Here is a 54,150-nt window from a genome sequence, read left to right as displayed (position 1 = left end):
GACGTGCAGTTTCTAACCGCTTCAATATCGTTGTAGAGTTATTCCTAGGAACGGTTCAGGCCTTGTGAAGCCTGGGCTGTAGCTCTCCGAAGGGGATTCGGAGAAATGCCTAAATGACTGATTTCCAATAACAAAGATAAAAACGGAAAGGAGGGCTAAAGTTCTTGTGGCCGGCCACTCAGGAAAAAAACGAATGGCACGCCGCTTGCTCTGCCTGTTGAGCGAAACACAACAACAACATCGTAGTTACGAGCGCCAACATCATCCTCAGGAGCAACACCCCATGTCCAAGAAGCTGTTCAGAAAAGGCATCCTGGCTCTCGCGGTTTCATCCGTGATGGGTCTTTCCACGCATGCGCTGGCCGACGTCGTGATCGGCGTGGCCGGACCGCATACCGGCGCCAACGCCTCCTTCGGCGAGCAATACTGGCGCGGCGCGTCCCAGGCGGCGGAAGACATCAACGCGGCGGGTGGGATCAACGGCGAGAAGATCAAGCTGGTCAAGGCCGACGACGCCTGCGAACCGAAGCAGGCCGTGGCCGTGGCCAACCGCCTGGTGGACCAGGACAAGGCCATCGCCGTGGTCGGCCATTTCTGCTCTTCTTCGACCATCCCCGCATCCGAGGTCTACGACGAGGCCGGGATCATCGCCATCACCCCCGGTTCCACCAACCCGCAGGTCACCGAGCGCGGACTCTCCGGGATGTTCCGCATGTGCGGCCGCGACGACCAGCAGGGCGTGGTCGCCGGCGACTATATCGTCAACGTGCTCAAGGCCAAGAAGGTCGCGGTGATCCATGACAAGGACACCTACGGCCAGGGCCTGGCGGACGCCACCAGGGCGCAACTGAACAAGCTCGGCGTGAAAGAGGTTCTCTACGAGGGCCTGACTCGCGGCGAGAAGGACTTCAACGCGCTGGTCACCAAGATCCGCGCCTCCGGTGCCGAGGTCGTCTACTTCGGCGGCCTGCATCCGGAAGCCGGTCCGCTGGTACGGCAGATGCGCGAACAGGGACTGACCGCCAGGTTCATGTCCGACGACGGCGTGGTCACCGACGAACTGGCGACCACCGCCGGCGGTCCGCAGTACGTCAAGGGCGTGCTGATGACCTTCGGCGCCGACCCGCGGCTGATCCCCGACGGCAAGGCGGTGGTGGAGAAATTCCGTGCCGGCGGTTTCGAGCCGGAAGGCTACACCCTCTACTCCTACGCCTCGATCCAGTCCCTGGCGGCGGCCTTCAACGGCGCCGGCGCCAACGATCCGGCCAAGGCCGCCGAGTGGCTGAAGTCGCACCCGGTGCAGACCGTGATGGGCAAGAAGGAATGGGACAAGAAGGGCGACCTGAAAGTCTCCGACTACGTGGTCTACGAGTGGGACGACAAGGGCAAGTACCACCAGTTGCCCTGATCGCGCTCGACCGCCATGCGCCGGGCACAGGCCCGGCGCATGGGTAAGTCCGGGAGCTGCTGAAGTGCTCGCCCGTGCTTGCCGCCGTAGTGCGGATTCACCGAAGACGTCTGCGTGTGGTCGGTCTGGAGTCCCGCGATCCGGGGCCGTTTCAGTAGCACCCGTCCGCTTTCACCGGCGAGCGCCGGCGCGCCTTACAAAGGCCGTCGCGATTCGCCCTGAAGAGACTGAAAAATGGACGGCATCTTCCTCCAGCAAATGATCAACGGGCTGACCCTCGGCTCGGTCTACGGCCTCATCGCCATCGGCTACACCATGGTCTACGGCATCATCGGCATGATCAACTTCGCCCACGGCGAGGTGTACATGATCTCCGCCTACCTGTCGGCCATCGCCCTTGCCCTGCTGGCCTTCTTCGGCCTGCAGAACTTCCCGCTGCTGATCCTCGGCACCTTGCTGTTCACCGTGCTGGTGACCTGCACCTACGGCTGGGTGATCGAGCGCATCGCCTACAAGCCGCTGCGCAACTCCACGCGCCTGGCGCCGCTGATCTCGGCGATCGGCATGTCGCTGATCCTGCAGAACTACGTGCAGGTGGCGCAGGGACCGCGCCAGCAGGGGATCCCGACCCTGCTCGACGGCGCCCTGAAATTCCACGTCGGCGACGGTTTCGTCCAGCTCACCTACACCAAGCTGTTCATCCTGATCGCTTCGCTGATCGGCATGGCGGTGCTGACCTACGTGATCCGCTACACCAAGCTCGGGCGCATGTGCCGGGCGACCCAGCAGGACCGCAAGATGGCTTCGATCCTGGGGATCAACACCGACCGGGTGATCTCCTACGTGTTCGTCATCGGCGCGGCGATGGCCGCCCTGGCCGGGGTGCTGATCACCATGAACTACGGCACCTTCGACTTCTACGCCGGCTTCATCATCGGCATCAAGGCGTTCACCGCGGCGGTGCTCGGCGGCATCGGCTCGCTGCCCGGGGCGATGCTCGGCGGCCTGGTGCTGGGAGTGGCCGAGGCGCAGTTCTCGGGGATGGTCAACACCGACTACAAGGACGTGTTCGCCTTCTCGTTGCTGGTACTGATCCTGATCTTCCGTCCCCAGGGCCTGCTCGGCCGCCCGCAGATCGCCAAGGTGTAAGGGGACGACGATGAGCAACGAGACTTCCATCGATCTCAAGCAGTGCGTCCTCGATGCCGTGCTCTCCGGGTTGATCGCCCTGGTGGTGTTCGGCCCCATCGTCGGCGTGGTCCTCGACGGCTACGGCTTCAACCTGCATTACGAGCGGGTCGGCTGGATCATCGCGATCGTGATGGCCGGGCGCTTCCTGCTCAGCCTCTACCTGCAGACCCGCGGCGGGCGCGCCGTGCTGGAGCGCTTCGAGGGGGCTGGCAGCGGCGTCCACGTCCTGCCGCCGGGCTACAAGACCCGCTTGCGCTGGATCGTGCCGCTGATCCTGGTGGCCGCGGTGATCTTCCCGTTCTTCGCCAGCAAGTACCTGCTGGCGGTGGTCATCCTCGGCCTGATCTACGTGCTGCTGGGCCTGGGCCTGAACATCGTGGTCGGCCTCGCCGGGCTGCTCGACCTCGGCTACGTGGCCTTCTATGCCATTGGCGCCTATGGCCTGGCGCTGGGCTACCAGTACCTCGGCCTGGGCTTCTGGACCGTCCTGCCGCTGGCCGCGCTGACCGCCGCGGTGGCCGGGGCGATCCTCGGCTTCCCGGTGTTGCGCATGCATGGCGACTACCTGGCGATCGTCACCCTGGGCTTCGGCGAGATCATCCGCCTGGTACTGAACAACTGGCTGTCCTTCACCGGCGGGCCGAACGGCATGCCGGCGCCGGCGCCGACCTTCCTCGGCCTGGAGTTCGGCCGCCGGGCCAAGGATGGCGGGGTGCCGATCCACGAGTTCCTCGGCATCGCCTACAACCCCAACATGAAGTTCCTGTTCATCTACGTGGTGCTGTTCCTGGTCGTGCTGCTGGTGCTCTACATCAAGCACCGGCTGACCCGGATGCCGGTCGGGCGCGCCTGGGAGGCGCTGCGCGAGGACGAGATCGCCTGTCGCGCGATGGGCCTCAACCATGTGCTGGTGAAACTCTCGGCGTTCATGCTCGGCGCCTCCACCGCGGGACTGGCCGGGGTGTTCTTCGCCAGCTACCAGGGCTTCGTCAACCCGTCCTCGTTCAACTTCTTCGAGTCGGCGCTGATCCTCGCCATCGTCGTGCTCGGCGGCATGGGCTCGACGGTCGGGGTGGTGATCGCCGCCTTCGTCCTCACCGTGGCGCCGGAGCTGCTGCGCAGCTTCGCCGACATCCGCGTGCTGCTGCTCGGGATACTCATGGTGGTAATGATGATCTGGCGGCCGCGCGGGCTGATCCGCATCAGCCGGGTGGGCTTCGCCCCGCGCAAGGGGGTGGCGCCATGAGCGACAAGATCCTCAGCGTCGAGCACCTGATGATGCACTTCGGCGGCATCAAGGCGCTCAACGACGTCAACCTCGACGTCGAGCGCGGTTCGATCACCGCGCTGATCGGCCCCAACGGCGCCGGCAAGACCACCGTGTTCAACTGTCTCACCGGCTTCTACAAGGCCACCGGCGGCAACATCCTGCTCAACACCCAGGGGCGCACCACCGACGTCATCCAGGTGCTCGGCGAGCCGTTCCAGCTGGACGACTTCGTCAAGCCGCCGCAACTGGGCAGTCGCCTCTACTACAAGATGTTCGGCGGCACCCACCTGGTGAACCGCGCCGGGCTGGCGCGGACCTTCCAGAACATCCGCCTGTTCAAGGACATGTCGGTGGTGGAGAACCTGCTGGTGGCGCAGCACATGTTCGTCAACCGCAACCTGCTCGCCGGCATCCTCAACACTCCCGGCTATCGCCGCGCCGAGAGCGAGGCGCTGGACCACGCGTTCTACTGGCTGGAGGTGGTCGACCTGGTGGACTGCGCCAACCGCCTGGCCGGCGAGATGTCCTACGGCCAGCAGCGGCGCCTGGAGATCGCCCGGGCCATGTGCACGCGGCCGGAACTCATCTGCCTGGACGAACCGGCCGCCGGCCTCAACCCGGCCGAGACCCACGCCCTGAGCAACATCGTCCGCTACCTGCGCGACCACCACGGGATCACCGTACTGCTGATCGAGCATGACATGGGCATGGTGATGAACATCTCCGACCACATCATCGTACTCGACCACGGCGACGTGATCGCCCGTGGCAACCCCGAACAGATCCGCCATGACGAGAAGGTGATCGCCGCCTATCTCGGTGCCGACGAAGAGGAGCTGTCATGAGCGCGGCGTTGCTGGAATTCCGTGAGGTGGACGTGTTCTACGGGCCGATCCAGGCGCTGAAGAAGGTCTCGCTGCAGGTCAACGAGGGCGAGACGGTGAGCCTGATCGGCGCCAACGGCGCGGGCAAGTCGACGCTGTTGATGTCGATCTTCGGCCAGCCGCGTGCGGCGGCCGGGCAGATCCTCTATCGCGGCCAGGACATCCGCCAGAAGTCGGCGCACTACGTGGCGTCCAACGGCATCGCGCAGTCGCCGGAAGGACGCCGGGTGTTCCCCGACATGAGCGTCGAGGAAAACCTGCTGATGGGTACCATTCCCATCGGCATGGACCACGCCGAGGAGGACATGCAGCGCATGTTCGAGCTGTTCCCGCGCCTGAAGGAGCGGCGCAACCAGCGCGCCATGACCATGTCCGGCGGCGAGCAGCAGATGCTCGCCATCGCCCGCGCGCTGATGAGCCGGCCGAAGTTGCTGTTGCTCGACGAGCCCTCCCTGGGCCTGGCGCCGATCGTGGTCAAGCAGATCTTCCAGACCCTGCGCGAGCTGGCCAGGAGCGGCATGACCATCTTCCTCGTCGAGCAGAACGCCAACCATGCGCTGAAGCTCTCCGACCGCGCCTACGTGATGGTCACCGGGGAAATCCGCATGAGCGGCAGCGGCGAAGAACTGCTCGGCAACCAGGAGGTGCGCAACGCCTATCTCGGCGGACATTGAGCGCGCCCTGCCCCGGCTGCCTGGCCGCCGGGGCGGGCGCTGCCCTGGAGCCACGGAGGAAACTCGACTTATGCACAGCCTGCGCTTTTTCAGCAACGCCGAGGTCGCCGAGCGCCTGGCTTATCCACAACTGATCGAGGCGTTGCGCATCGGCCTGGCCAAGCCTTGCAGCGCGCCGCTGCGCAACTGCCATGCCTTGCCGGCGCAGGCCTCGCTGCTACAGATGCCGGTGTGGCAAGCCGGCGCGGGGATCGGCGTGAAACTGGTGACGGTGTTCCCTGGCAATGGGGCGCGTGGCCTGCCGGCGGTGGCCGCGGTGTTCGCTCTGTTCGACGGCGAAGACGGTCGCCCACTGGCGTTGCTGGAGGCTTCGGAGTTGACCGCCCGGCGTACCGCCTGCAGCTCGGCGCTGGCCGCCGACTACCTGGCGCGGGACGATGCGCGGCGCCTGCTGGTGGTCGGCTGCGGAACCCTGGCTGCGCACATGGTGCGGGCCCACGCCTGCGTGCGCGACTATCGCCACATCGACATCTGGGGCCGCGATCCGGCCAAGGCCGCCGCGCTGGCCGCCCGGCTGCGCGAGGAGGGCTACCCGGCGCGAGCGGCCGACGGGTTGCGCGCGGCGGTGGAGGCGGCCGACTGCGTCAGTTGCGTTACCACCTCCCGCGAAGCGCTGGTACGCGGCGCATGGCTGAAGCCGGGCGTCCATCTCGACCTGGTCGGCGCCTTCCTGCCGTCCATGCGCGAGACCGACGCCCTGGCGGTGGCGCGCGCGCGGGTCGTGGTGGATACCCGCGCAGGCGCGCTGGAAGAGGCCGGCGACCTGTTGCAGGCGATCGCCGAAGGCGCCATCGGGCGCGAGGCGATATCCACCGAACTGCGCGACTTGCTGGGCGGGGCAGGGCGGCGCGGCGATCCCGGGGAAATCACCCTGTTCAAGTCGGTGGGTTATGCGCTGGAGGACCTGGTCGCCGCGCGCCGGGTTGTGGATAACGCCGCCTGAGGTTGTTCAGGATTTCTGTGCGGGGGCTTGTGGATAAGGTGGGTAAGAACCGCCAAACCCCTGAATCGGCGAGGGTTATGCGTGGCTGGTCAGAAAATGAACAGCGCTCGCGCCAGGTACTTATCCCCAACGCGTGGTCATCCCGCTGCCACAGTTGTTCAGGAAAACTGTGCGACGCCCTGTGGACAAGTTGGTGGCTGTTCGCTGCGGCCCAGGCACGGTGCGGGTTCCGCGAGGTTGGTCGTTTTTTGAGCAGACGCCTCGGCAAACTCGTGCGCAACTGTATGGCCAACCGGGCACGGCGAGGCTCTAGAATCCCCGGACATCGTTTTTCCGCCCCGTACGAGGAGATGCCCATGTCGTCCACCCTGTTCATCACCGGCGCCACCTCAGGCTTCGGCGAAGCCTGCGCCCGTCGTTTCGCCGAGGCCGGCTGGTCGCTGGTGCTCACCGGCCGTCGCGAGGAGCGTCTGCAAGCCCTGGCCGGTGAGCTTTCGGCGAAGACCCGGGTGTTGCCGCTGACCCTGGACGTGCGCGACCGCGCGGCGATGAGCGCGGCCGTGGACAACCTGCCGGAAGAGTTCGCCACCCTGCGCGGCCTGATCAACAACGCCGGCCTGGCGCTGGGCACCGACCCGGCGCAGTCCTGCGACCTGGACGACTGGGACACCATGGTCGACACCAACATCAAGGGCCTGCTCTACAGCACGCGCCTGCTGCTGCCGCGGCTGATCGCCCACGGCGCCGGGGCGAGCATCGTCAACCTGGGTTCGGTGGCCGGCAAGTGGCCCTATCCGGGTAGCCATGTCTACGGCGGCACCAAGGCTTTCGTCGAGCAATTCTCCCTGAACCTGCGTTGTGACCTGCAGGGCACCGGGGTGCGCGTGACCAACCTCGAGCCGGGGTTGTGCGAGAGCGAGTTCTCCCTGGTCCGCTTCGGCGGCGACCAGGCGCGCTACGACAAGACCTACGCCGGAGCCCATCCGATCCAGCCGGAAGACATCGCCGAGACCATCTTCTGGATCATGAACCAGCCCGCCCACCTGAACATCAACAGCCTCGAGATCATGCCGGTGAGCCAGTCCTGGGCCGGCTTCGCCATCCACCGCGAAAGCTGACCGGCGGAGGCGGCCGGGGCACGCTATGATGCCCCGGACGTCCCGATCGAATAAGCGAATTCCATGAGCAAACCGGGCCAACGCGTGCTGGCCGAGCTACGCAAGCTGATCGCTTCCGGCGAACTCGCCGCCGGCGAGCGCATCGTCGAGATTCCCACCGCCGAACGCCTGCAGGTCTCGCGCATGCCGGTGCGCATCGCCCTGCGTACCCTCGAGCAGGAAGGCCTGCTGTGCAAGACCGGGCGCGGCTACAGGGTGCGCGCGGTGACCCGCGAGGATATCGCCGGCGCGGTCGAGGTGCGCGGCGTTCTGGAAGGCCTGGCGGCACGCCAGGCGGCCGAGCGCGGGCTGTCCGCCGAGGCACGGGCGACCCTGGAGGAATGCCTGGCCGAGGGCGACCGATTGTTCGCCAACGGCCAGGTCCTGCTGGAGGAGCTGGAGCGCTACCAGCGCATGAACATGCGTTTCCACCGCACCATCATCGAGGCCAGCGGCAACCCGGCGATCGCCGTGGCGCTGGCGCGCAACGACCACCTGCCGTTCGCCTCGGTGAGCGCCCTGGCGGTGGATCGCGACAATCTCGAGCAGGAATTCCGCCGTTTCAACTTCGCCCACATGCAGCACCACGCGGTGGTCGACGCGCTGGTCAACGGCCAGGGGGCGCGCGCCGAGGCGATCATGCGCGAGCACGCCAACGCGACCCTGCGCTACGCCGACTACTTCGATCCGGCGCGGCAGGGTGTCACCGTGCTTCACGGCGACGTCGCCGCCGACTAGAGATCCAGCACCAGCCGTGGGCTGCGCGAACGCGAACAGCAGGGCGTGAAGCAATCGTTGGCGGCCTGCTCCTCTTCGCTGAGGTAGAGGTCGCGATGCTCCGGCTCGCCGTCCAGCACGCGGGTCAGGCAGGTGCCGCAGATGCCCTGCTCGCAGGAGGCCGGCAGGTCCACCCCGGCTTCGCGCAGGGCCGCCAGCACGGTCTGCCCGGCGGCGACCCGGATCAGCGCCCCGTTGCTCGCCAACTGCACTTCGAAGGTGCCGTCCGCACTGGCGTCTCGTGGCGCGGCGGCGAAGTGCTCGCGATGCAAGCGGGTTGCTTCCCAGCCCAGTTCGCGGGCGCTTTCTTCGATCCACTGCATGAAGCCCGCCGGCCCGCAAAGGTATAGCTGGGCGTCGCGCGGACTGGTCGCCAGCAGGGCGCGAAGGTCCGCGCGCCGGCTGCTTTCGCCGTGGTCGAAGTGGCAGTGCACGCGGTCGGCGAAGGCGCACCGGCCAAGGTAGTCGACGAAGGCCGCGCGCTCGCCGGAATGCGCGCAGTAGTGCAACTGGAAGTCGGCGCCATCGCGGGCCAGGCGTTCGGCCATCGCCAGCAGCGGCGTGATGCCGATGCCGCCGGCGAACAGCAGGCGCGGACCGGGCTCCGGCGACAGCGGGAAGAGATTGCGCGGCTCGCCGATGTGCAGCCGCTGGCCGACCCGCAGTTCGGCGTGCAGCGTGGCCGAGCCGCCGCGCGAATCGCGGCAGCGGAGTACGGCGATACGGTAGTGGCGCGGCCGTTCGGCGGGGCCGCAGAGGGAGTACTGGCGGACCAGGCCGTTGGGCAGGTGCAGGTCGATGTGTGCGCCCGGCTCGAAGGACGGCAGGGCCGCCCCGTCGGCCCGGAACAGTTCGAAGCTGTGGATATCCTGCGCCTCCAGGCGGATGGCGCCGACGATGACCTCGATCATGGCGAAGGCTCCCGTCAGGCCTGGGCGCGGTTGGGGGCGGCGGCCTGGCGCTCGTCCGCCAGCAGGCGCTCGATGATGCGCCGGGCCTGCACGCCGCCGGCGTCGATGTTCAGTTTCAGCAGGTCGCGCCGTGGATGGCGCAGCAGGTTGCGCTGCTGGCTTTCGAGCATTTCCAGGTCTTCGCCGAAGATCTTTCCCTGGCCTTCGCGAATGCTCTCGGTGAGCGCCTGGTCGTGGGCCTGGAAGTTGCGCGCCATGCCCCAGAAGTACCAGATGGAAGTGGCGCTCTCCGGGGTGATGAAGTCGACCACGATGCTCGCCGCCTTGCGCTCCGCCGGCGCCTGGTAGCCGCCGTGGCCGGCGTGGGCCACGCCGACCTCGATCAGCACGTGGCTGGGCGGCGTGAAGCGGCAGATCTGCCAGCGGTCCACCGCCACGTCGTCGGCCAGGCCGTTGCCGCGCAGAGCCATGCGCCAGAACGGCGGGGCCATGACATTCTGCATGTGGCGGCTGGTGATCACCTCGTCGCCTTCCACCCGCGTGGTCGGCGCGGCCTCGTCGATTTCCTTCTGGCCGATGCTGGACGCATGGACATAGGTCTCGTGGGTCAGGTCCATCAGGTTATCGATCATCAGGCGATAGTCGCAGTGGATGTGGTACAGCCCGCCGCCATAGGCCCAATCGGGGCTTTCCGCCCATTCCAGGCGGGGTATCAGCGCGGCGTCGGCCTGTTCTTCCGCGCCCGGCCAGACCCAGACGAAGCCGTGCCGTTCCTGCACCGGGAAGCGACGGATGCAGGGGAAGCCGCGGACCCGCTGGCCGGGCATCGCGCGGGTGCGACCGTCCTCGCCCATTGCCAGGCCGTGGTAGCCGCAGACCAGCACGCCGTCCTCGACGAAGCCCAGCGACAGCGGCGCGCCACGGTGCGGGCAGAAATCCTCGAGGGCCGCCACGCGGCCGTCCTCGCCTCGGTAGAAAACCATCGGCTCGTCGCAGATGCGTCGGCCGAGCGGCTTGCCGGCCAGTTCGTCGGGGGTGCAGGCCACGTACCAGGCGTTCTTCGGAAACATCGTCGGATCCTCTCGTTGTTTTTGTAATTGGATCCAATGATTCGCGAGGCAACTTTTCCAAGTCAACCGCTTCTGTACAAAAAATAATCTGTTCGATAGTCGCACATAAAAAACTTCAGGAATAAATTGCCAAATTATCTCGTTCCAGAGCCTTTCTCGGATTTCGCTGACAGTGGGATATCCACTGGCCATCCGTTTTCTTGTCGTCAAAATGGATCCAATAGGATTGCGGCATCGACGCAACGGTGCCAGGGTGCCTGCGCTTGCCGTGCCTACAACAACAAGAAAAAGGGTCTTCCCAATGATGGATTCCTGCATTCCCGCGCCTCGCTCCCGCCTGCCGTCGCTTCTTTCCTGTCCGCTCGGGGAGGGCCGCCCATGAACCGGGACTTGCGCCGCGCTCTCGACGACGAACCGATGCGTCCGTTCCAGTGGCTGGCGGTGGCTGTGTGTATCGTGCTCAACCTGATCGATGGCTTCGACGTGCTGGTGATGGCCTTCACCGCATCCTCGGTGGCCGCCGAATGGAACCTTGGCGGCGCCGAGATCGGCCTGCTGCTCAGCGCCGGCCTCTTTGGCATGGCCGCCGGCTCGCTGTTCATCGCGCCCTGGGCCGACCGCTGGGGGCGCCGCCCGCTGATCCTCGCCTGCCTGGCGCTGTCGGGCCTGGGCATGCTCGCCTCGGCGCTGAGCCAGGCGGCCTGGCAACTGGCGTTGCTGCGCGGGCTGACCGGACTGGGTATCGGCGGCATCCTCGCCAGCAGCAACGTGATCGCCAGCGAGTACGCCTCGCGCCGCTGGCGCGGCCTGGCGGTAAGCCTGCAGTCCACCGGCTACGCGCTCGGCGCGACCCTTGGCGGACTGCTCGCGGTATGGCTGATCGGCGCCTGGGGCTGGCGCTCGGTGTTCGTCTTCGGCGCTGGCCTGACCCTGGCGGTGATCCCGCTGGTCTGCCTGTGCCTGCCGGAGTCGCTGGACTTCCTCCTGGCGCGCCGGCCGCCGCGGGCGTTGCAACGGGTCAACGCGCTGGCCCGGCGCCTGGGCCGCGCGGCGCTCGCGGAACTGCCGAGCCCGCCCGGTGGCGGAGCGGAGCACGGTAGCCGCCTCGCCCGGTTGCTTTGCGTTGCCCAGCGACGTACCACGCTGCTGCTCTGGGCGCTGTTTTTCCTGGTGATGTTCGGCTTCTACTTCATCATGAGCTGGACGCCGAAGCTGCTGGTCGCCGCCGGCCTGTCCACCGCCCAGGGCATCACCGGCGGCACCCTGCTGAGCATCGGCGGGATCTTCGGTGCCGCCTTGCTCGGCGGGCTTGCCGCGCGCTTTCGCCTGGAACGGGTGCTGGCGCTGTTCATGCTGCTTACCGCCGCTCTGCTCGCGCTGTTCTCGCTGAGTGCCGGGCTGCCCGGCGCGGCCTTGCCGCTGGGACTGCTGATCGGGCTTTGCGCCAACGCCTGCGTGGCCGGCCTGTATGCCCTGGCGCCGAGCCTCTACGACGCTTCGGTGCGCGCCACCGGGGTCGGCTGGGGGATCGGCGTCGGTCGCGGCGGGGCGATCCTCTCGCCGCTGGTGGCCGGGCTCCTGCTCGACGACGGCTGGCAGCCGCTGTCCCTCTATGGGGCGTTCGCGGCGGTGTTCGTCGTCGCGGCCGCCGTGTTGCCGCTGCTCGGTGCGCGGCGTCGCGAGCGCTCGCCGACGCTGGGAGACGCTGCGTGAGGGCCGCCGGCGTTTCAGCGTTGGGCGGCGATGATCGCCTCGGCGATGGTGGTGCGGAACCAGTTCAGCGCCGCCGAGCGTTCGCTGCTCTCGTGCCAGTGCAGGGAGACGTCGAACGGCGGCAGGGTGAAGGGCAGTTCGAGCATGCGCATGCCGCCTTCGGCGACGAAGCGATAGGCGATCTGCGCCGGCAGGATGGTCAGCAGCTCGGTACCGGGAATGATCTTCGGCAGCACCGAGAAGTGCGGCACCCGCAGGCTGATGCGGCGCTGCACCTGCATGGCCTCGAGCACGTCCTCGGCGATGCCGTGGCCGGAGGTACGGGTCACCACGATGTGCCGCTCGGCCAGGTACTGCTCCAGGCTCAGGCTGTCGCCGATCCGCGGGTGGCGGTCGCTGAGCAGGCACACGTAGCGCTCGTGCAGGACCCGCTGGCTGCGCGCGCCGGGCACCGGCTGGCGGCAGATCGCCGCATCGACCTTGGCGCTGCTCAGCCAGGCGCCGACCTCGTCCACCTGCAGCGGCAGCACTTCCACTTCGGCGAACGGCGCGTCGCGGGTCAGGCGTTCGAGGATCAGCGAGAGGAAACCCACTTCGCCGAGATCGGTGAGGGCGATGCGGAAACGTCGCTCGGTGGTCGCCGGATCGAAGTGGCGAACGCTCTGTACCGCGCCCTCGATGCGCGTCAGCGACTCGCGGAAGGTGCCGTAGAGCTGCTCGGCGACGAAGGTCGGCTGGATGCCGTCGCGGGTGCGGGTGAACAACGCGTCGTCGAACAGTTCGCGCAGGCGCGCCAGGGCGTAGCTCACCGATGGCTGGGTGACGAACAGGCGCTCCGCGGCGAGGGTCACGCTGCCGGCTTCGTAGAGGGTGACGAAGGTGCGGATCAGGTTGAGATCGATCGGACTCATATAGACCAGTTCTATTTTTTATAGAAAGAGTATCGATTTGATTGATTATCGAGCGGCTGCAACAGTAGCGCAAATCCAGGAAACGAGCTTGAAGGCCTGCATGAAAACCGTCCATTCCGCGTCTTACGAGATCCTCCGTCGCCACGGCCTGACCACCGTCTTCGGCAACCCCGGCTCCAACGAGCTGCCGTTCCTCAAGGACTTCCCCGAGGATTTCCGCTACATCCTCGGCCTGCACGAGGGCGCGGTGGTCGGCATGGCCGATGGCTTCGCCCTGGCCAGCGGCCGCCCGGCCTTCGTCAACCTGCATGCGGCGGCTGGCACCGGCAACGGTATGGGTGCCCTGACCAACGCCTGGTACTCCCATAGCTCCCTGGTCATCACCGCCGGGCAGCAGGTGCGCTCGATGATCGGGGTCGAGGCGATGCTCGCCAACGTCGATGCCGGACAACTGCCCAAGCCGCTGGTGAAATGGAGCCACGAGCCGGCCTGCGCCCAGGATGTACCGCGCGCGCTGAGCCAGGCGATCCAGACCGCCAGCCTGCCGCCGCGGGCGCCGGTGTACCTGTCGATTCCCTACGACGACTGGGCGCAACCGGCGCCGGCCGGCGTCGAACACCTGGCTGCGCGCCAGGTCAGCGGCGCCGCGCTGCCCGCGCCGGCATTGCTGGCCGAACTCGGCGAGCGCCTGTCGCGCTCGCGCAACCCGGTGCTGGTGCTCGGTCCGGACGTCGACGGGGCGAATGCCAACGGCCTGGCCGTGGAACTGGCGGAGAAGCTGCGGATGCCGGCCTGGGTCGCGCCGTCGGCCTCGCGTTGTCCGTTCCCCACCCGCCATGCCTGCTTCCGCGGCGTGCTGCCGGCGGCCATCGCCGGGATCAGCCGGCTGCTGGACGGCCACGACCTGATCCTGGTGGTCGGCGCGCCGGTGTTCCGCTATCACCAGTTCGCCCCCGGCGATTACCTGCCGGCCGGCGCCGAGCTGGTGCAGGTCACCTGCGATCCCGGCGAAGCGGCACGGGCGCCGATGGGCGACGCGTTGGTCGGCGACATCGCGCTGACCCTCGAGGCACTGCTCGAACAGGTCCGCCCCAGTGCGCGGCCGTTGCCCGAGGCGCTGCCGCGACCGCCGGCGCTGGCCGAGGAGGGCGGACCGCTGCGTCCGGAAACCGTGTTCGACGTGATCGATGCGCTGGCGCCGCGCGACGCCATCTTCGTCAAGGAGTCGACTTCCACCGTGACCGCCTTCTGGCAGCGCGTGGAGATGCGCGAGCCGGGCAGCTACTTCTTCCCGGCCGCCGGCGGCCTCGGCTTCGGCCTGCCGGCGGCGGTTGGCGCGCAACTGGCGCAGCCGCGGCGGCAGGTGATCGGGATCATCGGCGACGGCTCGGCCAACTACGGCATCACCGCGCTCTGGAGTGCCGCGCAATACCGCGTGCCGGCGGTGTTCATCATCCTCAAGAACGGTACCTACGGCGCCCTGCGCTGGTTCGCCGGGGTGCTCGAGGTGCCCGATGCGCCGGGGCTCGACGTGCCCGGCCTGGACTTCTGCGCGATCGCCCGCGGCTATGGCGTCGAGGCGCTCCACGCGGCCACCCGCGAAGAGCTGGAAGGTGCCTTGAAGCATGCCCTGGCCGCTGATCGCCCGGTTTTGATCGAGGTGCCGACGCAAACCATCGAACCCTGATGTTCCACGGCGCCGCCCCATGCCAGAGTGGGCGGTGCCGACCGACGCCCGCGTGCGCCCATAACAAGAACAAGAGAGAGGTTGGTATGAACAGGCAATCCGCTGCGGCGGTGATCGACGCTGCCCGCTTTAACCGTACTCACTGGCTGATCCTCGGCTGGGGGTGTTTCATCATGCTGTTCGACGGCTACGACATGGTCATCTACGGCTCGGTGGTGCCACGCCTGATGCAGGAGTGGCAGCTGAGCCCGGTGCAGGCCGGCACCCTCGGCAGTTGCGCGCTGTTCGGCATGCTCTTCGGCGGCACCCTGCTGGCGCCGCTGGCGGACCGTTTCGGCCGGCGCCGCCTGGTGATCGCCACCACCCTGCTGGCGAGCCTCGCCGCCTTCCTCACCGGGCACGCCCGCGACCCGCTGGAACTGGGCGCCGGACGCTTCTTCACCGGCCTGGCACTGGGCGCGCTGGTGCCCAGCGCGATCAACCTGATCAGCGAATTCGCCCCGGCCGGGCGGCGCAGCACCCTGGTCACGGTGATGTCGGCCTTCTACTCGGTGGGCGCGGTGCTCTCGGCGCTACTGGCGATCGCCATGATCCCCGCCTGGGGCTGGCAATCGGTGTTCTACGTGGCGGTGCTGCCGGTGCTGGCGGTGCCGCTGATGTTGCGCTGGTTGCCGGAGTCGGCGGCGTTCCTCGAACTCAAGGGCCGCCGCGCCGAACTGGACGCGCTGCTGCGCAAGGTCGATCCCGACTACCGGCCCGGCGCCGAGCGGGCGAACGCTGTCGCGGCCGAAGCGCCGAGCGGACGGGTCGCCCAGTTGTTCGAGGGGCGCCAGGCAGTGGGCACCCTGCTGCTGTGGGTGGCCTTCGCCATGTGCATGCTGATGAGCTACGGGCTCAACACCTGGTTGCCGAAACTGATGGCCGGCGGCGGCTACGCCCTCGGTTCGAGCCTGGCGTTCCTCGTCACCCTGAATGTCGGGGCGACCCTCGGTGCGTTGTTCGGCGGCTGGCTGGCCGACCGCCTCGGCGCCGGCCGCACCCTGGTGCTGTTCTTCGCCCTGGCCGCGGCCTCCCTGGCGGCCCTCGGCCTGGGGCCAGGCCCCTGGCTGCTCAACGGCCTGCTGGTGGTGGCCGGCGCCACCACCATCGGCACCCTGGCGGTGATCCATGCCTACGCCGCGCAGTTCTATCCGGCCTGGGTGCGCTCCACCGGGGTCGGCTGGGCCGCCGGCGTCGGCCGCCTCGGCGCCATCGCCGGGCCGATGCTCGGCGGCAGCCTGCTGGCCCTGGAGCTGCCGTTCCAGCAGAACTTCCTGGCCTTCGCCGCGCCCGGCGTGATCGGCGCGCTGGCGATCGCCTGCATCCACCTGCGGCCGCGCGTGCCGGCGGAAGCGTCCGTCGACGCGACGGCGAAGAAACCCCTGTGATTTTCGAAAGAGGAGAAGAGCGATGAGCGATTCCCGTTATACCGACCTCGGTCTCCAGCCCCTGGCCGGCGAGTGGCGCCACGGCCGGGCCGGCCGCCGGCTGAAGGTGAGCAACCCGTTCGACGGCAGCCTGCTGCTGGAGATCGAGCAGGCCGACCGCGACGACCTCGATGCCGCCTACGCCAAGGCCGCCGAGGTCCAGCCGGCATGGGCCGCGCTCGGGCCCTCGGCACGCGCGGCGGTACTGTACAAGGCGGTGGAGGTGTTCGACCGCCGCCACGAGGAGATCGTCGACTGGATCATCCGCGAGTCCGGCAGCACCCGCCTGAAGGCCGAGATCGAATGGGGCGCGGCGCGCGCGATCACCCTGGAGTCGGCGTCGTTCCCGGCACGGGTGCACGGGCGCATCGTCGAGTCCGACGTGCCGGGCAAGGAAAGCCGGGTCTACCGCAGCGCCATCGGCGTGGTCGGGGTGATCAGCCCGTGGAACTTCCCGCTGCACCTGACCCAGCGTTCCATCGCCCCGGCCCTGGCGCTGGGCAACGCGGTGGTGGTCAAGCCGGCCAGCGACACGCCGGTCTGCGGCGGACTGCTGCTGGCGCGGATCTTCGAAGAGGCCGGGCTGCCGGCCGGGCTGTTCAGCGTGGTGGTCGGCCCCGGCAGCGAGATCGGCGACGCCTTCGTCGAGCACCCGGTGCCGGGCCTGGTGACCTTCACCGGATCGACCCCGGTGGGCCGCAACATCGGCCGCATCGCCAGCGGCGGCGCGCACCTCAAGCACGTGGCGCTGGAGCTGGGCGGCAACAGTCCGTTCGTGGTGCTCGGCGACGCCGATCTGGAGCAGGCGGTGAATGCCGCGGTGTTCGGCAAGTTCCTCCACCAGGGGCAGATCTGCATGGCGATCAACCGCATCATCGTCGAGGACAGCCTCTACGACGCTTTCGCCGCGCGCTTCGTCGAGCGGGTCAAGGGCCTCCGGGTCGGCGATCCGCAGCGCGCCGATACCGCGGTCGGGCCGATCGTCAACGCGCGCCAGCTCGAAGGCCTGCTGGAAAAGATCCGCCTGGCCCGCCAGGAAGGCGCCAAGCCGCTGTACGAGGGCGGCGTCGATGGGCAGTTGCTGGCTCCGCACGTATTCGGCGAGGTCACCGCGACGATGGAGATCGCCCGCGATGAAATCTTCGGCCCGCTGGTCGGCCTGCTCCGCGCGCGCGACGAGGCGCATGCGCTGGAGTTGGCCAACGCCAGCGAATACGGGCTGTCCAGCGCGGTGTTCAGCCGCGACCTGGAACGCGCGGTGCGCTTTGCCCGCCAGCTTCGCGCGGGGATGACCCACGTCAACGACATTCCGGTGAACGACGAGGCCAACGCGCCCTTCGGCGGCGAGAAGAACTCCGGGCTTGGCCGCTTCAACGGCGACTGGGCCATCGAGGAATTCACCACCGACCACTGGATCAGCGTGCAGCACGCGCCGCGCCAGTTCCCGTTCTGACCCTGGCGGCGGGGCCCGCGCCCCGCCGCTGACCCGACCGTCGTCACCAGGTGGCCCGCAGAGGCTGCCGGGGCCCGGTCGTCCCTGAAAAACGGAGCACAATAACAATGAAAATCCGTCGTAAAACCGCAGTCCCGCGCAACGCAGGGGCGGTCCTGCCGATGCTCGCCTGTCTTGCCGCGCAAGCTGCCGAGGGCGGCTTCCTGGAGGATGCGAAGACCGACCTGGTCCTGCGCAACTATTACTTCAACCGCGATTTCCGCGACCACGATGCCGGCAAGAGCCTGGTGGACGAGTGGGCGCAGGGCTTCATCCTCAAGTTCAGTTCCGGCTATACCCCGGGCACGGTCGGCGTCGGCCTCGACGCCATCGGCCTGTTCGGCGTGAAGCTGAACAGCGGACGTGGCACCAGCAATTCCGAGCTTCTTCCGTTGCACGATGACGGTCGCGCGGCGGACAACTATGGGCGTGTCGGCGTGGCCGCCAAGCTGCGCGTTTCGGCCAGCGAACTGAAGATCGGCGAGATGCTCCCGGACATTCCGCTGTTGCGCTACGACGACGGACGCCTGCTGCCGCAGACGTTCCGCGGCTTCGCCGTGGTTTCCCGCGAGCTGCCGGGCCTGGCCTTGCAGGCCGGACGCTTCGACGCGGTGAGCCTGCGCAATTCGGCGGACATGCAGGACCTGTCGGCCTGGAGCGCGCCGACGCAGAAATCGGACGGTTTCAACTACGCCGGCGCCGAGTACCGCTTCAACCGCGAGCGCACCCAACTGGGTCTGTGGCACGGGCAACTGGAGGACGTCTACCGGCAGAGCTACGCCAACCTGCTGCACAAGCAGCGTGTCGGCGACTGGACCCTGGGCGCCAACCTCGGCCTGTTCGTCGACCGCGACGACGGCGCCGCGCGCGCCGGCGAGATCGACAGCCACACCGTCTACGGCCTGTTTTCCGCCGGCATCGGCCTGCACACCTTCTACCTTGGCCTGCAGAAGGTCGGCGGCGACAGCGGCTGGCAGTCGGTCTACGGCAGCAGTGGGCGGAGCATGGGCAACGACATGTTCAACGGCAACTTCACCAACGCCGACGAACGCTCCTGGCAGGTTCGCTACGACTACGATTTCGTCGGCCTCGGCTGGCCCGGCCTGATCGGCATGGTCCGCTACGGCCATGGCTCGAACGCCACCACCAAGGCCGGTAGCGGTGGCAAGGAATGGGAGCGCGATGTCGAACTCGGCTACACCGTGCAGAGCGGTCCGCTGGCGCGGCTCAACGTGCGCCTCAACCACGCCAGCAACCGACGCAGCTTCAACAGCGACTTCGACCAGACGCGGCTGGTGGTGAGTTACCCGTTGTCGTGGTGACGGACGCTGTCTCGCCGCTCCTCCGGACAGTTCCGGAGGGACGGGGAGCGGGAGGCCCGGTGCTTCGGCGGATAGCCGCTGGGCGGTTATCCGCCCTACCGGAGCGGCGCTCCGCCGACAACGCCTGGAGGGGGAGAGGGAGGCTCAGAACTTCGCCTGCATCCCCACCCGCAGGGTACGCCCGGGCGCGGGCATGAAACTCTGTGCCAGCGGGTCGAGGTAATAGCGGTCGGTGAGGTTCTGCAGCGAGGCATTCAGTTCGGTGTGCTCGAACAGCTTGTACTTGAGGAACAGGTCGAACAACTGCACCGAGCGGTACTCGATCTGCGGTGTGGTGGCGCCGACCTGCCAGGGCTTGTCCGCCGTGGCGGTGGGGCCGGAGGTATAGGTCATGCGTCCGCCCAGGGTCAGGGCCTGGTCGAAGAAGCGCAGGCCGGCGGTCAGGTTGGTCGCCAGCCGCGGCGGGTTCTGCGTGTTGGTATAGGAGCCCATGAAGCTGCCCGGGGTGCAGTTCGGCGTGTTCTCGGTGCGCTGGTAGCGGTTGGCGCCGGCGCGCAGCCTGGCGGCGAAGGCGGCGTCGCAGGTCTCGGTCTTCAGGTAGTAGGTCGCCGACAGGTCGGCGAACACCCGCCCTGCGTCGTAGTGCGATTGCAGTTCGAGACCGCTGGTGCGGTAGCTGTCGGTGTTGCTGAAGGTCATCAGGCCCATCTGGCCCGGATCGTAATAGCGGGTGATGTAGTTCTTGATGGTGTTGTTGAAGTAGGCCAGCTTGATCGCCGCCGAGTCGCCGTCGGCCAACAGGCTGTCGCGCAACGCGCTGGCACCGATCTCCCAACTGCGCGAACGCTCGGGCTTGAGGTCCTTGCCCGGCTCGACCTGGAGGGTGCCCTGGCTGGTCTCGAACAGCGATGGCAGGCGCAGGCCTTCGGTGTAGGAGGCGTAGACGAAGGTATCCGGGGCCAGCTCGAAATTGATCCCGAATGCCGGCGAGAAACCGCCGCCGCGGCTGCTGCCCTTCTTGCTGTAGTTGTAGCCGGTGACCACGTTGGTGACCCGCGAGGGATGGACCGTCACGTTGGCCGGGCCGAACTCGTCGAAGGGAATGCCTTCGAACGGATTGTTGGTGTTGTTGGTGACGATGCCGTTGTTGAGGCGCGGATCGGTGGCGTTGGTGTACTGGCCGTTCTGGTCGGGGAACCACATCATCGAGCCGTAGTAGCCGGGCCTGCTCACCGTGATGAAGCGCATGTCGCGATCCTCGCGCCGCGGCGAGGCGGAGATGCCGTTGTCCTTGCTGTTGAAGTGGCTGTAGCGGCCGCCGCCCCATAGCGTCAGGCGCTCGACCGGCTTGAACTCGAGCTTGCCGTTGAGGCCGTATTCCTGGCGGGTGGCGTCCCTCAGGGTACGGTTGGCGTTGATGTCGTGGAGGGTGGTGACCACGCTTTTCTGCGGCTGGATGTCTTCGACCTGGAACGAGCCGCCGAGGTCGAGCTTGAAATCGCCGAAGTCGGTTTCGAAGCGCGCCACGTTGTTCAGGTCGCCGCCGATGCGCCGGTTGTCCTGGCGCGTCCAGTTGCGATCGGAGCGATAGGCCTGGGAGCGCGGCGCCAGCACCGAGGTCAGCATGTCGCTCTTCGCCTCGGTCATCCACAGTCCGGTGCTGAGGTCCACCAGCGGATTGTTCTCGGGCAGGTAACGGTAGCGTGCGGTGTAGGTGTCGATCTTCACTTCGCTCAATGGGTACTGGTAGATGCCGGCGGTGCCGAAACGGAAGATGTCCGACGGCATGATCTCCCCGGTGCGCCCGTCGTAGCGACGATAGCCGAGGTCCAGGGTGTGCTCGTCGGCGATGCGCCAGGTCGCCTTGAGCAGGTAGGACTCGGTCTCCGACGACGAGTTGAGCACTTCCTCTCCCGCGTTGTAGACCTTGGCTACGCTGCTTTCCTCGCGACCGTAGCGGTTGTAGACGCGATAGCGGTCCTGGCCTTTCTTGCCGGAAAAGTAGTTGCCCTGGTTGCGCTGCGCATAGGCGGCGACCAGGTCCAGATGCTCGTTGCGGTAGGCGAAGGCGGCGCTGCCGGACTTGGCCTGGGAGCCGAACAGGCTGCCGCGGTCATCGTGCGGCACGCTGCTGAGATTCTCGGTCTTCGAACTGGCGCTGCGGTGCTGCGGGGCGACGCCGTTGTTCCAGACGTCGCCGGTGAAGCGCACGCCGAGGTCCTTGCCGTCGACCAGGATGTCCTTGACGCCGATGGTGCGCATTTCCACGCTGCCGCCGATCGCGCCCGAGCGGGTCGAGGGACCCTTGTCGACGGTCACGCTGCTGACCAGGTCGGGATCGATGTAGCTGCGCTGCTGGGTGCCGGCGTAGCCGCGGTAGACGTCCAGCGCCTGCTCCGCGCCGTCGACCCGCACCGCCACCCGGCTCTGCCCCTGGATGCCGCGGATGTTGACGTCCAGCGCGCCACCGTTGCGGCTGTCGCCGACCTGTACGCCCGGGATGCCCTGGAGCAGGTCACCCACGGAAACCCGGCCGAAGCGGTCGATGTCTTCGCTGGAGAGGTACACCGACGAGCGTGGCGCGGTATAGGTTTCCTTCTGCGGATCGGCCAGCTCGGCGGCCGAGACCACCACCGGCGACAGGTCGGCCGGGGCTTCTCCGGACATGCGCGGCTCGACCAGCAGGTAGGCGCCGGAGGTTCCCGCCGCGACCTGCAGGCCGGTGTTCGACAGGACTCGCTGCAAGCCTTCCAGTACGCTGTAGCGACCCTTGAGCGCCGGCGCCGTGCGGCCGCGGGTCAGCTCGGGGTCGAAGGACAGCAGCAGGCCCGACTGGCTGGCGAAGGCGCCTAGGGAGGCGCCCAGCGAACCCGCCGGGATGTCGTAGCTGCGCGGCGTGGCGTCGTCCAGGCGGGTAGCCGCGCTGTGCTGGCCGACGCTCTGCGCGTGGGCCAGGCCGCCGCCGAGCAGGCCGGCGCCGACCGCCGACAGGCCGAGCAGGGCGCAGCGCAGGGCAAGGGTGAGCGGGGAGAGGCGCGACAAGGGACGCGCCAGGCTGGGGATAGGGCGTTGTAGGGACATGACTTCTTCGCTCGCAGGGTTGGCGCCCGTCATTGCGGGCTCTCATTCCCTCTGTCGCACGAGATCGGAAAAGGGATATTTCGGGTTCGGCGGGCCGGACGGAAAGGGTCGCCGGCATTGTGGTCAACGCAAAATTAGTGATAATAGTTTTCATTTGCGATTGAATCCAGCTGACTATTCCGATGAATGCGCCTCCGATGAATGCGCCGAGTTCCTGCCTGTCCGCGGACCGCGACGGCGTCGCCACGCTCTACCGTGAAAACCATGCCTGGTTGCGCAACTGGCTGGCCTACCGACTTCGCTCCTGGGGACGCGGCGTGGCCGACGACCTGGCCCACGACACCTTCCTGCGCATCCTCGCCAGCCGCGATGGCGGCCAGCGTGACGCGATCCGTCAGCCGCGCGCCTATCTCACCCGTATCGCCAACTGCGTGCTGGTCAGTTGGCGCCGTCGCCAATCGCTGGAACTTGCCTGGCTGGAGGCCCTGGCCACGCTGCCCGAGCCGTTGCAGCCGTCGCCGGAACAACAGAGCGTGATCGTCGAGACCCTGCACGAGATCGACGCGCTGCTCGACACCCTGCGCCCGCGGGTGAAACAGGCATTCCTGATGGCGACGCTGGACGGCATGAAGCAGAAGGACATCGCCCAGGCGCTGGGCGTCGCGCTGCCGACGGTGAAGAAGTTCATCCACCAGGCCTACGTGACCTGCCTGAGCCTGATGCCCGATGAATGACCGCGCTTCCCGCCGGGCGCCGCAGGCGGGCGATACGGAGCTTTCCGGGCCGCCGGCCGCCGAGGCGATCGCCCCGCAGGTGCTCAGGGAGACCGCCTCCTGGCTGCTGCTGATGCAGGAGGGGCCGCTGGCTCCGGCGCAGCAGGCCGAGCTGGAGTCCTGGCGCTCGCGCAGCCCCGAGCACCAGCGCGCCTGGCGGCGCGCCGAGCGTCTGCTGGCGAATATCGGTTCGCTGCCGCCGGCGCTGGCCCGGCGTGCGCTCGAGCGTCCGTCCGGCAGCGGCCGGCGCGCTGTCCTGCGCGGCCTCGCCCTGCTGCTCGGCGGCGCACCGCTGGTCTGGTGGGGATGGCGCGCGCAGGTCTGGCGCGACGGCTTCGGCGCCGACTACCTCACTGCCGTCGGCGAGCGGCGCGACCTGGTGCTGGAGGACGGCAGCCAGGTCGAGATGAACACCGACAGCGCGCTGGACGTGCGCTACGACGCCGGCCAGCGCCTGCTGCGCCTGTATCGCGGAGAGATCTACCTCCGCACCGCGGCGGATCGGCGCGAGCCGCCGCGGCCGTTCCTGGTGCGCACCGAACAGGGCCTGATGCGCGCGCTGGGTACCGCCTTCAGCGTCCGACGCGAGGGCGCAGAGACAGTGCTGGCGGTGTACGAAGGCGCGGTCCAGGTGCGTCCGGAGGGCGCCGCGAGCGCGGCGGATGGCCGGGTGATCGAGGCTGGCCAGCGGGTGCGCTTCGATCGCCAGCGGATCGGCGCCGTCGAGTCCGCCAGCGAGGCCGCGCTGGCCTGGCGCCAGGGCCTGCTGGTGGCCGACGACATGCCGCTGCGGCAGTGGGCGGGAGAACTGATGCGCTACGGCGGCGAGAGCATCGAGTGCGAGCCGTCGCTGGACCCGCTTCGTGTCTCCGGCACCTTTCCCGTCGACGACCTGCCGCTGGCCCTGGCGATGCTGGCACAGACCCATGGCCTGCGCCTCGTGCACCAAGGCCGACGGGTGCTGATCAGGCGCTGAGGGGAGGCGCGGCGGCTCAGCCGGCCAGCAACCAGACCCCGGCGCCCGCCGAGGCCAGCCCGGCGAGACGTACCAGGGGCGCGGCCGCCTGCGGCAGGAAGCGCACCAGCGCGTAGCCGGCGGCGTGCAGCGCGGCGGTGGCGGCGACGAAACCGAGCGCGTACAGCCAGGGGCTGGAGAGGGCCGGCAGCTCCAGGCCGTGGGCGACCCCGTGGGCCAGGGCGAACAGCGCGGTGGCGGCCATCGCCAGCGGCAGCGGCGGGCGCACGGCGAGGGCCACGCAGAGGCCGAGGGCGAGCACCGAGGCGGCGATGCCGGTCTCCATGAACGGCAGTTGCAGGCCCTCGAAGCCGAGCAGCCCGCCGACCAGCATGGTGCCGACGAAGGTGCAGGGCAGGGCGAGGCGCGCGGCTCCCTGTTGCTGGGCGGCCCAGAGGCCGACGGCGAACATCGCCAGCAGGTGGTCGAGGCCGGTGAGCGGATGGGCGAGGCCGGCGACCAGGCCGTGTTCGCCGTGGCCGGGGTGGGCGAAGGCCAGCGCCGGCGCGGCGAGCAGGGCGAGGGCGGCGAGCAGCTTGGGCAGTTTCATTGGCGGTTCCTTGTCGTTGCGAGGTGGCGTCAGGCGGCGGTCAGCAGGCCCTGGCGCTCGATGAAGGCGATGATTTCGTCCAGCCCCTGGCCGGTCTTCTGGTTGCTGAACACGAACGGCTTGTCGCCGCGCATGCGCCGGGCGTCCCGGTCCATCACGTCGAGGGAGGCGCCGACCAGCGGCGCCAGGTCGATCTTGTTGATCACCAGCAGGTCCGACTTGCAGATGCCGGGGCCGCCCTTGCGCGGGATCTTGTCGCCGGCGGAAACGTCGATCACATAGAGGGTCAGGTCGGACAGCTCGGGGCTGAAGGTGGCCGACAGGTTGTCGCCGCCGGATTCCACCAGGATCAGTTCGAGGCCGGGGAAGCGCCGGTTGAGCTGGTCCACCGCCTCCAGGTTGATCGAGGCGTCCTCGCGGATCGCCGTGTGCGGGCAGCCGCCGGTTTCCACGCCGATGATCCGCTCGGGGGCGAGGGCCTCGTTGCGCACCAGGAATTCCGCGTCTTCCTGGGTATAGATGTCGTTGGTGACCACCGCGAGGTTGTAGCGCTCGCGCAGTTCGCGACACAGGGCCAGGGTCAGGGCGGTCTTGCCGGAGCCCACCGGACCGCCGATGCCGACACGCAGGGGTTGGGATGTCATGGGGTTTCTCCTAGGAACGGAACAGACGGCTGTACTGGGTTTCGTGGGTCATGCTGGCCAGCGCCAGACCGAACGCGGCGCTGCCCTCGACGGCGGGCCGCCGCAGCGCCTCGGCGCAGGCGCGGTCGAGTTCCGGCAGCAGGCTGGAAGCAAGTTTCTGCGCGGCCAGTTGGCCGAGCGGCAGGGTTTTCATCAGCACCGCCAACTGGTTTTCCAGCCAGCTCCAGAACCAGGCACTCAGCGCCTCCTCGGCGTCCAGGCGCCAGGCGCGCGCGGCCATCGCCCAGGCGGCGGCGAGATTGGGCGGGTCCTGGCGCGCCAGCCAGGCGCGGCCGGGAGCGTCGAGTTCGGGCAGGGCTTCCAGCAATTGGTGCAGGGAAAAGCCCATCTGCCGGCTCTCTTGGGCCAGCTCGCGGGTCTCGCGGCTGGCCCTATGGCGCTCGCTGGCCGCATCGCAGGCGGCCCAGTCGCCGATCAACGCGGCGCGCAGCAGGCCGGCCAGCAGCGGCGCCTCGAAGCGCGCCAGGTTCAGTTGCAACTGGTCGACCAGCCAGGTCCGCGCGCTCTCGGCGTCGCGCACCCAGCCATTGTCGAGGGCCGCCTCCAGGCCCTGGGAATAGCTGTATCCGCCGATCGGCAACTGCGAGCTGGCCAGGCGCAGGCGCGCCCAGATGCTGTTCACCGGCGCACGCCGAACTGGTGCAGGCGCGGCGCGTAGTTGAACTCCGCCTCGCCATGGTGCGAGTGGTGGTGGCCTCCGCCGTAGGCACCGTGCTCCGGCTGGAACGGCGCCTCGATGGCCTCCACCGTGGCGCCGAGCTGTTCGAGCATGGCTTTCAGCACGTAGTCGTCGAGCAGGCGCAGCCAGCCGTCGCCGACCTGCAGGGCGACGTGACGGTTGCCCAGGTGGTAGGCGGCGCGGGTCAGTTCCAGCGGGCTGGCGCAGGTGACGTGGAGCAGACGTTCGGAGCGGGCGACGACCCGCACCAGGCGACCGTCGCGGGCCTCCAGGCAGTCGCCGTCGGCCAGCGGCGGCTGGCCGCGCTCGAGGAACAGGCCGACCTCCTCGCCGCTCGCCGCGAAGCAGCGCAGGCGGCTCTTGCTGCGCGCCTCGTAGGTCAGGTGGAGTTCTTCGTCCCAGCGGGGCGAGCGGGCGGGCAGGCGTTGGTGAATGACCAGCATGGGCAGTTTCCGCAATGCGACAGGAAAGGAATCACAACAAGCACCAGCAAGGGCCTTGCCAGGTCGATGCGGGACGCCTGTACCGGGAAAACGGGGCCATAGGGATGTAACAAAATATTGCAGCGCGCCAGGTTGGTGCGCAACGACTTTTTTGCCGCACCGGAAAGGTGCGCGCGCGTCTAGTCCGCGGGCGAACGCCGAGCCGGAGGTCCGCTGGGGAGGTGTGGGGTCAGTCGGGCAGGCCGTGCCAGTGCTTGCCGCCGATCATGATGAAACGCAGCTGGTGGGTGATCTTCGCGGCCGGCATCAGGTGCGGCGGCAGATCGGCGGCGGGTGGGTCGATCAGCTCCGGAAGGGTGGCGAAGACAGTCTTCACCACCAGGTCGGCGAACACGTCGAGGGCCGCGCCGTCGAGGTGCGGCATCTTGTTCAGCAGCGCCAGGTCGGCGGCCAGGTCGTCGGTGATGCGCTGGCGCAGGCTGGCGATGGCCTGGCGGATCGGCAACGAGCCGCCGTATTGCTCGCGGGCGAGGAAGAGGAACTGCGAGCGGTTGGCGCCGACCGCGTCGAGGAAGATGCGCACCGAGGCGTCGATCAGCCCGCCCAGTTCGAACTCGTTGCGGCGCACCGCGCGCAGGGTGGCGCGGAAGGTCTCGTCGACTTCGGCGACCAGCGCCAGGCCGAGCTGGTCCATGTCGCTGAAGTGCCGGTAGAAGCCGGCCGGGACGATGCCGGCGGCGCGCGTCACTTCGCGCAGGCTGAGGCTGCCGAAGCCGCGCCCGCTTTCCATCAGGTGGCGCGCGGCGCTCATCAGCGCGTGGCGGGTCTGCTGTTTCTGTTCGGCGCGGGGTGAGGACATACGGCTTCCTTTGGCGGACCGGCGACTGTAGCAAAAGCCCTGCGACCCGGTCGAACCGGGGACGGCAGCGGTCGAAGGATACATCAGTGAACGCTTGTTGACTCGATTGCGCGGAACGGGCAAAGTTTTGTGAACGATCGTTCACTGAAATATTTTCCATGGCCTTGCTTCCCCTCGCGCTCCTGACCCCTTTGCTCGCACCCCTGCGCCGTCTCGCCGCCCGTGGCTGGCTGCGTGAGGCCGATGTCGACGGCCTGCTGCGCCACGCCCATCCGCTGGCGTCGCTGAACCGCCACTATGCGCGGGTCGAGGCACGCTACTGGGTGGCCGACGATATGCTCGCCCTGGCCCTGCGTACCGCCCCCGGCTGGCCGCCGGCGCGGCCGGGCCAGCACATCCAGCTGCTGGCGGAGCGCGACGGGGTGCGGGTCGGGCGCAGCTACAGCCTGACCCGGGTGGTCGGCGAGCGCCTGGAAATCGCCGTCAAGCGTCACCCGGACGGGCTGCTCTCGCCCTGGTTGTGCGAACACCTGGCGGTCGGCCAGCGTGTCGAGTTGCAACCCGCGCAAGGCGATCTGCGCTGGCCGATGCAGGCCGAGGCGGTCTGCCTGCTGGCCGCCGGCAGCGGCCTGACGCCCTTGCTCGGCCTGCTCCGCGAGGCGCTGGAGAACGGCTATCGCGGTCCCGTGCTGTGGCTGCACTACGTCCGTCATCCCGGCCAGCGCGCCTGGCTCGGCGAGCTGGAGGCGCTGGCGGCGCGCCACCCGAACCTGGAGTTGCGCTGGAGCCTGACCCGCGGGGCGCGGGCCGATGGCTGCCTGGAGGGGCATTTCCAGCCGCGCCACCTGGACGGCTGGGCAGCCGACCTGGCACGCAGCCAGGCCCTGGCCTGCGGGCCGGCGGCTTTCGTCGAGGCGGTGGGCGAGCAACTGGGGGCACGCTTCGCCGGCTTGCAGACGGAATCCTTCAGCGTCCCGCGCTGGCGCAGCGGGGAGGCGCCGCGCGAAGTGCGCCTGCGCTTCGCCCGGTCGCAGCGGGAAGTCTCCGGCGACAGCGCCGCCAGCCTGCTGGAACAGGCCGAGGCCCACGGCCTGCGCCCGGCCCACGGTTGCCGCCAGGGCATCTGCGCCAGTTGCACCTGCGTCCTGCTCAGCGGCTGCGTGCGCGACCTGCGCAGCGGCGCGCTGTGCAGCGAGCCCGGCCAGCCTATCCGCCTCTGCGTCAGCGCCGCCCACGGCGACCTGGCGCTGGACCTGTGAACCGACCTGCGAGCCCTGCGATGCGCGACGACCGCGAACTGATCCCGGAACAACTGGCGGCCTTCGGCGCCGAACTCGATGCCCTGCACCTGCGTACCCTGGCCGATCTCGGCGCGGACGACGCGCGCTACATCCGCCGGGTCCGCGCGGCGGTGCGCGTCTGCTGCTGGAGCGGCAGGGCGCTGCTGATGTTCGGCTGGCTGCCGCCGACCTGGCTGCTCGGCAGCCTGCTTCTCGGCCTGGGCAAGATCCTCGAGAACATGGAGCTGGGCCACAACGTCATGCACGGCCAGTACGACTGGATGAACGATCCGGAATTCGCCGGCCGCGCCTACGAGTGGGACATCGCCGGGCCGTCCGACTTCTGGCGGCACACCCACAACCATATCCACCACACCTACACCAACGTGCTGGGCAAGGACGACGACGTCGGCTATGGGGTCGTGCGCCTGTTCCCGGAGCAGCGCTGGAAGCCGTTCTACCGCTGGCAACCGCTGTGGGTGACGCTGCAGGCGCTGCTGTTCCAGTACGCGGTGGCGATCCAGCATCTGCGCCTGGACAAGTACGCCAAGGGGCGCCTGGACAAGGCCGAACTCATGCCGCTGCTACGCCGCCTGCGTGCCAAGCTGGGTCGCCAGTGGACCAAGGACTACCTGCTGTTCCCGCTTCTCGGCCTGTTCGCCGGCGGCTTCGGCGCGGTGTTCGTCGGTAACCTGCTGGCCAACGTGCTGCGCAACCTGTGGACCTTCACGGTGATCTTCTGCGGCCACTTCACCGAGAAGGCGGTGGTCTTCCCGCCCTCGGTGCTGGAGGGAGAGACCCGTGGCCACTGGTACCTGCGCCAGTTGCGCGGCTCCAGCAACCTGGAGGGCGGGCCGCTGTTCCACATCCTGACCGGCAACCTCAGCCACCAGATCGAGCACCACCTCTACCCGGACCTGCCGGCGCGTCGCTACGCCGCGTTGTCCCGCGAGGTCCGCGAAATCGCCCGGCGCTACGGGCAGACCTACAACAGCGGACGCCTGGGACGGCAATTCCTCACTGTCTTGCGGCGCATCTGGGTATATCGGCTGCCGCCGCGCGAGCCCCTCCCGGCGGGGCGCGGCTGAGCCGACGGAACGCTCGCGGCGCCCGTGGCGGGGCCGCTCCGGAGCGGGGATAATGCCGCCCTGTGCACCGCGACGTGGCTTCCGGCCGCCGCGTGGCGTCGGAGTCTCGCCGAACGCAGGACGGCCTGCGCCCGCGATCGGCCAGCAGCGTCGATCCTTCCCGAATCTAACAATGCTCGGCGGATGCCGGCCGTGGGGCCCGTCCGTCTAGGAACCGTCATGTTCAGCCCGCTCGTCACCTTTCCCGCGCTCTACACCGCCACCCTGCTCATGCTGGCCGGCTCCGGCCTGTTCACCACCTACATCGGCCTGCGCCTGACCCAGGAAGGCGCAGGCGACCTGTGGGTCGGCGGGCTGATGGCGTCCTACTATTTCGGCCTGGTCTGCGGTGGAAAATTCGGACACAAGCTGATCGCCAGCTTCGGCCATATCCGTTCCTACGTGGCTTGCGCCGGGATTGCCACCGTGACCGTGCTGCTGCATGCCCTGGTCGATCAGCTGGAAGTCTGGCTGCTGCTGCGCTTCATCACCGGCGCGGTGATGATGAACCAGTACATGGTGATCGAGAGCTGGCTCAACGAGCAGGCCGAGAGCCACCAGCGCGGCAAGGTGTTCGCCGGCTACATGGTCGCCGTCGACCTTGGCCTGGTGCTCGGCCAGGGCCTGCTGGCGCTGAGCCCGACCCTCGACTACAAGCCGCTGCTGCTGGTCGCCATCTGCTTCGCCTCGTGCCTGATCCCGCTGGCCATGACCCGGCGCGTGCACCCGGCCAAGCTGGTCGCCGCGCCGCTGGAAGTGCGTTTCTTCTGGCAGCGCGTGCCGCAGGCGCTGGGCACCATCTTCATCGCCGGCCTGATGGTCGGCGCCTTCTACGGCCTGGCGCCGGTCTACGCCAACCGCAACGGCCTGGATGCCTCGCAATCGAGTTTCTTCGTCGGCATGTGCATCGTCGCCGGCTTCTGTGCGCAGTGGCCGCTGGGTTGGCTGTCCGACCGCCTCGACCGCAGTTGGCTGATCCGCGGCAATGCGGTGCTGCTGTGCCTGGCCTCGATCCCGATGTGGGGGCTGGTGACGCTGCCGTACTGGTTGCTGCTGGCCAACGGGTTCGTTACCGGCATGCTGCTGTTCACCCTCTATCCGCTGGCGGTGGCGCTGGCCAACGACCACGTCGAGCAGCCGCGCCGGGTCGCGTTGTCGGCGATGCTCCTGACCACCTACGGGGTCGGCGCCTGTATCGGTCCGCTGGTGGCCGGCGCGCTGATGCGCCACTTCGGTCCGGGACTGTTCTACATGCTGGTGTCCGGCTACGCGGTGCTGCTGGTGTTCTGGGTGCAGCCCAAGCGCGTCACCGGCGAACACCGGGTCGACGAGGCGCCGCTGCAACACGTGGCGATGCCGGACACGGTCAGCCCGATGGCCGCCACCCTCGACCCGCGCGTCGAGGAAGTGCCGGAGGAGCTGGTGGTGGAGGCGCCGGCGAATATCGGCCGCTCCGACGGCGAGCCGGACGCCGGCGAGAAACCCGCTCAGTCCTGAGCCGGGAACGCCAGGTCGAAGCGGATGCGTCCCGGAGCCGGTGCACTCGCTTCGGCGCGGCCGCCGTGCAGGCGCATGATTGCCTGGACGATGGCCAGGCCGAGACCGCTGGACTGGGCGTCGCTGCGCGCGGCGTCGCCACGGTAGAAACGGTCGAACAGGCGCGACAGCGGTTCGGCCGGCAGCCTGTCGCAGGCGTTCTCCACGCTCAGCAGGAATTCCCCCGATCGGCGCAGGCCGCGCACTTCGATCAGGCTGTCGGCGCTGGCGTAGCGGATGGCGTTGGCCAGCAGGTTGCTCAGCGCCCGGCGGAACAGTTGCGGATCGGCGCGTAGCTGGCCGCTGACCTGGACGTCGAGGCTCAGCCCACGTTCCTCGGCCAGCCCTTCGAAATACTCCGCCTGGCGCCGCAGTTCTTCGCCCAGGTCCAGGCGGCTGCGCTCCACCGCTGCCCGTACGTCGTCGGCGCGAGCGAGGAACAGGATGCTCTCGACCATCCGCGCGATGCGCTCCAGCTCTTCCTGGTTGGAGGCGATCAGCGCCTGGTACTCCTCGTTGCTGCGCGGCTGGCGCAGGGCCACCTGGCCGTGGCCCATCAGCGAACCGATGGGCGTGCGGATCTCATGGGCGAGGTCGGCGGAGAACTGCTGCAGACGCTGGTAGCCGTCGTCTAGGCGTTCGAGCATGGCGTTGAACGACTGTGCCACCTGCTGCAACTCGGCAGGCGCGGCGGCGACGTCGAGGCGGGTATCCAGGCTGGTCGGATGGATCTCCGCCGCCTTCGCCGCCAGCGTGCGCAGCGGGCGCAGGCCGTGGCGCAGGACCAGCCAGCCGAGCAGGGCGGTGCCAAGGAACGCCAGCAGCACGGCGGCGATGACCCGGTCGCGGTACTGGGCGAGCATCCGCGTCTCGCCCAGCAGCAGGTGTGCGGCGGTGATCTGCAACGGCTCGCGGCCGCCGACCAGGACCTCGGCGGCGAGCACGCGCATCGGGATGCCGTCGTGGGTCAGCGCGGCGTGCACGACGGACGGATTCAACGCCTGGCCGGCGGCGACCACCCGTAGCGACGGCAGGCGTTCGTGGCGCGGGTTGACCGCGACGATCGGCGCCTCGCCGGGCTGACCGAGGAGCAGGATGTCCTGCTCGTTGCCGAGCATGTTCTCGAACAGACGCGGGCGCGCCTTCAGCTCGGCCAGGGTGAGGTTGTCGCGCAGCAGGTTGCGGAAGTGCTCGACCCGGCCGGCGACCATCACGTCGCTGCGCCGCAGCATCGCCTCTTCCACCGAGCGGTACAGGTAGAAGCCGACCGCGCTGACCACCAGCGCCGCCACCGCGGCGAACAGCAGCGCCGCGTAGAGGGTCAGGGAGCGGCGGGCGGGCACGGGCGCTCCTCGCAGACGTAACCGATGCCGCGCACGGTATGGATCAGCTTGTTCGGGAAGGGATTGTCGACCTTGGCGCGCAGGCGCTTGATCGCCACGTCGACGACGTTGGTGTCGCTGTCGAAGTTCATGTCCCAGACCTCCGAGGCGATCAGGGTGCGCGACAGCACCTCGCCCTCGCGGCGCATCAGCAGGTGCAGGAGGGCGAACTCCTTGTTGGTCAGGGCGATCACCTGCCCCTGGCGGCTGACCTTGCGCCGCAGCACGTCCAGCTGCAGATCGGCCAGTTGCACCTGCTCTGCCTCGCGGACCACGCCGCGGCGCAGCAGGGTACGGATACGCAGCAGCAACTCGGTGAAGGAGAAGGGTTTCACCAGGTAGTCGTCAGCACCCAGTTCGAGGCCGCGGATACGGTCTTGCAGCTGGTCGCGGGCGGTGAGGAAGAGCACCGGCACATCGTGCTTCTTGCGCAGCACTTCCATGATCTGCCAACCGTCCAGGCCGGGCAGCATCACGTCGAGGACCACCAGGTCGTAGCGGTTCTCCAGCGCCAGGTAGAGACCGTCGGCGCCGTGCTGCGACCAGTCGACCGCATAGCCCGACTCGCCGAGGCCCTTCTTCAGGTACTCGCCGGTCTTCGTATCGTCTTCGATCACCAGGATGCGCATGTCTCGTTCCCCCTCGTTCGCCGCCATTCTAGCCAGCGCGCGGCGCGGACTCGGTGACATTTTTGTCATGCGAAAGTCATCTCCGGGTACCGCCGGCGGGGCGACCATCGAGGCTCAACCCCACCGAGGATCGACCGATGCTTCGACTCAAGGCTTCCCCCGCGCTGCTCTTCGGCCTGCTCCTGGCCAGTGCCGCCAGCTTCGCCGCGCAACCGCCTGCGGGCATGCTGCAGCCGCTGCGCGGCACCATCCAGCAGGCCGCCGACGACCACCTGCAACTGAAGGCCCGCAACGGCCAGCAACTGACGGTCAGGCTCACCGACAAGACCGCGATCCGCGCCGTGTCGCTGGCGAAGCCGGAGGACATCCAGCCCGACAGCTTCATCGGCACTGCCGCCGTGCCGCAGCCCGACGGCACCCTGAAGGCCCTCGAGGTGCATGTCTTCGCCCCCAGCCTGCGCGGCAGCGGCGAAGGCCACCGGCCCTGGGAGAACGCCGATGGCAGCGCCTCGACCATGACCAACGGTACGGTCGGCAACCTGGTGGTCAGCCAGGGCCGGCGCATGACCGTGAAATACGGCGATGGCGAGAAGACCGTGGTGGTGCCGGACGACGTGCCCATCGTCAGCCTGGAGCCGGGCGAGCGCAGCCTGCTCAAGCCTGGCGCCAAGGTCGTGCTGTTCCCGCAGAAGGGCGCCGACGGCAGCCTCACCGCCCTGGCCATCTCGGTCGGCAAGGACGGCGTGACCCCGCCGATGTGAGGTTTCGCCGGGACGGCGCGTCCGTCCCGGCCGGGTTTCCTGGGAGAAAAGCCATGAACCGTGCGTTGCACGCCTGGCCGGTGAGACTCTGCCACTGGCTCAATGCCTATGCCATGGCCTGCCTGATCGGCAGCGGCTGGGGCATCTACAACGCTTCGCCGCTGCTGGATTTCCGTTTTCCCGCCTGGGCGACCCTCGGCGGCTGGCTCGGCGGTTCCATCGCCTGGCATCTCGCCGCCATGTGGCTGCTGCTCGGCAACGGCCTGTGCTACCTCGCCTACGGACTGTCCAGCGGGCATTTTCGTCGCGACTTCCTGCCTTTGAGCGCGGCCGGCGTCTGGCGCGACCTGCGCCTCGCCCTCGGCCTGCGCCTGGTCCATGAGCCGGGCCGCTACAACGCGGTGCAGCGCCTGTTGTACTGGCTGGTCCTGGCGCTCGGTGCGCTGCTGGTGCTGTCCGGGCTGGCGATCTGGAAACCGGTGCAACTGCACGGGCTGACCGCGCTGTTCGGTGGCTTCCAGGGTGCGCGCTGGGTGCATTTCCTGGCCATGGCCGGGGTCGTCGGGTTCGTCGTCGTGCACCTGCTGCTGGTGCTGTTGGTGCCGCGCACCCTGCTGCCGATGATCATCGGACGCGAGTGGCGGCGCGGACGGAGGAGCGAAGGATGAAGGGGCCGGAGAAGAAGCGCGCGAAGATCGCGGTCGACCCGTCCAGCGAGCGGCAGATGGTCGATTTGCAACGCCGCCTGCTGTTGCGCGGCGGCCTGTCCCTGGGCGCCCTGGCGATGCTCTCGGGGTGCCGGCTACAGGATGGCGATTCGGTCGACAAGGTACTCTGGGCCATGTCGCGCTGGAACGACCGGGTCCAGGCCTGGCTGTTCAGCCGTACGCGGCTGGCGCCGACCTTCGATCCGTCGCAGGTGGCCTCGCCGTTCCCCTTCAACGCGTTCTACCCGGCCTACAACGTGCCGGAGATCGACCTGCCGGAATACCGCCTGCAGGTTTCCGGGCGGGTCCGCGACAAGCGCCCCTGGAGCCTGGAGCAACTGCGCCGGCTGCCGCAGGCCAGCCAGGTCACGCAACTGATCTGCATCGAGGGCTGGAGCGCGATCGGCCAGTGGAGCGGAGTGCCGCTGCGCACCTTCCTGGAGCTGGTCGGCGCCGACACCTCGGCGAAGTACGTTGGCTTCAAGTGCGCCGACCGCTACTACTCCAGCCTCGACATGCCCAGCGCGCTGCATCCGCAGACCCTGCTGGCGCTGGAGATGTCCGGGCAGGCGCTGCCGGAGGAGAACGGCTATCCGCTGCGCCTGCGGATTCCCACCAAGCTCGGCTTCAAGAACGCCAAGCACGTGGTGGAGATCTTCGTCAGCAACAGCAATCCCGGAGGTTACTGGGAGGACCAGGGCTACAACTGGTTCAGCGGAGTCTGAGGCGGGAGAGTGCGGCTTGCCTCGGGCCATGCGCCCAGCGCGACAGGGATGGGAAAATAGGAAAGCCCGGCATCGAGCCGGGCTTTTCTCGCGCCTTGCGGCGTAGCGAGCGGTCAGGCGGTGCGCAGGTCGAAACGGCTCATGCTGCGATGCAGGCGGTCCACGGTCTGTTCGCTGCCGTTGTCGGCCAGGCGGGCTTCGGCCTTGGTCATGTCCTTGTGCAGGCGGTCGACGGTCTGCTCGCTGCCGTTGTCGGCCAGGCGGGCTTCGGCTTTGGTCATGTCCTTGTGCAGGCGGTCGATGGTCTGCTCGCTGCCGTTGTCGGCGATGCGCAGTTCGACGCTGGACATGTCCTGGTGCAGCCGGTCGATGGTGCGGCTGGAGCCATCGGCGGCGAAGGCGGCGTTGGCGGTCAGGGTGGCGAGGGCGAGGCCGAGGATCAGGGAAGCTTTCATGACGGTGACTCCGAGTGGGTTGTCGATTGCGTTGGAGTCATTTTCAGTTCGGATAAGTCGATTTAAAAACGAAGTGCGATGATAGTGTCTATCGACATGGGTGATTATGTGTTTTCTTATTACTTATCAGTAAGTTAGTTGATTATTTTTGTGATGTAGAAGATTTCGTAAAGGATAGTTAGCTTTTCTCTATTTAATCGATAAATTGGATAAATAAGGCGAAAAGAAAAGCCGGCGCTGCGGGCGCCGGCTCTCGGACGGGTCTTGCTCTGGAGTCAGGCGAGGTCGTCGAGGATGTCGGCCATGTCGTCTGCGTGTTCTTCTTCCTGGGCCAGGATTTCCTCGAAAATGCGTCGGGTGGTGGGGTCGTCGTTACCGAGGTAGGTGATGATCTCGCGATAGCTGTCGATGGCGATGCGCTCGGCGATCAGGTTCTCGGTGACCATGTCCTTCAGGGTCTTGCCTTCGACGTATTCGGCATGGGAGCGCTCCTCCAGGCCGCGCGGATTGAAGTCCGGCTCGCCGCCCAGTTGCATGATGCGCTCGGCCAACTGGTCGGCATGCTGCATTTCCTGGTTGGCGTGCTCGAGGAACTCGGCGGCGGCGATGCTCGCCTTAAGGCCGGTGGCCATGAAGTAGTGGCGCTTGTAGCGCAGGAAGCAGACCAACTCGGTGGCGAGCGCTTCGTTGAGCAGGCGCAGGACGGTCTGGCGATCGGCCGAATAGCCTTCGGTGACCGCGCCTTCCTGGATGTTCTTGCGGGCACGGTCGCGAAGGGTCTGGACGTCCGTCAGTTGAGCGGTGGTCATCGGTTATCTCCTTGGGGCTGATCCGGTGAAAAAGGGGCCGGCTCTGCGGCCGGCTTTTTTCTGCTTACCTAAGGTGTGAGTCCCGCGCGGTCGAAAAAGTTTTATCGACCCGCCGCCGAACTGGCCTTTTGCCTGAAATGCGTGGGACGGGGAGCAATGCCGGCTTTTCGCCGGTCCTAACGGAACGGGCCGGCGTATTCGCGCTGGCGAGTCCATGGGCCAGCCTGCACACTGACGGGCTGAGCGAGGCGCGCTGCCGCGCCTGCCCGACAACCGACGCGGCGAAAAGGAGTTGTGCATGACGCGCGGCCGAAAGATCCTGACCTGGAGCCTCGCCAGCCTGGTCCTGCTGCTGGCGGCGTTGGTGGTGTTCATCGCCACCTTCGACTGGAACCTGATCAAGCCCACCCTCAACGAAAAGGTCTCGGCGGCGCTGAACCGCCCGTTCGCCATCAACGGCAACCTCGCCGTGGCCTGGCGCCGCGAGGAGGGCGAGGAAGGCTGGCGCGCCTGGATCCCCTGGCCGCGCTTCAGCGCCGAGGACATCACCCTCGGCAACCCGGAGTGGACGGCGGGCAAGACCAAGGCGAGCGAGTTCGCCAGCCTGGAACGCATCGAATTCCGCCTCGCGCCGTTGCCGTTGCTCTGGCAGACCATCCGCATTCCACAGATCAAGCTGACCCAGCCGCGCGCCGAGCTCCTGCGCCTGGCCGACGGCCGCGCCAATTGGGATTTCGACCTGCCTGCCAGCGACAGCGACGAGCCGTCCGCCTGGCAACTGGACATCCGCGAGATCGGTTTCGACAAGGGTAGCGTCAGCCTCGACGACCAGCGTTTGAAGACCCGTCTGGAAGTGCTGGTCGACCCGCTCGGCAAGCCGGTGCCGTTCGGTCAGTTGGCCGGCAAGGCGCTGGCCACGGGCGATGCGGCGAACGCCCAGGACTATGTGTTCGGCTGGAAGGTCAAGGGCACCTACAAGGGCCAGGCTCTGGCCGGCTCGGGCAAGGTCGGCGGGATGCTGGCGTTGCAGGATGCGAGCAAGCCCTTCCCGCTACAGGCCGAGGTCAGTGCCGGCAGCACCCGTGCCGCGGTGGTCGGCACCCTGACCGACCCGCTCAACCTCGGCGCCCTCGACCTGCGCCTGAAGCTGTCCGGGACCAGCATGGCCAATCTCTATCCGCTGACCGGCATCACCCTGCCGGACACTCCGGCCTACTCCACCGACGGACACCTGCTGGCGCGGCTCAAGGAGGAGGGCGGCGCACTGTTCCGCTACGAGAACTTCAACGGCAAGGTCGGCGCCAGCGACCTGCACGGCAGCCTGACCTTCGTCGCTCGCCAGCCTAGGCCGAAGCTGTCCGGCAAGCTGACCTCCGAGCAACTGCGCTTCGCCGACCTCGGCCCGCTGATCGGCGCCGACAGCAATGCCGAAAAACAGAAGCGCGGGCAGACCAGCCGCCAGCCGGGCGACAAGGTGCTGCCGGTGGAGGAATTCCGTACCGAGCGCTGGCGCGACATGGACGCCGACGTGGAATTCACCGGCAAGCGTATCGTCCACAGCGACCAGTTGCCGATCAGCGACCTCTATACCCATCTGGTGCTCAACGACGGCCTGCTGCGCCTGGAGCCCCTGCGCTTCGGCGTGGCCGGCGGCAAGCTGGAGTCGGACATCCGCCTGGACGGCGGCAAGCAGCCGATGCAGAGCCGAGTGAAGATGAGCGCGCGGGGCTTCAAGCTGAAGCAGTTGTTCCCCGGCTTCGCGCCGATGCAGACCAGCTTCGGCGAGCTGAACGGCGACGCCAGTCTCAGCGGCAGTGGCAATTCGGTGGCGAAGATCCTCGGCGGCGCCGATGGCGAATTGAAGATGCTGATCAACGACGGCGCGATCAGCAAGGGCCTGACCGAAATCGCCGGCCTCAATGTCGGAAACTACCTGGTGACCAAGCTGTTCGGCGACGACGAGGTGAAGATCAACTGCGCGGCCGCCGACTTCGGCCTGCAGAAGGGCCTGATGACCAGCCGGCTGTTCGTCTTCGACACCGAGAACGCGCTGGTCAACGTCGACGGCACGGTGAACTTCGCCAACGAGAAGCTCGATCTCGATGTCACCCCGCACAGCAAGGGCTTGCGGATCTTCTCGCTGCGCTCGCCGCTGTACGTGCGCGGCACCTTCGCCAAGCCCGACGCCGGGGTCCATGCCGGGCCGCTGGTGGCGCGCGGCGCGGGAATGATAGCCCTCGGCGTGACGGTGGGCCCGGCGGCCAGCCTGCTGGCGCTGGTGGCGCCGAGCAAAAGCGACGACAACCAGTGCACCGCGCTGCTGCAGCGCATGCGCTTGCCAGCCAAGGTGCCGGCCGGCAAGCGCTGATTCAGTAGATGGGGATATACAGGTCGACTTGCGAGTTCGGATCCAGCGGTCCGCGGAAACGCTGGTCGTAGTATTCGAAGTCGACCCCCGCCTTGGGCTCCAGGCCGCGTTCGGCGAGCAGGTGGCTGTAGATCGCCTGGAAGCTCTCGGCGATCTGCGGCGCCGTGCCCTTGTGGGTGAACACCGCGTACTTCTGCGCCGGCACCTGGAAGCGCACCATGCCCTCCGGCACCGGCCAGCCCTCCTGCACCTCGAAGCCGGCGACGTAGTGGAATTCGCCGTTGGGCTGCTGCGCGCAGATGCCATAGGAGACCTCGGGATCGTGCTTGCCGGCGATCTCGTGCTCGCGCGGGATGAAGCGTTCCCAGAGCTGGCCGATGGTGTCGCCGGGGGCGCTGCCGAAGTATTCCATGCCCACCACGCTGAAGGCGGGACGTTCGACGATTCGTGCATGCATGTTGCGGATCTTCCAGTGGGCGAGCGTCGCCAGGGTTCGGTCGAGTTCCGCCAGCAGGCGCTGGCGGGCGCTGATCTCTTCGCGCAGGGTGTGCTGGTGTCGTTGCAGGAAATGCCGCAGGCGTTGCGGGTCGTCCAGCGCGCCATCGCGTTTCAGGCGGTCGATGGCTTCCAGCGGAACGTCCAGCCGGCGCAGCGCGAGTATGCGCGAGAGCTGCTCGATCTGTTCCGGCTGGTAGTAGCGGTAGCCGTTGTCGCTACCGGTGCGCGCGGGGACGAACAGGCCGATGGCATCGTAGTGGCGAAGCGTCTTGGTGGAGATCTCGAAGATTCGCGCCAGTTGGCCGATGGTGAGCATTTCCGGTTCCTGCTGCGGGATACCGGCAGACTACGGATTGCCCCTGGGGCAAGGTCAAGGGGTTTGTGCCGGTGCGCACTTTCTCTGAACGTCCGCCGTCGCCTCCCGGTCCCAACAGTGAACCCATCGCAAAGGGAGATATCCCCATGCCCCGTGGCGACAAGAGCAAGTACAGCGACAAGCAGCAGCGCAAGGCCGAGCACATCGAGGAGAGCTACAAGGCCAAGGGTGTGAGCGAATCGGAAGCCGAGGCGCGCGCCTGGGCGACGGTGAACAAGCAGTCCGGCGGCGGCGAGCGCAAGGGCGGTTCCGGCCGCGCCAAGAGCGAGACGGCCAAGCGCGCCGACCGCAAGGACTCGGCCCATCGCGCCGCCCAGGCCCGCTCAGGGAGACCGGCCAACCGCGGCTCGGCGAGCCGTGGCAAACGTCAAGGCAGCACCTCGGTGAGCGAGATGACCCGCGAGGAATTGATGCAGCTGGCGCGCAAGCGCGACATCCGCGGTCGTTCGACGATGCGCAAGGCCGAACTGATCGAGGCCCTGTCCCGGGCCTGAACGCAGACGCCCCGCCTCCGTAAGGAAGCGGGGCGTCGAGCCGTCAGGGGCGGGCGTCGCGCTCGTGGCGGTCCAGCTCGGAGCAGCTCAGGAAGCCCGAGCCGTCGACCTTGCCGCTGCCGTCGAAACTGACGTAGAACGGCTGCTGCTGGCCGTCCTTGTTGAGGATGTAGCTGTTGCAGCTCCCCGGTTTCATCAGGCGCTTCTGGGTGCCGGAAGGCGTGCCGCCGATGCGCAGGACTTCCTGCTGGCTCATGCCTTTCTCGACATCCTTGACCAGCGGTTCGTTGCGGAAGGTGATGTAGTTGACCGGGTTCTGCACCTTGGTCGACGCGCAGCCGGCCAGGGTTGCCATCACGAACAGTGCCGCCAGTGACTGCTTGTACATGCTGTGACTCCTTGTGGTTGAGCGGTGCTTGCCAACATTGGAACGCAGGCCCTCGCGCAGAGTTCGCCCGGAATCGCGGCGGATTGCCTCAGACCTTCTCCAGGGCCCGGTGCGGCAAGGGGGGCAGCTGGATATCGATGGCGTCGCCGGGGCGAACCTCGCCGTCTTCCAGGACGATCGCCATCACCCCGGCCTTGCGAATCAGGTTGCCCTGTTCGTCGCGGCCGAGCACGGCGGCGGTCAGTCCGGGCTGGTAGTTGTCCAGCTGCGAGCAGGGATTGCGCAGGCCGGTCAGCTCGACCAGGGCGCTTTCCCCCAGGCGCAGGCGGGTGCCGGTGGGCAGGCCGAGCAGGTCGACGCCACGGGTGGTGATGTTCTCGCCCATGGTCCCCGGGCCGATGGCGAAGCCGCTGGCGCGTAGCTCGTCGTGCAGTTCCTCGTGGATCAGGTGGACCTGGCGCAGGTTCGGCTGGGTCGGGTCCTGCCGCACCCGCGAGCGGTGCTTCACGGTGACGCCGTGGTGGGCGTCGCCCTCGACGCCGAGGCCTTTCAGGAGGCGGATGGCGGGACGCACCTGCTTGCTGAACGCGTGGGTGGCGCAGAGGCTCACCGCGATGACCTGTTGCATGGAACTCCTCCTCGTGCGAAGCGTCAGTCTAGCCGCGAAACATGACGCTTGTCGCAAGCGCACAGGACGCGTTCCCAGCCCCTGCAAAGCCCGCCGCAGTCGCTAGACTTCAGCGCACCTGCATGCGAACGTGCAGCCCTTCAAGGAGAGTTCGATGAATATCCTGCGTATCCCGATGTTCGTATTGGCCATGGCCGTCTCGGCCCATGGTTTCGCTGCCACCGCGCAGCAGGAGAAGATGACCGCCTGCAACGCCGAGGCCACCACCAAGGCGCTCAAGGGCGACGAACGCAAGGCGTTCATGAGCGGCTGCCTGAAGGCCGGCGCGCCTGCCGGCGGCAAGGCCACCGCCCAGCAGGAGAAGATGAAGAGCTGCAACGCCGACGCCAGTGCCAAGTCGCTCAAGGGCGACGAACGCAAGGCGTTCATGAGCAGTTGCCTGAAGGCCGGCGGCAGCGCCAAGGCGGCGACCCAGCAGGAGAAGATGAAGACCTGCAACGCCGATGCTACCGCCAAGGCGCTCAAGGGCGACGAACGCAAGGCGTTCATGAGCACCTGCCTGAAGAAGTGAGCCCCACCCTCGTCGGGCTCGGTGTGGCGGCGGATAACGCCTGTGGCGCTATCCGCCCTGCGGACGGGTGTGGCGTGGTCTTGGCGTAGGGCGAATAACCGCTCGCGGTTATCCGCCATGGCGGGCCCGGTGTGACCTTATCCCCCTATAGGGCAGGGGCGCGGCCAGGGCGGCTCAGCCGTAGCGCTTCTTCGCCTCGATGGCCAGGCCGCTGCCGATGCTGCCGAACAGGTTGCCCTCGACATGACGGGCGTTGGGCAGCATCGCCGAGACGCTCCGGCGCAGCGCCGGAATGCCGCTCGAACCGCCGGTGAAGAACACCGTGTCGACCCGGTCCGGGTCGACCCCGGCCGAGGCCAGCAGTTGCGCGACGCTGTTGCGCACGCGCTCCAGCAGTCCGTCGACGGCGTTCTCGAACAGCCCACGGGTCAGCTCCACGCCGAGCCCGGCCTCGATGCGCTCCAGCGAGAGGTGCAGGCGCTCGGTTTCGGTCAGGCGGATCTTGCTGTCTTCCACCTGCATCGCCAGCCAGTGCCCGGCGCGTTCCTCGATGAGCCTGAAGAGGCGGTCGATGCCGGTGCTGTCGACGATGTCGTAGCGCATGTTCTTCAGCGCCAATTGCGACTTCTGCGCGTACACCGCGTTGATGGTGTGCCAGGTGGCCAGGTTCAGGTGGTAGCTGGTGGGCATGAAGGCGTCGCTCTTCATCCGGCTGCCGTAGCCGAACAGCGGCATCACGCCTTCCAGGCTGAGCTGCTTGTCGAAGTCGGTACCGCCGATGTGTACGCCGCCGGTGGCCAGGATGTCGTCCTGGCGCTCGGCCAGGTTGCGCCGCTCCGGCGCCAGGCGCACCAGGGAGAAGTCCGAGGTGCCGCCGCCGATGTCGACGATCAGGACCAGTTCCTCGCGCTGGATGCAGCGCTCGTAGTCGAAGGCCGCGGCGATCGGTTCGTACTGGAAGGAAACCTCCTTGAAGCCGAGCTTGTTGGCCACCTGCACCAGGGTGTCCTGGGCCTCGCGGTCAGCCTCCGGGTCGTCGTCGACGAAGAACACCGGGCGACCCAGCACCACCGCGTCGAAGGCTTGCCCGGCGGCGGCCTCGCCGCGCGCCTTGAGCTGGCCGATGAACAGGCCGAGCAGGTCCTTGAACGGCAGGGCGCTGCCGAGCACGGTGGTCTCGCTCTTCAGCAGCTTGGAGCCCAGCAGGCTCTTCAGCGAGCGCATCAGCCGGCCCTCGTAGCCCTCCAGGTACTCGCCGAGCGCCTGGCGGCCGTAGACCGGGCGGCGCTCCTCGACGTTGAAGAACACCACCGAGGGCAGGGTGATCTTGCCGTCCTCCAGCTCGATCAGCGGTTCGACCTCCGGCCGCCACCAGCCGACGGTGGAGTTGGAGGTGCCAAAATCGATGCCCAGGGCGCGGGCGGCGGTGCTCGGGTTCATGGCGCGAAACGGTCCGGGAAAAAAACGGCCGCGCAGTGTATGCGAGAGCGTCGTAGATTTCACCGCCGGCGATCGGCAGGACGCGTCCTGGGACGTCCGTGCGGGCCGCCCCGACCTTTGTATACGGATTTGCCAAGGGGCCTGCGCATGGTGCTATGTTGGCGCTGCTTTCCCACTCCGTCTTGCCGTGTTGTCCTGGATTTCGCCATGCATAGAGCCTCACACCATGAGTTGCGTGCGATGTTTCGCGCGCTGTTGGACTCCTCCCGTTGCTACCACACCGCTTCCGTGTTCGATCCCATGTCGGCGCGTATCGCCGCCGACCTCGGCTTCGAGTGCGGCATCCTCGGCGGTTCGGTGGCTTCCCTGCAGGTCCTGGCGGCGCCGGACTTCGCCCTGATCACCCTCAGCGAATTCGTCGAGCAGGCCACCCGCATCGGCCGGGTGGCGCGCCTGCCGGTGATCGCCGACGCCGACCACGGCTACGGCAACGCGCTGAACGTGATGCGTACGGTGGTCGAACTGGAGCGCGCCGGAATCGCCGCGCTGACCATCGAGGACACCCTGCTGCCGGCGCAGTTCGGGCGCAAGTCCACCGACCTGATCTGCGTCGAGGAAGGCGTCGGCAAGATCCGCGCGGCCCTGGAGGCGAGGGTCGACCCGGCGTTGACCATCATTGCCCGGACCAACGCCGAACTGATCGACGTCGATGCGGTGATCCAGCGCACCCTGGCCTACCAGGAAGCCGGCGCCGATGGTATCTGCCTGGTCGGCGTGCGCGACTTCGCCCACCTCGAGGCGATCGCCGAGCACCTGCACATCCCGCTGATGCTGGTCACCTACGGTAATCCGCAACTGCGCGACGACGCCCGCCTGGCGCGGCTCGGCGTGCGTGTCGTGGTCAACGGCCACGCCGCCTATTTCGCCGCGATCAAGGCGACCTACGACTGCCTGCGCGAGGAGCGCGGTGCGGTGGCCTCGGACCTGACCGCCTCGGAGCTGTCGAAGAAGTACACCTTCCCCGAGGAATACCAGGCCTGGGCCCGCGACTACATGGAAGTCAAAGAGTAGGCGACCTCAGGCCAGGCCCATGTTGCGCTGCCGCGCCTGCAGGTCGGCGGCGCCCGCCAATGCGCAGAAGGTCGCAGGGCGACAGTCTGGTTCAGGATCGCCCGGAGCGCTCGCGTCGCTTGCGTTCGCGGTAGGCGGCCTGGTTGGCCAGGCGCCGCTGCGCCGAACCGGGGCGGTTGGCCGACTGGGCGCGGTACAGGCGCTGGGCGTAGACCAGTTCCATGTAGCGTTGCATCGCCCGGCTGTTGAACAGCAGCCAGGCACAGGCGCCGCCGCCGAGGGCCACCAGGCCCGACGTCTCGCCGCTGGCCAGGCGCAGCAGGAGCCCGGTGCCGACCAGCAGCAGGCTGGCGTCGCGGGCCAGGCGCGGGCCGAGGCTGGCGCCACGGGAGAGCAGGGCGATCAGCCACAGCCAGGCCGCCAGCAGCGGCAGGGCGGAGAGCCAGCCCAGCGGCCGCAAAGGAGCCTCCGGCAATGCCAGGCGCAGCGCGGCAAGACCCAGCGGCGCGGCACCGAGCAGCAGCGCCAGGCTGCCGAGCAGCGGTGCGTAGAGACCGGGATGACGGCGCGGATACAGGCCGTGCAGTTGCCGGACGCTATAGCGGTCCTCCGGCGCCGGCAGAGCGAACGGATCGCCGGCGAGCGCGGCGTCGAGCTGGCGGCCCTGGTCGATCAGGTGGGCGAGGCGGCGGAACGGTCCCATCATGCGGTGTACCTTCAGGCTTGGCTGGCGATTGTGCCACGCCAGGCCGATGGTCGCGCCGCCCTTGCAAAGCCGCGGGCGAACGCCCATATCTGGAGGTTCCAGGGTTTCAGCCAGAGGAGTCAGTCATGGCCAGCGGGTGGGCGAACGACGGTGCGGTGCAGGAACAGATCGACAGCACGATCGAGGATGCCATCGCTCGTGCGCGCAGCCAGTTGCCTCGTGGCGAGAGCCTGACCCATTGCGAAGAGTGCGACGCGACTATCCCCGAGGCGCGGCGCCGGGCGATTCCCGGCGTGCGCCTGTGCGTCAACTGCCAGGCCGAGCACGACAGGGAACAGGCGAAGTTCAGCGGCTACAACCGCCGCGGCAGCAAGGACAGCCAGTTGCGCTGAAGGCCTGCCTCAGTTTTCCCGATAGCGTTCCTTCACCCATTGCTCCACCGGCGACAGGGTGCGCATTCCCACGCCCAGCGGATCGTCCATGTCATGCTGGCTGGAGGCGGTCCAGCGCGGGTCGATGAAGGACCAGGCCAGGCCCGCCGGGCCCTGGTCGCGGTAGGTGCCGAAAACGTCGTTGAGGCCCAGCGGCTCCGCGTTGCGCAGCCATTGCCCGTTGAAGCTGTCGCCGTTGATGGTGCGGTCCGAGATCCAGCGACCGTCGTCGTAATGGAAAGCCATCACTCGCCAGCGATGCTCGCACCAGTGGCAGGCGTCGTCGTCGACGTAGAAGGCTTCGACGAAGATTTTCTTCCCGCCGATGTCGAGGAAGGTCGAGTAATCGTCGGTATGGCGCGGGGCCAGGCTCAGTCGGCTGCCGTCGCCGAGGTCGATGAAGCGATCGGGGGCGTAGGGCGAGCGCGGCGAAAGGCTCATCAGGACCCTGGCGTAGTCGTCCCGCTGCGGCGGGTCGGCGACCAGTGCCTGGCGCTCCGCGGCGGTCAGCGCGAAGCGCTCGCTGCCTCGGCCGACCACGTCTTCCAGCTGACGCTGGTCGCGCGGCAAGGTGCCGTCGAGGCCGGCGTACAGGTTGACCGCCTGGATGAACTGGGCGACGTCGATGTCGAGCATTTCCGGATAGCCGGAATGGGCGGTCAGCGCGCCGTCCTTCAGGTCGTAGATCACCGACCAGCGCGTCCCTCCCGAACCGCCGGCGTAGGACAGGTAGCCCAGGCGCAGTTCGTCGCGGCCGTCGCCGTCGTAGTCGGCGACTTCCAGTTGGCTGAGGCTGAACAGCTGGGGGAAGGCATAATCGGTTTCGAACTGCTCGCGCGGTTTCCGCTTCGCGTCCGGATCGAAGGGGACCAACTGGATCTTCCGGTATTCCCGGAGGCTCAGCTCGACCATGTTCTTCTGGATATCCAGGAACGGGGAGAGGTTGAGCAGCGAGGAGAGGAGGCCGGGTTCGGCGATGTAGAACACCTTCACCAGCGGCAGGTTGGTCCGTCCCTGGTTCCGCTCCAGGCGCTCGATGACCTGGTCGTCCATGGCGAAGGCCTTGCCGACGAAGCGCCGATTGCCGTAGGCGACCAGGAATTTCTCGCCGAAGCCGAGCAGGTCGGCGCCCTTGATCTCCACCTCGTAGTCCGCCGGAAAGCGCGCGAGGATGGCTTGGCGCAGCATCACGTCCTTCTTGCTGATGGGAATCTCGCCGTACTGGTAGAGCTGGTAGGTCCAGTAGAGGAAGTAGCTCACCACGACGATGGCCGTTGCCTGGAAGGCCTTGGCCAGATACGGGGTGGAAGCGTTGCGGGACGATTGGCGGGAGGACATGGACGGACTGCCGGCGGCTACGGGTAGGCGCCATTGTCGCCGCTAGCGCCGACAAGCCAAGCTGTCCGAACGGAGCGGTCGACGTCCCGGCGTGGCGCCGGGACCCGTCGCGTGGGAATCAGAACAGGAAATAGCGCTGCGCCATCGGCAGCACGTCCGCCGGTTCGCACCAGAGCAACTGGCCGTCGGCGCGTACCTGGTAGTTCTGTGCGTCGACCTCGATGGTCGGCAGGTAGCCGTTGTGGATCAGGTCGGTCTTCTGCACACCGCGACAGCCGCTGACCACGCCGATGGCCTTGCGCAGGCCGAGCTGCTGCGGTACGCCGGCGGCGAAGGCGGCCTGGCTGACGAAGGTCAGGCTGGTCGCGTGACGGCTGCCGGCGTAGCTGGCGAACATCGGTCGGTAGTGCACCGGCTGCGGCGTGGGGATCGAGCCGTTGATGTCGCCCATCAGGCTGGCGGCGATGGCCCCGCCCTTGAGGATCAGGCTCGGCTTGACGCCGAAGAAGGCCGGGCGCCAGAGCACCAGGTCGGCCCACTTGCCGGCTTCGACGGAGCCCACTTCATGGCTGATGCCGTGGGTGATCGCCGGGTTGATGGTGTACTTGGCGATGTAGCGCCTGGCGCGGAAGTTGTCGTTGCGCGCACCGTCGCCGTCGAGGCGGCCGCGCTGGCGCTTCATCTTGTCGGCGGTCTGCCAGGTGCGCGTGATCACTTCGCCGACCCGGCCCATGGCCTGGCTGTCGGAGCTGATCATGCTGAACGCGCCGAGGTCGTGGAGGATGTCCTCGGCGGCGATGGTCTCGCGGCGGATGCGCGACTCGGCGAAGGCCACGTCCTCGGCGATGGCCGGGTCGAGGTGGTGGCAGACCATCAGCATGTCCAGGTGCTCGTCGATGGTATTGCGGGTGAACGGCCGTGTCGGGTTGGTCGAGCTGGGCAGCACGTTGGCGAAGCCGCAGGCCTTGATGATGTCCGGTGCGTGGCCGCCGCCGGCGCCCTCGGTGTGGTAGGTGTGGATGGTGCGGCCCTTGAAGGCGCCGAGGGTGGTCTCGACGAAGCCGGATTCGTTGAGGGTGTCGGTGTGGATCGCCACCTGGATGTCGTGGCGCTCGGCGACCTCCAGGCAGTTGTCGATCGCCGCCGGGGTGCTGCCCCAGTCCTCGTGCAGCTTCAGGCCGATGGCGCCGGCGAGCACCTGCTCCTCCAGCGGCAGCGGCAGGCTGGCGTTGCCCTTGCCGGTGAAGCCGATGTTCATCGGGAAGGCGTCGGCGGCCTGGAGCATCCGCGCCATGTGCCAGGGACCGGAGGTGCAGGTGGTGGCGTTGGTCCCGGCGGCGGGGCCGGTGCCGCCGCCGATCATGGTGGTGACCCCGCTCATCAGCGCCTCTTCGATCTGCTGCGGGCAGATGAAGTGGATGTGCGTGTCGATGCCGCCGGCGGTGAGGATCATGCCCTCGCCGGCGATCACCTCGGTGCCGGCGCCGATGGCGATGTTCACCCCGGGCTGGATGTCCGGGTTGCCGGCCTTGCCGATGGCCTGGATGCGCCCGTCCTTGAGACCGACGTCGGCCTTGACCACGCCCCAGTGGTCGAGGATCAGCGCATTGGTGATCACCGTGTCGACCACCTGCGCCGCGCCCAGCTGGCTCTGGCCCATGCCGTCGCGGATGACCTTGCCGCCGCCGAACTTCACTTCCTCGCCATAGACGGTGAAGTCCCGTTCCACCTCGATCCACAGGTCGGTGTCGGCCAGGCGCACGCGGTCGCCGACGGTGGGGCCGAACATGTCGGCGTAGGCTTGTCTGCTGATTTTCATCGAACGCTCCTTTGGCGATCGTCGGTGTTCGCTGTCTTTGGTCGAACCTGGCCAGTGGGGCCCTAGAGGTCCCCCATCACCCGCCCGGCAAAGCCGTATACCCGCCGTCCGCCGCCGATTTCCACCAGCTCCACCTCGCGGCTCTGCCCCGGTTCGAAGCGCACCGCGGTGCCGGCGGCGATGTTCAGGCGCATGCCACGGGTGGCCGGACGGTCGAAGGCGAGGGCGTCGTTGACCTCGAAGAAGTGGTAGTGCGAGCCGACCTGGATCGGCCGGTCACCGGTGTTCGCCACGCTCAGGGCGAGGGTGCGGCGGCCGGCGTTGAGTTCGATATCGCCGGGCTGGATGTCGTATTCACCGGGGATCATGAGGGCTCCTTGGGGCTCAGGGCGCGCTGCGCGTCGGGTCGAGGTTCAGTTGCATGAAGGTCAGGTCGAGCCAGCGGCCGAACTTCTGGCCCACCTGCGGCATCTGCCCGCTGATCTCGAAGCCGAGGCGCCGGTGCAGGCCGATCGAGGCGGCATTGCCGCTTTCGATGGCGGCCACCATGACGTGCAGGCCCTGGGCCCGCGCACGTTCGATCAGCGCCTGCAGCAGTTGCACGCCGAGGCCTTTGCCGCGCTGGTCGTCGCGCACGTAGACGGAGTGCTCGACGGTGCCGCGGAAGCCCTCGAAGGGTCGCCAGTCGCCGTAGGAGGCGTAGCCGAGCACTTCGCCGGCGGCGTCGCTTGCCACCAGGATCGGGTAGCCCTGGCGGGCGCGGGTGTCGAACCAGGCCTGGCGGTTGGCCAGGTCCACCGGGGTTTCGTTCCAGATCGCCGTGGTATTGCCCACGGCGTCGTTGTAGATGGCGAGGATGCCGGGCAGGTCGGCGACGCCGGCGTCGCGGATCGAAGCGCTCATGGCCGGCCTCAGGCGATGGGCTGGTGGACGGTCACCAGCTTGGTGCCGTCGGGGAAGGTGGCCTCCACCTGGATGTCCGGGATCATCTCCGGCACGCCCTCCATCACCTGCTCGCGGTTCAGCAGGGTGGTGCCGTAGTGCATCAGCTCGGCGACGCTGCGGCCGTCGCGCGCGCCCTCCAGCAGGGCGGCGGAGATCAGCGCCACCGCCTCCGGGTAGTTCAGCTTGAGACCGCGTGCCAGCCGGCGCTCGGCGAGCAGGCCGGCGGTGAAGATCAGCAGCTTGTCTTTCTCGCGGGGGGACAAGTCCATCTCAGGTACTCCAGATGCGTGGGGGAACGGCCTCGCGGCCGAGCAGCGCCGGCCGCAGCAGGCGCCAGAGTTCGATCAGCCAGGCTCGCGCGTGCAGCGCCTCGTCGGCCAGGCAGCGCGCCACCAGCAGGCCGCCGGGCAACTGGCTGAGGTTGCCGCGGCCGGCGCAGGGGAGCGCGCGGCAGCGTTGCAGCAGGTCGGTGTCGATCTCGCCGCTGGCGACCAGGGTCGCCAGCACCGGATGCCCGGCGAGGCCGATCGGCGAGTCGAGCAGGCGGTCGCCGCCGTCGATGCGCTGGCGCTCGTGCCAGAGCAGGCGGTCGTCGCGACGGATGTCCAGGGCCGCGACGAAGTGGCCGCTGGCGAAGCGCTCGCCGCTGGCCGGGCGGCCGAGCGCGACCATGTCCCAGTAGAACAGGCGGGCGTCGCCGCGCAGCTGGATACGGGTTTCCAGTTCGGCCTGGGCGCCGGCGAAGACGATGCTTTCCTGCGGCAGCCATTCCAGGGTGGCGCCGGGCTCCAGGTGGATCTCCAGGGTCTGTCGCGACGGGCAGGCGGCGCGGTACCACTTGGCCGCGCCGGGGCTGGTGAGCTGGGCCCAGGCGCGTTCGCCGAGGCGCACGTCGAAGGCCAGGCTGTCGCCGCCGGCGATGCCGCCGGGCGGATGCACGAGGATGTGCTGGCAGACTTCCGGGCCTTCGGCGTAGAGGTGCTTCTGCACCCGCAGCGGTCCGGCGTGGCGCCGCGTCACCGGGCGGGTGGCGTCGCCGGCGCGGGCGTAGGCCAGCTCCAGTTGGGCGTGCCAGGCGGGGTGGAAGCTCAGGTCGGGGAGGGCGGCGGTCATCGGTCGGGTCAGGCCAGGGCCTTGCGCATGAACACGCGGCGGAATCCCTCTTCCTGGCGGCGTTCGTATTCGAGGTAGCCGACCCTGGCGTAGAGCGCGATGTTTTCCGTCATCCGCTCATTGGTGTAGAGGTACAGCGAGCGGTAGCCGAGGCTCGTCGCGTCGCGCTCGGCACGCTCCAGCAGTTGTCGTCCGATGCCCTGGCCCTTGCATTCGGGAAGCACGGCGAGGTTGTCGACGAGGAAGCCGTCGGCGGTTTCCCGGGTCACCAGCAGGCCGACCGGCTGGCCGTCGTGCTCGGCGATGAGGACCCGGTCGCTGGCGATCACCTCGTGGTAGTCCTGGGTCATCGGCCAGGGCTTGCGGCCGATCACCGCGATCCACGGGGCATAGGCGGCGGCGACGCAGAGCGCGGCGAAGCCCGCGTCGGCCTGGACGGCCGGGCGCAGAGTGACGGTCATTTCGACCTCCTGCGGAAAGACGAGGGCATAGAGATTGCCAGCGCAGGCCCCGGTTGCGCCAGCGGCAGTGTGTCCCAGTCCGTTCAAATCGCCACCAGCCCGCGCACGCCCTCGCTCTCCATGTCGCGGCCGCGGCCCTGCTGGACGATCTCGCCGCGCGCCATCACCAGGTATTGGTCGGCCAGTTCGGCGGCGAAGTCGTAGAACTGCTCGACCAGCAGGATCGCCATGTCGCCGCGCGCCGCCAGGCTGCGGACGACCGCGCCGATCTCCTTGATCACCGAAGGCTGGATGCCTTCCGTGGGTTCGTCGAGGATCAGCAGTCGCGGCTGGCTGGCCAGGGCGCGGCCGATCGCCAGTTGCTGCTGCTGGCCGCCGGAGAGGTCGCCGCCGCGGCGCTGTTTCATTTCGCGCAGGACCGGGAACAGCTCGTAGATGAAGTCCGGCACCGCCCGGGCGTCCCTGGCGCTGAAACGGGACAGTCCCATCAGCAGGTTCTCTTCCACCGTCAGCCGGGGGAAGATTTCCCGTCCCTGCGGCACGTAGGCGATCCCGGCGCGGACCCGCTGGTGCGGCCTGAGTCCGGTGAGCGAACGGCCTTCCCAGGCGACCTGGCCCTCGCGGGCCGGGACCAGGCCCATCAGGCAGCGCAGCAGGGTGGTCTTGCCCACCCCGTTGCGACCGAGCAGGCAGGTCACCTCGCCCACCTTCGCCTCGAAGCTCAGGCCACGGAGGATATGGCTACCGCCGTAGTACTGGTGGAGCTTGTCGACTTGCAGCATGGTTCTCTTCCATTTGTCCCGTGATGGTTCTTCACTGCGATTCCCAACCTGGCTCGGCGGATAACCGCGAGCGGTCATTCGCCCTACGCGACGGGCGCCACTTGGCAGGCGCTACCCGCCGAGCGGATGGCTGGCGTCAGCGACCGAGGTAGACCTCGATCACCTGTTCGTCGGCCTGTACCTCCGCCAGCGAGCCTTCGGCCAGCACGTGGCCCTGGTGCAGCACGGTGACATGGTCGGCGATGCTGCCGACGAAACCCATGTCGTGCTCCACCACCATCAGCGAGTGCTTGCGCGCCAGGGACTTGAACAGCTCGGCGGTGAATTCGGTCTCGGCATCGGTCATGCCCGCCACCGGCTCGTCGAGCAGCAGCAACTGCGGTTCCTGCACCAGCAGCATGCCGATCTCGAGGAACTGCTTCTGGCCGTGGGACAGCAAACCCGCCGGACGCTGCCGCGACTCCAGCAGGCGGATGGTGGCGAGCACCTCCTCGATGCGTTCCCTCTGCGTGCCGTCGAGCCGCGCGCGCAGGCTGGCCCACACCGACTTGTCGGCCCTCTGCGCCAGTTCGAGGTTCTCGAACACGCTCAGGGCCTCGAACACCGTAGGCTTCTGGAACTTGCGACCGATCCCGGCCTGGGCGATCTGCACCTCGCTCATGCGGGTCAGGTCGAGGGTGTCGCCGAAATACGCGGTACCGCTCTGCGGGCGGGTCTTGCCGGTGATCACGTCCATCAGGGTGGTCTTGCCGGCGCCGTTGGGGCCGATGATGCAGCGCAATTCGCCGACGCCGATGTACAGGGTCAGGTCGCGCAGGGCCTTGAAGCCGTCGAAGCTGACGTTGATGTCTTCCAGGCTGAGGATGGTGCCGTGGCGCGCGTCCAGCCGGCCGCTGGTGGCGGCGCCCAGGCCGATGGCGTCGCGGCCGCTGCCGGCGGTATCGAGGCCGGGGTGGAAGGCCGGTTCGAGCATCAGGTGCGGGGTGGTCCTCATTGCTCCTTCTCCTTGCGCAGCAGGCCGAGCAGGCCGCGCGGCAGGTACAGGGTGACGACGATGAACAGCGCGCCGAGGAAGAACAGCCAGTATTCCGGGAAGGCCACGGTGAACCAGCTCTTCGCGCCGTTCACCACGCCGGCGCCGAGCAGCGGGCCGAGCAGGGTGCCGCGTCCGCCGAGGGCGACCCAGACGGCGGCCTCGATGGAGTTGGTCGGCGACATCTCGCTGGGGTTGATGATCCCCACCTGCGGCACGAACAGCGCGCCGGCGAGGCCGCAGAGCACCGCGCTCAGGGTCCAGACGAAGAGCTTGTAGCCGCGCGGGTCGTAGCCGCAGAACATCAGGCGGTTCTCGGCGTCGCGCAGCGCGGTGAGGACCCGGCCGAACTTGCTTCGCGCCAGGCGCCAGCCGAGCAGCAGGCTGGCCGCGAGCAGCGCGACGGTGGCGAGGAACAGGGCGGCGCGGGTGCCCGGCGCGGTGATCGGGAAGCCGAGGATGCTGCGGAAGTCGGTGAAGCCGTTGTTGCCTCCGAAACCGGTCTCGTTGCGGAAGAACAGCAGCATGCCGGCGAAGGTCAGGGCCTGGGTCATGATCGAGAAGTACACGCCGCGGATCCGCGAGCGGAAGGCGAAGTAGCCGAAGGCGAAGGCCAGCGCGCCGGGCACCAGCACCACCAGGCACAGCGCCCAGAGGAAGTGCTGGGTGCCGGCCCAGTACCAGGGCAGTTCGTTCCAGGAAAGGAAGGTCATGAACGCCGGCAGGCTGTCGCCGGAGGCCTGGCGCATCAGGTACATGCCCATGGCGTAGCCGCCGAGGGCGAAGAACAGCCCGTGGCCGAGGGACAGCAGGCCGGCGTAGCCCCAGACCAGGTCGAGGGCGAGGGCGACGATGGCGTAGCAGAGGATCTTGCCGGTCAGGGTCAGGCTGTAGGCCGAGAGGTGCAGCGCGCTGTCCGCCGGCAGCAGGTGCAGCAGCGGCATGACCAGCAGCGTGGCGAAGGCTGCGCCGAGCGCGATAGCGGTGACGCGGCCGCCGGCCCGGCGGGCGAGGGTGACGGTGAGTGGCTGGTTCAATCGATGACCCTCCCTTTCAGGGCGAACAGTCCCTGCGGGCGTTTCTGGATGAACAGGACGATCAGCGCGAGGATCAGGATCTTGCCCAGCACCGCGCCGATCTGCGGTTCGAGGATCTTGTTCGCCACGCCGAGGCCGAAGGCGGCGAGGACGCTGCCGGCGAGCTGGCCGACGCCGCCGAGCACCACCACCAGGAAGGA

At 68.0% G+C, this 54,150-nt stretch carries 55 protein-coding genes and 1 pseudogene (1 of these 56 running past the window's edge); 27 read left to right on the top strand and 29 right to left on the bottom strand.

What is annotated here, in order from left to right:
- Positions 1-283 precede the first annotated feature (283 nt).
- The 8 genes from AC1RB9_RS25710 to AC1RB9_RS25675 all read left to right on the top strand — a co-directional run bounded on the left by AC1RB9_RS25710 (position 284) and on the right by AC1RB9_RS25675 (position 8,325).
- Entirely contained in the window at positions 284-1,408 is a 1,125-nt protein-coding gene (locus tag AC1RB9_RS25710; protein WP_003099985.1) for a branched-chain amino acid ABC transporter substrate-binding protein, read from the top strand.
- A 234-nt stretch (positions 1,409-1,642) separates the two neighbouring features.
- Positions 1,643-2,557 (top strand): ABC transporter permease subunit, encoded by a 915-nt coding sequence (locus tag AC1RB9_RS25705; RefSeq protein WP_003095571.1) that lies wholly within the window; start codon positions 1,643-1,645, stop codon positions 2,555-2,557.
- Positions 2,558-2,567: 10 nt separating this feature from the next.
- Positions 2,568-3,845 (top strand): high-affinity branched-chain amino acid ABC transporter permease LivM, encoded by a 1,278-nt coding sequence (gene livM, locus AC1RB9_RS25700; protein WP_003099983.1) that lies wholly within the window; start codon positions 2,568-2,570, stop codon positions 3,843-3,845.
- Positions 3,842-4,714, top strand: coding sequence for an ATP-binding cassette domain-containing protein (locus tag AC1RB9_RS25695; RefSeq protein WP_003095566.1), 873 nt, complete (start codon positions 3,842-3,844; stop codon positions 4,712-4,714). Before livM ends, AC1RB9_RS25695 begins: the two co-directional genes overlap by 4 nt.
- The gene (locus AC1RB9_RS25690) at positions 4,711-5,427 is read left to right on the top strand and encodes an ABC transporter ATP-binding protein (protein WP_003095563.1); all 717 of its coding nucleotides are present in this window, start codon (positions 4,711-4,713) and stop codon (positions 5,425-5,427) included. The genes AC1RB9_RS25695 and AC1RB9_RS25690 overlap by 4 nt, the downstream gene beginning before the upstream one ends.
- A 70-nt stretch (positions 5,428-5,497) precedes the next feature.
- On the top strand, positions 5,498-6,430 hold the full coding sequence (gene lhpI, locus AC1RB9_RS25685; RefSeq protein ID WP_003099980.1) for a bifunctional Delta(1)-pyrroline-2-carboxylate/Delta(1)-piperideine-2-carboxylate reductase: 933 nt from the start codon (positions 5,498-5,500) through the stop codon (positions 6,428-6,430).
- 356 nt (positions 6,431-6,786) lie between these two features.
- Complete coding sequence (locus tag AC1RB9_RS25680; protein ID WP_003095557.1) at positions 6,787-7,548, top strand: SDR family oxidoreductase; 762 nt, start codon at positions 6,787-6,789, stop codon at positions 7,546-7,548.
- Between the two features lie 63 nt (positions 7,549-7,611).
- Positions 7,612-8,325, top strand: coding sequence for a GntR family transcriptional regulator (locus tag AC1RB9_RS25675; protein ID WP_003099978.1), 714 nt, complete (start codon positions 7,612-7,614; stop codon positions 8,323-8,325).
- On the opposite strand, the gene AC1RB9_RS25670 is transcribed toward AC1RB9_RS25675, so the two are convergent.
- Positions 8,322-9,275 carry a PDR/VanB family oxidoreductase gene (locus AC1RB9_RS25670; RefSeq protein WP_003457415.1) on the bottom strand — a complete coding sequence of 318 codons (954 nt, stop codon included), beginning with the start codon at positions 9,273-9,275 and terminating at the stop codon, positions 8,322-8,324. The two genes, AC1RB9_RS25675 and AC1RB9_RS25670, sit on opposite strands and share 4 nt — an antisense overlap.
- Positions 9,276-9,289: 14 nt before the next feature.
- On the bottom strand, positions 9,290-10,345 hold the full coding sequence (locus AC1RB9_RS25665; RefSeq protein ID WP_003099966.1) for an aromatic ring-hydroxylating dioxygenase subunit alpha: 1,056 nt from the start codon (positions 10,343-10,345) through the stop codon (positions 9,290-9,292).
- Positions 10,346-10,723: 378 nt separating this feature from the next.
- Between AC1RB9_RS25665 and AC1RB9_RS25660 the strand changes: the two genes are divergently transcribed.
- A complete protein-coding gene (locus tag AC1RB9_RS25660; protein WP_003112297.1) occupies positions 10,724-12,058 on the top strand; it encodes an MFS transporter in 1,335 nt (444 codons plus the stop codon).
- Between the two features lie 14 nt (positions 12,059-12,072).
- Here AC1RB9_RS25660 and AC1RB9_RS25655 read toward each other — a convergent pair whose 3' ends face one another.
- Positions 12,073-12,969: a LysR family transcriptional regulator gene (locus AC1RB9_RS25655; protein ID WP_003095545.1), complete on the bottom strand. Its 897-nt coding sequence runs from the start codon at positions 12,967-12,969 to the stop codon at positions 12,073-12,075.
- A 100-nt stretch (positions 12,970-13,069) separates the two neighbouring features.
- On the opposite strand from AC1RB9_RS25655, the gene mdlC reads away from it, so the two are divergent.
- The 4 genes from mdlC (at position 13,070) to AC1RB9_RS25635 (ending at position 18,936) form a co-directional block, all read left to right on the top strand.
- Entirely contained in the window at positions 13,070-14,656 is a 1,587-nt protein-coding gene (gene mdlC, locus AC1RB9_RS25650) for a benzoylformate decarboxylase (RefSeq protein WP_003457401.1), read from the top strand.
- Between the two features lie 86 nt (positions 14,657-14,742).
- Entirely contained in the window at positions 14,743-16,083 is a 1,341-nt protein-coding gene (locus tag AC1RB9_RS25645) for an MFS transporter (protein ID WP_003112299.1), read from the top strand.
- 22 nt (positions 16,084-16,105) lie between these two features.
- Positions 16,106-17,575, top strand: a complete 1,470-nt coding sequence (locus AC1RB9_RS25640) for an aldehyde dehydrogenase family protein (RefSeq protein ID WP_003457398.1) — start codon at positions 16,106-16,108, stop codon at positions 17,573-17,575.
- Between the two features lie 107 nt (positions 17,576-17,682).
- Entirely contained in the window at positions 17,683-18,936 is a 1,254-nt protein-coding gene (locus tag AC1RB9_RS25635; RefSeq protein ID WP_003121137.1) for an OprD family porin, read from the top strand.
- A 144-nt stretch (positions 18,937-19,080) separates the two neighbouring features.
- Here AC1RB9_RS25635 and AC1RB9_RS25630 read toward each other — a convergent pair whose 3' ends face one another.
- Positions 19,081-22,017 (bottom strand): TonB-dependent receptor, encoded by a 2,937-nt coding sequence (locus AC1RB9_RS25630; protein WP_277610310.1) that lies wholly within the window; start codon positions 22,015-22,017, stop codon positions 19,081-19,083.
- A gap of 197 nt (positions 22,018-22,214) precedes the next feature.
- Here AC1RB9_RS25630 and AC1RB9_RS25625 point away from each other — a divergent pair, with 197 nt between their 5' ends.
- On the top strand, positions 22,215-22,751 hold the full coding sequence (locus AC1RB9_RS25625; protein ID WP_003457384.1) for a sigma-70 family RNA polymerase sigma factor: 537 nt from the start codon (positions 22,215-22,217) through the stop codon (positions 22,749-22,751).
- Positions 22,744-23,766, top strand: coding sequence for a FecR family protein (locus AC1RB9_RS25620; protein WP_003457381.1), 1,023 nt, complete (start codon positions 22,744-22,746; stop codon positions 23,764-23,766). The genes AC1RB9_RS25625 and AC1RB9_RS25620 overlap by 8 nt, the downstream gene beginning before the upstream one ends.
- 16 nt (positions 23,767-23,782) lie before the next feature.
- Here AC1RB9_RS25620 and AC1RB9_RS25615 read toward each other — a convergent pair whose 3' ends face one another.
- The 5 genes from AC1RB9_RS25615 to desT all read right to left on the bottom strand — a co-directional run bounded on the left by AC1RB9_RS25615 (position 23,783) and on the right by desT (position 27,040).
- Positions 23,783-24,355 (bottom strand): HupE/UreJ family protein, encoded by a 573-nt coding sequence (locus tag AC1RB9_RS25615; protein WP_003116120.1) that lies wholly within the window; start codon positions 24,353-24,355, stop codon positions 23,783-23,785.
- Positions 24,356-24,384: 29 nt separating this feature from the next.
- On the bottom strand, positions 24,385-24,999 hold the full coding sequence (ureG, locus tag AC1RB9_RS25610; RefSeq protein WP_003095530.1) for an urease accessory protein UreG: 615 nt from the start codon (positions 24,997-24,999) through the stop codon (positions 24,385-24,387).
- 10 nt (positions 25,000-25,009) lie between these two features.
- Complete coding sequence (locus AC1RB9_RS25605) at positions 25,010-25,681, bottom strand: urease accessory protein UreF (protein ID WP_003095528.1); 672 nt, start codon at positions 25,679-25,681, stop codon at positions 25,010-25,012.
- Entirely contained in the window at positions 25,678-26,181 is a 504-nt protein-coding gene (gene ureE, locus AC1RB9_RS25600) for an urease accessory protein UreE (RefSeq protein ID WP_003095526.1), read from the bottom strand. The genes AC1RB9_RS25605 and ureE overlap by 4 nt, the downstream gene beginning before the upstream one ends.
- 229 nt (positions 26,182-26,410) lie before the next feature.
- Entirely contained in the window at positions 26,411-27,040 is a 630-nt protein-coding gene (desT, locus tag AC1RB9_RS25595) for a TetR family transcriptional regulator DesT (RefSeq protein WP_003095524.1), read from the bottom strand.
- A 158-nt stretch (positions 27,041-27,198) separates the two neighbouring features.
- Here desT and AC1RB9_RS25590 point away from each other — a divergent pair, with 158 nt between their 5' ends.
- From AC1RB9_RS25590 to AC1RB9_RS25580, 3 genes are all read left to right on the top strand, one after another.
- Entirely contained in the window at positions 27,199-28,299 is a 1,101-nt protein-coding gene (locus AC1RB9_RS25590) for a ferredoxin reductase (RefSeq protein WP_003123551.1), read from the top strand.
- Positions 28,296-29,408: a fatty acid desaturase DesB gene (gene desB / locus AC1RB9_RS25585; protein ID WP_079275417.1), complete on the top strand. Its 1,113-nt coding sequence runs from the start codon at positions 28,296-28,298 to the stop codon at positions 29,406-29,408. Before AC1RB9_RS25590 ends, desB begins: the two co-directional genes overlap by 4 nt.
- A 219-nt stretch (positions 29,409-29,627) precedes the next feature.
- The gene (locus AC1RB9_RS25580; RefSeq protein ID WP_003095519.1) at positions 29,628-30,944 is read left to right on the top strand and encodes an MFS transporter; all 1,317 of its coding nucleotides are present in this window, start codon (positions 29,628-29,630) and stop codon (positions 30,942-30,944) included.
- Here the strand turns inward: AC1RB9_RS25580 and AC1RB9_RS25575 are convergent.
- Both AC1RB9_RS25575 and AC1RB9_RS25570 read right to left on the bottom strand, forming a co-directional pair.
- Positions 30,935-32,326, bottom strand: a complete 1,392-nt coding sequence (locus AC1RB9_RS25575; protein WP_003099516.1) for a sensor histidine kinase — start codon at positions 32,324-32,326, stop codon at positions 30,935-30,937. The genes AC1RB9_RS25580 and AC1RB9_RS25575 overlap by 10 nt on opposite strands.
- Positions 32,305-32,994, bottom strand: coding sequence for a heavy metal response regulator transcription factor (locus tag AC1RB9_RS25570; RefSeq protein ID WP_003095515.1), 690 nt, complete (start codon positions 32,992-32,994; stop codon positions 32,305-32,307). The genes AC1RB9_RS25575 and AC1RB9_RS25570 overlap by 22 nt, the downstream gene beginning before the upstream one ends.
- A 137-nt stretch (positions 32,995-33,131) precedes the next feature.
- Between AC1RB9_RS25570 and AC1RB9_RS25565 the strand changes: the two genes are divergently transcribed.
- From AC1RB9_RS25565 to AC1RB9_RS25555, 3 genes are read left to right on the top strand one after another with little or no spacing between them, the layout of a single operon-like run.
- Positions 33,132-33,755, top strand: a complete 624-nt coding sequence (locus tag AC1RB9_RS25565) for a hypothetical protein (RefSeq protein ID WP_003095513.1) — start codon at positions 33,132-33,134, stop codon at positions 33,753-33,755.
- Between the two features lie 53 nt (positions 33,756-33,808).
- Positions 33,809-34,423, top strand: coding sequence for a cytochrome b/b6 domain-containing protein (locus tag AC1RB9_RS25560; RefSeq protein ID WP_003095511.1), 615 nt, complete (start codon positions 33,809-33,811; stop codon positions 34,421-34,423).
- Positions 34,420-35,187, top strand: coding sequence for a molybdopterin-binding protein (locus AC1RB9_RS25555; RefSeq protein WP_003099511.1), 768 nt, complete (start codon positions 34,420-34,422; stop codon positions 35,185-35,187). Before AC1RB9_RS25560 ends, AC1RB9_RS25555 begins: the two co-directional genes overlap by 4 nt.
- A 113-nt stretch (positions 35,188-35,300) precedes the next feature.
- On the opposite strand, the gene AC1RB9_RS25550 is transcribed toward AC1RB9_RS25555, so the two are convergent.
- Positions 35,301-35,642, bottom strand: a complete 342-nt coding sequence (locus tag AC1RB9_RS25550; protein WP_003095507.1) for a hypothetical protein — start codon at positions 35,640-35,642, stop codon at positions 35,301-35,303.
- A 275-nt stretch (positions 35,643-35,917) separates the two neighbouring features.
- Entirely contained in the window at positions 35,918-36,451 is a 534-nt protein-coding gene (locus AC1RB9_RS25545; RefSeq protein WP_003161885.1) for a ferritin-like domain-containing protein, read from the bottom strand.
- Positions 36,452-36,749: 298 nt separating this feature from the next.
- Here AC1RB9_RS25545 and AC1RB9_RS25540 point away from each other — a divergent pair, with 298 nt between their 5' ends.
- Positions 36,750-38,819: an AsmA family protein gene (locus AC1RB9_RS25540; RefSeq protein WP_003112310.1), complete on the top strand. Its 2,070-nt coding sequence runs from the start codon at positions 36,750-36,752 to the stop codon at positions 38,817-38,819.
- Position 38,820: 1 nt separating this feature from the next.
- On the opposite strand, the gene brlR is transcribed toward AC1RB9_RS25540, so the two are convergent.
- Positions 38,821-39,633 carry a c-di-GMP-binding multidrug transporter transcriptional regulator BrlR gene (gene brlR / locus AC1RB9_RS25535; protein ID WP_481864877.1) on the bottom strand — a complete coding sequence of 271 codons (813 nt, stop codon included), beginning with the start codon at positions 39,631-39,633 and terminating at the stop codon, positions 38,821-38,823.
- Positions 39,634-39,779: 146 nt separating this feature from the next.
- Between brlR and AC1RB9_RS25530 the strand changes: the two genes are divergently transcribed.
- Complete coding sequence (locus AC1RB9_RS25530; protein ID WP_003095492.1) at positions 39,780-40,187, top strand: Rho termination factor N-terminal domain-containing protein; 408 nt, start codon at positions 39,780-39,782, stop codon at positions 40,185-40,187.
- Between the two features lie 43 nt (positions 40,188-40,230).
- On the opposite strand, the gene osmE is transcribed toward AC1RB9_RS25530, so the two are convergent.
- Entirely contained in the window at positions 40,231-40,575 is a 345-nt protein-coding gene (osmE, locus tag AC1RB9_RS25525) for an osmotically-inducible lipoprotein OsmE (RefSeq protein ID WP_003095488.1), read from the bottom strand.
- Positions 40,576-40,663: 88 nt separating this feature from the next.
- Positions 40,664-41,203, bottom strand: coding sequence for an MOSC domain-containing protein (locus AC1RB9_RS25520; protein ID WP_003095483.1), 540 nt, complete (start codon positions 41,201-41,203; stop codon positions 40,664-40,666).
- 154 nt (positions 41,204-41,357) lie between these two features.
- Between AC1RB9_RS25520 and AC1RB9_RS25515 the strand changes: the two are divergent.
- Both AC1RB9_RS25515 and AC1RB9_RS25510 read left to right on the top strand, forming a co-directional pair.
- Positions 41,358-41,510 (top strand): annotated as a pseudogene (locus AC1RB9_RS25515) (PsiF family protein); the annotation flags it as partial.
- The gene (locus AC1RB9_RS25510) at positions 41,505-41,774 is read left to right on the top strand and encodes a PsiF family protein (RefSeq protein WP_058133593.1); all 270 of its coding nucleotides are present in this window, start codon (positions 41,505-41,507) and stop codon (positions 41,772-41,774) included. The pseudogene AC1RB9_RS25515 and the gene AC1RB9_RS25510, both read left to right, overlap by 6 nt.
- A gap of 174 nt (positions 41,775-41,948) precedes the next feature.
- On the opposite strand, the gene AC1RB9_RS25505 is transcribed toward AC1RB9_RS25510, so the two are convergent.
- Positions 41,949-43,214 (bottom strand): Hsp70 family protein, encoded by a 1,266-nt coding sequence (locus tag AC1RB9_RS25505; protein ID WP_003099398.1) that lies wholly within the window; start codon positions 43,212-43,214, stop codon positions 41,949-41,951.
- A 207-nt stretch (positions 43,215-43,421) separates the two neighbouring features.
- On the opposite strand from AC1RB9_RS25505, the gene AC1RB9_RS25500 reads away from it, so the two are divergent.
- The gene (locus tag AC1RB9_RS25500; RefSeq protein WP_003121125.1) at positions 43,422-44,285 is read left to right on the top strand and encodes an isocitrate lyase/PEP mutase family protein; all 864 of its coding nucleotides are present in this window, start codon (positions 43,422-43,424) and stop codon (positions 44,283-44,285) included.
- A gap of 91 nt (positions 44,286-44,376) precedes the next feature.
- Here AC1RB9_RS25500 and AC1RB9_RS25495 read toward each other — a convergent pair whose 3' ends face one another.
- A complete protein-coding gene (locus AC1RB9_RS25495) occupies positions 44,377-44,991 on the bottom strand; it encodes a hypothetical protein (RefSeq protein ID WP_010895687.1) in 615 nt (204 codons plus the stop codon).
- 125 nt (positions 44,992-45,116) lie between these two features.
- Here AC1RB9_RS25495 and AC1RB9_RS25490 point away from each other — a divergent pair, with 125 nt between their 5' ends.
- A complete protein-coding gene (locus AC1RB9_RS25490; protein ID WP_003099395.1) occupies positions 45,117-45,383 on the top strand; it encodes a DksA/TraR family C4-type zinc finger protein in 267 nt (88 codons plus the stop codon).
- A gap of 9 nt (positions 45,384-45,392) precedes the next feature.
- On the opposite strand, the gene AC1RB9_RS25485 is transcribed toward AC1RB9_RS25490, so the two are convergent.
- From AC1RB9_RS25485 to urtB, 11 genes are all read right to left on the bottom strand, one after another.
- Positions 45,393-46,760: a hypothetical protein gene (locus AC1RB9_RS25485; RefSeq protein WP_003457376.1), complete on the bottom strand. Its 1,368-nt coding sequence runs from the start codon at positions 46,758-46,760 to the stop codon at positions 45,393-45,395.
- 118 nt (positions 46,761-46,878) lie between these two features.
- Complete coding sequence (gene ureC / locus AC1RB9_RS25480; RefSeq protein ID WP_003099392.1) at positions 46,879-48,579, bottom strand: urease subunit alpha; 1,701 nt, start codon at positions 48,577-48,579, stop codon at positions 46,879-46,881.
- 62 nt (positions 48,580-48,641) lie between these two features.
- A complete protein-coding gene (locus AC1RB9_RS25475) occupies positions 48,642-48,947 on the bottom strand; it encodes an urease subunit beta (RefSeq protein ID WP_003095450.1) in 306 nt (101 codons plus the stop codon).
- Positions 48,948-48,963: 16 nt separating this feature from the next.
- Positions 48,964-49,482, bottom strand: a complete 519-nt coding sequence (locus AC1RB9_RS25470) for an L-methionine sulfoximine N-acetyltransferase (protein ID WP_003099390.1) — start codon at positions 49,480-49,482, stop codon at positions 48,964-48,966.
- Positions 49,483-49,490: 8 nt separating this feature from the next.
- Positions 49,491-49,793, bottom strand: a complete 303-nt coding sequence (locus AC1RB9_RS25465; RefSeq protein WP_003099389.1) for an urease subunit gamma — start codon at positions 49,791-49,793, stop codon at positions 49,491-49,493.
- A 1-nt stretch (position 49,794) separates the two neighbouring features.
- A complete protein-coding gene (locus AC1RB9_RS25460; RefSeq protein ID WP_003116109.1) occupies positions 49,795-50,637 on the bottom strand; it encodes an urease accessory protein UreD in 843 nt (280 codons plus the stop codon).
- Between the two features lie 8 nt (positions 50,638-50,645).
- The gene (locus AC1RB9_RS25455) at positions 50,646-51,098 is read right to left on the bottom strand and encodes a GNAT family N-acetyltransferase (RefSeq protein ID WP_003095437.1); all 453 of its coding nucleotides are present in this window, start codon (positions 51,096-51,098) and stop codon (positions 50,646-50,648) included.
- 83 nt (positions 51,099-51,181) lie between these two features.
- On the bottom strand, positions 51,182-51,880 hold the full coding sequence (urtE, locus tag AC1RB9_RS25450) for an urea ABC transporter ATP-binding subunit UrtE (protein ID WP_003112317.1): 699 nt from the start codon (positions 51,878-51,880) through the stop codon (positions 51,182-51,184).
- Between the two features lie 136 nt (positions 51,881-52,016).
- On the bottom strand, positions 52,017-52,874 hold the full coding sequence (gene urtD / locus AC1RB9_RS25445) for an urea ABC transporter ATP-binding protein UrtD (protein WP_003105136.1): 858 nt from the start codon (positions 52,872-52,874) through the stop codon (positions 52,017-52,019).
- Entirely contained in the window at positions 52,871-53,950 is a 1,080-nt protein-coding gene (gene urtC, locus AC1RB9_RS25440) for an urea ABC transporter permease subunit UrtC (protein WP_003112319.1), read from the bottom strand. The genes urtD and urtC overlap by 4 nt, the downstream gene beginning before the upstream one ends.
- Positions 53,947-54,150, bottom strand: partial view of an urea ABC transporter permease subunit UrtB gene (gene urtB, locus AC1RB9_RS25435; protein WP_003105141.1) — the final stretch only. Its footprint extends 1,386 nt past the window's final position; the window shows 204 of its 1,590 coding nt (coding positions 1,387-1,590); the start codon falls outside the window, past its right edge; the stop codon is at positions 53,947-53,949. The genes urtC and urtB overlap by 4 nt, the downstream gene beginning before the upstream one ends.

It is taken from the genome of Pseudomonas sp. 20-5, assembly GCF_056782835.1.
Note: the sequence above shows the minus strand (reverse complement) of the source record. Positions and strands in the feature narration are given on the sequence as shown.

Excerpts from the sequence above, each read along its gene's own strand:
- AC1RB9_RS25710 (WP_003099985.1), top strand. The coding sequence starts at position 284 with ATGTCCAAGAAGCTGTTCAGAAAAGGCATCCTGGCTCTCGCGGTTTCA.
- AC1RB9_RS25705 (WP_003095571.1), top strand. The coding sequence starts at position 1,643 with ATGGACGGCATCTTCCTCCAGCAAATGATCAACGGGCTGACCCTCGGC.
- livM (WP_003099983.1), top strand. The coding sequence starts at position 2,568 with ATGAGCAACGAGACTTCCATCGATCTCAAGCAGTGCGTCCTCGATGCC.
- AC1RB9_RS25695 (WP_003095566.1), top strand. The coding sequence starts at position 3,842 with ATGAGCGACAAGATCCTCAGCGTCGAGCACCTGATGATGCACTTCGGC.
- AC1RB9_RS25690 (WP_003095563.1), top strand. The coding sequence starts at position 4,711 with ATGAGCGCGGCGTTGCTGGAATTCCGTGAGGTGGACGTGTTCTACGGG.
- lhpI (WP_003099980.1), top strand. The coding sequence starts at position 5,498 with ATGCACAGCCTGCGCTTTTTCAGCAACGCCGAGGTCGCCGAGCGCCTG.
- AC1RB9_RS25680 (WP_003095557.1), top strand. The coding sequence starts at position 6,787 with ATGTCGTCCACCCTGTTCATCACCGGCGCCACCTCAGGCTTCGGCGAA.
- AC1RB9_RS25675 (WP_003099978.1), top strand. The coding sequence starts at position 7,612 with ATGAGCAAACCGGGCCAACGCGTGCTGGCCGAGCTACGCAAGCTGATC.
- AC1RB9_RS25670 (WP_003457415.1), bottom strand. The coding sequence starts at position 9,275 with ATGATCGAGGTCATCGTCGGCGCCATCCGCCTGGAGGCGCAGGATATC.
- AC1RB9_RS25665 (WP_003099966.1), bottom strand. The coding sequence starts at position 10,345 with ATGTTTCCGAAGAACGCCTGGTACGTGGCCTGCACCCCCGACGAACTG.
- AC1RB9_RS25660 (WP_003112297.1), top strand. The coding sequence starts at position 10,724 with ATGAACCGGGACTTGCGCCGCGCTCTCGACGACGAACCGATGCGTCCG.
- AC1RB9_RS25655 (WP_003095545.1), bottom strand. The coding sequence starts at position 12,969 with ATGAGTCCGATCGATCTCAACCTGATCCGCACCTTCGTCACCCTCTAC.
- mdlC (WP_003457401.1), top strand. The coding sequence starts at position 13,070 with ATGAAAACCGTCCATTCCGCGTCTTACGAGATCCTCCGTCGCCACGGC.
- AC1RB9_RS25645 (WP_003112299.1), top strand. The coding sequence starts at position 14,743 with ATGAACAGGCAATCCGCTGCGGCGGTGATCGACGCTGCCCGCTTTAAC.
- AC1RB9_RS25640 (WP_003457398.1), top strand. The coding sequence starts at position 16,106 with ATGAGCGATTCCCGTTATACCGACCTCGGTCTCCAGCCCCTGGCCGGC.
- AC1RB9_RS25635 (WP_003121137.1), top strand. The coding sequence starts at position 17,683 with ATGAAAATCCGTCGTAAAACCGCAGTCCCGCGCAACGCAGGGGCGGTC.
- AC1RB9_RS25630 (WP_277610310.1), bottom strand. The coding sequence starts at position 22,017 with ATGTCCCTACAACGCCCTATCCCCAGCCTGGCGCGTCCCTTGTCGCGC.
- AC1RB9_RS25625 (WP_003457384.1), top strand. The coding sequence starts at position 22,215 with ATGAATGCGCCGAGTTCCTGCCTGTCCGCGGACCGCGACGGCGTCGCC.
- AC1RB9_RS25620 (WP_003457381.1), top strand. The coding sequence starts at position 22,744 with ATGAATGACCGCGCTTCCCGCCGGGCGCCGCAGGCGGGCGATACGGAG.
- AC1RB9_RS25615 (WP_003116120.1), bottom strand. The coding sequence starts at position 24,355 with ATGAAACTGCCCAAGCTGCTCGCCGCCCTCGCCCTGCTCGCCGCGCCG.
- ureG (WP_003095530.1), bottom strand. The coding sequence starts at position 24,999 with ATGACATCCCAACCCCTGCGTGTCGGCATCGGCGGTCCGGTGGGCTCC.
- ureE (WP_003095526.1), bottom strand. The coding sequence starts at position 26,181 with ATGCTGGTCATTCACCAACGCCTGCCCGCCCGCTCGCCCCGCTGGGAC.
- desT (WP_003095524.1), bottom strand. The coding sequence starts at position 27,040 with ATGTCCTCACCCCGCGCCGAACAGAAACAGCAGACCCGCCACGCGCTG.
- AC1RB9_RS25590 (WP_003123551.1), top strand. The coding sequence starts at position 27,199 with ATGGCCTTGCTTCCCCTCGCGCTCCTGACCCCTTTGCTCGCACCCCTG.
- AC1RB9_RS25580 (WP_003095519.1), top strand. The coding sequence starts at position 29,628 with ATGTTCAGCCCGCTCGTCACCTTTCCCGCGCTCTACACCGCCACCCTG.
- AC1RB9_RS25570 (WP_003095515.1), bottom strand. The coding sequence starts at position 32,994 with ATGCGCATCCTGGTGATCGAAGACGATACGAAGACCGGCGAGTACCTG.
- AC1RB9_RS25565 (WP_003095513.1), top strand. The coding sequence starts at position 33,132 with ATGCTTCGACTCAAGGCTTCCCCCGCGCTGCTCTTCGGCCTGCTCCTG.
- AC1RB9_RS25560 (WP_003095511.1), top strand. The coding sequence starts at position 33,809 with ATGAACCGTGCGTTGCACGCCTGGCCGGTGAGACTCTGCCACTGGCTC.
- AC1RB9_RS25555 (WP_003099511.1), top strand. The coding sequence starts at position 34,420 with ATGAAGGGGCCGGAGAAGAAGCGCGCGAAGATCGCGGTCGACCCGTCC.
- AC1RB9_RS25550 (WP_003095507.1), bottom strand. The coding sequence starts at position 35,642 with ATGAAAGCTTCCCTGATCCTCGGCCTCGCCCTCGCCACCCTGACCGCC.
- AC1RB9_RS25545 (WP_003161885.1), bottom strand. The coding sequence starts at position 36,451 with ATGACCACCGCTCAACTGACGGACGTCCAGACCCTTCGCGACCGTGCC.
- AC1RB9_RS25540 (WP_003112310.1), top strand. The coding sequence starts at position 36,750 with ATGACGCGCGGCCGAAAGATCCTGACCTGGAGCCTCGCCAGCCTGGTC.
- brlR (WP_481864877.1), bottom strand. The coding sequence starts at position 39,633 with ATGCTCACCATCGGCCAACTGGCGCGAATCTTCGAGATCTCCACCAAG.
- AC1RB9_RS25530 (WP_003095492.1), top strand. The coding sequence starts at position 39,780 with ATGCCCCGTGGCGACAAGAGCAAGTACAGCGACAAGCAGCAGCGCAAG.
- osmE (WP_003095488.1), bottom strand. The coding sequence starts at position 40,575 with ATGTACAAGCAGTCACTGGCGGCACTGTTCGTGATGGCAACCCTGGCC.
- AC1RB9_RS25520 (WP_003095483.1), bottom strand. The coding sequence starts at position 41,203 with ATGCAACAGGTCATCGCGGTGAGCCTCTGCGCCACCCACGCGTTCAGC.
- AC1RB9_RS25510 (WP_058133593.1), top strand. The coding sequence starts at position 41,505 with ATGAGCGGCTGCCTGAAGGCCGGCGCGCCTGCCGGCGGCAAGGCCACC.
- AC1RB9_RS25505 (WP_003099398.1), bottom strand. The coding sequence starts at position 43,214 with ATGAACCCGAGCACCGCCGCCCGCGCCCTGGGCATCGATTTTGGCACC.
- AC1RB9_RS25500 (WP_003121125.1), top strand. The coding sequence starts at position 43,422 with ATGCATAGAGCCTCACACCATGAGTTGCGTGCGATGTTTCGCGCGCTG.
- AC1RB9_RS25495 (WP_010895687.1), bottom strand. The coding sequence starts at position 44,991 with ATGATGGGACCGTTCCGCCGCCTCGCCCACCTGATCGACCAGGGCCGC.
- AC1RB9_RS25490 (WP_003099395.1), top strand. The coding sequence starts at position 45,117 with ATGGCCAGCGGGTGGGCGAACGACGGTGCGGTGCAGGAACAGATCGAC.
- AC1RB9_RS25485 (WP_003457376.1), bottom strand. The coding sequence starts at position 46,760 with ATGTCCTCCCGCCAATCGTCCCGCAACGCTTCCACCCCGTATCTGGCC.
- ureC (WP_003099392.1), bottom strand. The coding sequence starts at position 48,579 with ATGAAAATCAGCAGACAAGCCTACGCCGACATGTTCGGCCCCACCGTC.
- AC1RB9_RS25475 (WP_003095450.1), bottom strand. The coding sequence starts at position 48,947 with ATGATCCCCGGTGAATACGACATCCAGCCCGGCGATATCGAACTCAAC.
- AC1RB9_RS25470 (WP_003099390.1), bottom strand. The coding sequence starts at position 49,482 with ATGAGCGCTTCGATCCGCGACGCCGGCGTCGCCGACCTGCCCGGCATC.
- AC1RB9_RS25465 (WP_003099389.1), bottom strand. The coding sequence starts at position 49,793 with ATGGACTTGTCCCCCCGCGAGAAAGACAAGCTGCTGATCTTCACCGCC.
- AC1RB9_RS25460 (WP_003116109.1), bottom strand. The coding sequence starts at position 50,637 with ATGACCGCCGCCCTCCCCGACCTGAGCTTCCACCCCGCCTGGCACGCC.
- AC1RB9_RS25455 (WP_003095437.1), bottom strand. The coding sequence starts at position 51,098 with ATGACCGTCACTCTGCGCCCGGCCGTCCAGGCCGACGCGGGCTTCGCC.
- urtE (WP_003112317.1), bottom strand. The coding sequence starts at position 51,880 with ATGCTGCAAGTCGACAAGCTCCACCAGTACTACGGCGGTAGCCATATC.
- urtD (WP_003105136.1), bottom strand. The coding sequence starts at position 52,874 with ATGAGGACCACCCCGCACCTGATGCTCGAACCGGCCTTCCACCCCGGC.